This is a genomic window from Pseudomonas sp. NY15354, assembly GCF_048068075.1.
Taxonomy (GTDB): domain Bacteria; phylum Pseudomonadota; class Gammaproteobacteria; order Pseudomonadales; family Pseudomonadaceae; genus Aquipseudomonas; species Aquipseudomonas guariconensis_C.
In genome coordinates, this window is sequence record NZ_JBLUPV010000037.1 from 1 (window position 1) to 50,609 (window position 50,609).

The 50,609-nt window shown below is 63.3% G+C and carries 43 protein-coding genes; 24 read left to right on the forward strand and 19 right to left on the reverse strand.

Annotated features, from left to right (window positions below; all coding sequences use genetic code 11):
- The first annotated feature begins 301 nt into the window (after window positions 1–301).
- Window positions 302–784: a glycine zipper domain-containing protein gene (locus tag ACNFCH_RS23320; protein WP_337159409.1), complete on the forward strand. Its 483-nt coding sequence runs from the start codon at window positions 302–304 to the stop codon at window positions 782–784.
- A gap of 66 nt (window positions 785–850) precedes the next feature.
- Here the strand turns inward: ACNFCH_RS23320 and ACNFCH_RS23325 are convergent, their stop codons facing one another.
- The 3 genes from ACNFCH_RS23325 to hslO all read right to left on the reverse strand — a co-directional run bounded on the left by ACNFCH_RS23325 (window position 851) and on the right by hslO (window position 4,085).
- A complete protein-coding gene (locus ACNFCH_RS23325) occupies window positions 851–1,285 on the reverse strand; it encodes an acyl-CoA thioesterase (protein ID WP_337159408.1) in 435 nt (144 codons plus the stop codon).
- A 179-nt stretch (window positions 1,286–1,464) separates the two neighbouring features.
- On the reverse strand, window positions 1,465–3,006 hold the full coding sequence (locus ACNFCH_RS23330) for a phosphoenolpyruvate carboxykinase (RefSeq protein WP_070090798.1): 1,542 nt from the start codon (window positions 3,004–3,006) through the stop codon (window positions 1,465–1,467).
- 179 nt (window positions 3,007–3,185) lie between these two features.
- Entirely contained in the window at window positions 3,186–4,085 is a 900-nt protein-coding gene (gene hslO, locus ACNFCH_RS23335; RefSeq protein ID WP_337159407.1) for an Hsp33 family molecular chaperone HslO, read from the reverse strand.
- A 108-nt stretch (window positions 4,086–4,193) separates the two neighbouring features.
- On the opposite strand from hslO, the gene ACNFCH_RS23340 reads away from it, so the two are divergent.
- Complete coding sequence (locus ACNFCH_RS23340) at window positions 4,194–4,994, forward strand: phosphatase PAP2 family protein (protein WP_337159406.1); 801 nt, start codon at window positions 4,194–4,196, stop codon at window positions 4,992–4,994.
- A gap of 31 nt (window positions 4,995–5,025) precedes the next feature.
- On the opposite strand, the gene ACNFCH_RS23345 is transcribed toward ACNFCH_RS23340, so the two are convergent.
- The gene (locus ACNFCH_RS23345) at window positions 5,026–5,427 is read right to left on the reverse strand and encodes an RNA-binding S4 domain-containing protein (RefSeq protein ID WP_337159405.1); all 402 of its coding nucleotides are present in this window, start codon (window positions 5,425–5,427) and stop codon (window positions 5,026–5,028) included.
- 109 nt (window positions 5,428–5,536) lie between these two features.
- Between ACNFCH_RS23345 and ACNFCH_RS23350 the strand changes: the two genes are divergently transcribed.
- Window positions 5,537–6,019: an ATP-dependent zinc protease gene (locus tag ACNFCH_RS23350; RefSeq protein ID WP_328306830.1), complete on the forward strand. Its 483-nt coding sequence runs from the start codon at window positions 5,537–5,539 to the stop codon at window positions 6,017–6,019.
- Complete coding sequence (rimK, locus tag ACNFCH_RS23355) at window positions 6,016–6,921, forward strand: 30S ribosomal protein S6--L-glutamate ligase (protein ID WP_043208300.1); 906 nt, start codon at window positions 6,016–6,018, stop codon at window positions 6,919–6,921. The genes ACNFCH_RS23350 and rimK overlap by 4 nt, the downstream gene beginning before the upstream one ends.
- 76 nt (window positions 6,922–6,997) lie before the next feature.
- Here rimK and ACNFCH_RS23360 read toward each other — a convergent pair whose 3' ends face one another.
- On the reverse strand, window positions 6,998–8,311 hold the full coding sequence (locus ACNFCH_RS23360; protein ID WP_337159429.1) for an ATP-binding protein: 1,314 nt from the start codon (window positions 8,309–8,311) through the stop codon (window positions 6,998–7,000).
- A gap of 123 nt (window positions 8,312–8,434) precedes the next feature.
- Complete coding sequence (gene ompR, locus ACNFCH_RS23365) at window positions 8,435–9,175, reverse strand: two-component system response regulator OmpR (protein ID WP_070090804.1); 741 nt, start codon at window positions 9,173–9,175, stop codon at window positions 8,435–8,437.
- Window positions 9,176–9,406: 231 nt separating this feature from the next.
- Here ompR and ACNFCH_RS23370 point away from each other — a divergent pair, with 231 nt between their 5' ends.
- The 5 genes from ACNFCH_RS23370 to ACNFCH_RS23390 all read left to right on the forward strand — a co-directional run bounded on the left by ACNFCH_RS23370 (window position 9,407) and on the right by ACNFCH_RS23390 (window position 20,062).
- The gene (locus ACNFCH_RS23370; RefSeq protein ID WP_337159404.1) at window positions 9,407–11,728 is read left to right on the forward strand and encodes a Tex family protein; all 2,322 of its coding nucleotides are present in this window, start codon (window positions 9,407–9,409) and stop codon (window positions 11,726–11,728) included.
- Complete coding sequence (locus ACNFCH_RS23375; RefSeq protein ID WP_337159403.1) at window positions 11,728–12,111, forward strand: PaaI family thioesterase; 384 nt, start codon at window positions 11,728–11,730, stop codon at window positions 12,109–12,111. Before ACNFCH_RS23370 ends, ACNFCH_RS23375 begins: the two co-directional genes overlap by 1 nt.
- Before the next feature lie 190 nt (window positions 12,112–12,301).
- Window positions 12,302–13,879, forward strand: a complete 1,578-nt coding sequence (gene gshA / locus ACNFCH_RS23380; RefSeq protein ID WP_416744071.1) for a glutamate--cysteine ligase — start codon at window positions 12,302–12,304, stop codon at window positions 13,877–13,879.
- Window positions 13,879–14,505, forward strand: coding sequence for a TetR/AcrR family transcriptional regulator (locus ACNFCH_RS23385; protein WP_337159401.1), 627 nt, complete (start codon window positions 13,879–13,881; stop codon window positions 14,503–14,505). The genes gshA and ACNFCH_RS23385 overlap by 1 nt, the downstream gene beginning before the upstream one ends.
- Before the next feature lie 82 nt (window positions 14,506–14,587).
- On the forward strand, window positions 14,588–20,062 hold the full coding sequence (locus tag ACNFCH_RS23390; RefSeq protein ID WP_337159400.1) for a hypothetical protein: 5,475 nt from the start codon (window positions 14,588–14,590) through the stop codon (window positions 20,060–20,062).
- A 43-nt stretch (window positions 20,063–20,105) separates the two neighbouring features.
- Here the strand turns inward: ACNFCH_RS23390 and ACNFCH_RS23395 are convergent, their stop codons facing one another.
- From ACNFCH_RS23395 to ACNFCH_RS23435, 9 genes are all read right to left on the reverse strand, one after another.
- Window positions 20,106–20,321, reverse strand: a complete 216-nt coding sequence (locus tag ACNFCH_RS23395) for a TOBE domain-containing protein (protein ID WP_003255829.1) — start codon at window positions 20,319–20,321, stop codon at window positions 20,106–20,108.
- Between the two features lie 31 nt (window positions 20,322–20,352).
- Window positions 20,353–21,165: an aliphatic sulfonates ABC transporter ATP-binding protein gene (ssuB, locus tag ACNFCH_RS23400; RefSeq protein ID WP_337159398.1), complete on the reverse strand. Its 813-nt coding sequence runs from the start codon at window positions 21,163–21,165 to the stop codon at window positions 20,353–20,355.
- Window positions 21,162–21,956, reverse strand: coding sequence for an aliphatic sulfonate ABC transporter permease SsuC (ssuC, locus tag ACNFCH_RS23405; protein WP_416744075.1), 795 nt, complete (start codon window positions 21,954–21,956; stop codon window positions 21,162–21,164). Before ssuC ends, ssuB begins: the two co-directional genes overlap by 4 nt.
- Before the next feature lie 10 nt (window positions 21,957–21,966).
- Window positions 21,967–23,115, reverse strand: coding sequence for an FMNH2-dependent alkanesulfonate monooxygenase (ssuD, locus tag ACNFCH_RS23410; RefSeq protein ID WP_416744077.1), 1,149 nt, complete (start codon window positions 23,113–23,115; stop codon window positions 21,967–21,969).
- A gap of 59 nt (window positions 23,116–23,174) precedes the next feature.
- Entirely contained in the window at window positions 23,175–24,140 is a 966-nt protein-coding gene (locus ACNFCH_RS23415) for a sulfonate ABC transporter substrate-binding protein (protein WP_337159395.1), read from the reverse strand.
- A 93-nt stretch (window positions 24,141–24,233) separates the two neighbouring features.
- Window positions 24,234–24,827: an NADPH-dependent FMN reductase gene (gene ssuE / locus ACNFCH_RS23420; protein ID WP_196163283.1), complete on the reverse strand. Its 594-nt coding sequence runs from the start codon at window positions 24,825–24,827 to the stop codon at window positions 24,234–24,236.
- A gap of 266 nt (window positions 24,828–25,093) precedes the next feature.
- Window positions 25,094–25,348: a DUF3077 domain-containing protein gene (locus tag ACNFCH_RS23425; protein WP_070090815.1), complete on the reverse strand. Its 255-nt coding sequence runs from the start codon at window positions 25,346–25,348 to the stop codon at window positions 25,094–25,096.
- 496 nt (window positions 25,349–25,844) lie between these two features.
- Entirely contained in the window at window positions 25,845–26,483 is a 639-nt protein-coding gene (locus ACNFCH_RS23430; protein ID WP_043208283.1) for a peroxiredoxin, read from the reverse strand.
- A gap of 162 nt (window positions 26,484–26,645) precedes the next feature.
- Window positions 26,646–27,971, reverse strand: a complete 1,326-nt coding sequence (locus tag ACNFCH_RS23435) for an OprD family porin (protein WP_182816687.1) — start codon at window positions 27,969–27,971, stop codon at window positions 26,646–26,648.
- Between the two features lie 497 nt (window positions 27,972–28,468).
- Between ACNFCH_RS23435 and tauA the strand changes: the two genes are divergently transcribed.
- The 4 genes from tauA to tauD all read left to right on the forward strand — a co-directional run bounded on the left by tauA (window position 28,469) and on the right by tauD (window position 32,097).
- Entirely contained in the window at window positions 28,469–29,440 is a 972-nt protein-coding gene (tauA, locus tag ACNFCH_RS23440) for a taurine ABC transporter substrate-binding protein (RefSeq protein ID WP_337159393.1), read from the forward strand.
- Window positions 29,441–29,580: 140 nt separating this feature from the next.
- Window positions 29,581–30,375 (forward strand): taurine ABC transporter ATP-binding subunit, encoded by a 795-nt coding sequence (gene tauB, locus ACNFCH_RS23445; RefSeq protein ID WP_416744082.1) that lies wholly within the window; start codon window positions 29,581–29,583, stop codon window positions 30,373–30,375.
- Window positions 30,372–31,211: a taurine ABC transporter permease TauC gene (gene tauC / locus ACNFCH_RS23450; protein ID WP_416744084.1), complete on the forward strand. Its 840-nt coding sequence runs from the start codon at window positions 30,372–30,374 to the stop codon at window positions 31,209–31,211. The genes tauB and tauC overlap by 4 nt, the downstream gene beginning before the upstream one ends.
- Before the next feature lie 52 nt (window positions 31,212–31,263).
- The gene (gene tauD, locus ACNFCH_RS23455; protein ID WP_337159390.1) at window positions 31,264–32,097 is read left to right on the forward strand and encodes a taurine dioxygenase; all 834 of its coding nucleotides are present in this window, start codon (window positions 31,264–31,266) and stop codon (window positions 32,095–32,097) included.
- A gap of 95 nt (window positions 32,098–32,192) precedes the next feature.
- Here tauD and betT read toward each other — a convergent pair whose 3' ends face one another.
- Window positions 32,193–34,154 (reverse strand): choline transporter BetT, encoded by a 1,962-nt coding sequence (betT, locus tag ACNFCH_RS23460; RefSeq protein ID WP_337159428.1) that lies wholly within the window; start codon window positions 34,152–34,154, stop codon window positions 32,193–32,195.
- A gap of 342 nt (window positions 34,155–34,496) precedes the next feature.
- Window positions 34,497–35,429 (reverse strand): serine O-acetyltransferase EpsC, encoded by a 933-nt coding sequence (gene epsC / locus ACNFCH_RS23465; RefSeq protein ID WP_416744086.1) that lies wholly within the window; start codon window positions 35,427–35,429, stop codon window positions 34,497–34,499.
- 291 nt (window positions 35,430–35,720) lie between these two features.
- On the opposite strand from epsC, the gene tcyJ reads away from it, so the two are divergent.
- The 9 genes from tcyJ to ACNFCH_RS23510 all read left to right on the forward strand — a co-directional run bounded on the left by tcyJ (window position 35,721) and on the right by ACNFCH_RS23510 (window position 44,654).
- Complete coding sequence (gene tcyJ, locus ACNFCH_RS23470) at window positions 35,721–36,515, forward strand: cystine ABC transporter substrate-binding protein (protein WP_070090822.1); 795 nt, start codon at window positions 35,721–35,723, stop codon at window positions 36,513–36,515.
- The gene (gene tcyL, locus ACNFCH_RS23475; protein ID WP_070090823.1) at window positions 36,512–37,180 is read left to right on the forward strand and encodes a cystine ABC transporter permease; all 669 of its coding nucleotides are present in this window, start codon (window positions 36,512–36,514) and stop codon (window positions 37,178–37,180) included. Before tcyJ ends, tcyL begins: the two co-directional genes overlap by 4 nt.
- Window positions 37,181–37,182: 2 nt before the next feature.
- A complete protein-coding gene (tcyN, locus tag ACNFCH_RS23480) occupies window positions 37,183–37,938 on the forward strand; it encodes an L-cystine ABC transporter ATP-binding protein TcyN (protein ID WP_196167952.1) in 756 nt (251 codons plus the stop codon).
- A 249-nt stretch (window positions 37,939–38,187) separates the two neighbouring features.
- Window positions 38,188–39,414 carry an SfnB family sulfur acquisition oxidoreductase gene (locus tag ACNFCH_RS23485; protein ID WP_337159388.1) on the forward strand — a complete coding sequence of 409 codons (1,227 nt, stop codon included), beginning with the start codon at window positions 38,188–38,190 and terminating at the stop codon, window positions 39,412–39,414.
- A 108-nt stretch (window positions 39,415–39,522) separates the two neighbouring features.
- Window positions 39,523–40,728 carry an SfnB family sulfur acquisition oxidoreductase gene (locus ACNFCH_RS23490; RefSeq protein ID WP_416744090.1) on the forward strand — a complete coding sequence of 402 codons (1,206 nt, stop codon included), beginning with the start codon at window positions 39,523–39,525 and terminating at the stop codon, window positions 40,726–40,728.
- Window positions 40,728–42,116 carry an LLM class flavin-dependent oxidoreductase gene (locus ACNFCH_RS23495; protein ID WP_337159386.1) on the forward strand — a complete coding sequence of 463 codons (1,389 nt, stop codon included), beginning with the start codon at window positions 40,728–40,730 and terminating at the stop codon, window positions 42,114–42,116. The genes ACNFCH_RS23490 and ACNFCH_RS23495 overlap by 1 nt, the downstream gene beginning before the upstream one ends.
- Window positions 42,109–42,909, forward strand: a complete 801-nt coding sequence (locus tag ACNFCH_RS23500) for a MetQ/NlpA family ABC transporter substrate-binding protein (protein WP_337159385.1) — start codon at window positions 42,109–42,111, stop codon at window positions 42,907–42,909. Before ACNFCH_RS23495 ends, ACNFCH_RS23500 begins: the two co-directional genes overlap by 8 nt.
- Before the next feature lies 1 nt (window position 42,910).
- Window positions 42,911–44,020, forward strand: coding sequence for a methionine ABC transporter ATP-binding protein (locus ACNFCH_RS23505; RefSeq protein ID WP_416744092.1), 1,110 nt, complete (start codon window positions 42,911–42,913; stop codon window positions 44,018–44,020).
- The gene (locus tag ACNFCH_RS23510) at window positions 44,010–44,654 is read left to right on the forward strand and encodes a methionine ABC transporter permease (RefSeq protein ID WP_196163268.1); all 645 of its coding nucleotides are present in this window, start codon (window positions 44,010–44,012) and stop codon (window positions 44,652–44,654) included. Before ACNFCH_RS23505 ends, ACNFCH_RS23510 begins: the two co-directional genes overlap by 11 nt.
- 108 nt (window positions 44,655–44,762) lie before the next feature.
- Here ACNFCH_RS23510 and dibA read toward each other — a convergent pair whose 3' ends face one another.
- Window positions 44,763–46,658, reverse strand: coding sequence for a phosphodiesterase DibA (dibA, locus tag ACNFCH_RS23515; RefSeq protein WP_337159382.1), 1,896 nt, complete (start codon window positions 46,656–46,658; stop codon window positions 44,763–44,765).
- Between the two features lie 150 nt (window positions 46,659–46,808).
- Between dibA and desA the strand changes: the two genes are divergently transcribed.
- On the forward strand, window positions 46,809–47,993 hold the full coding sequence (gene desA / locus ACNFCH_RS23520) for a delta-9 fatty acid desaturase DesA (RefSeq protein ID WP_337159381.1): 1,185 nt from the start codon (window positions 46,809–46,811) through the stop codon (window positions 47,991–47,993).
- A 98-nt stretch (window positions 47,994–48,091) separates the two neighbouring features.
- Entirely contained in the window at window positions 48,092–49,123 is a 1,032-nt protein-coding gene (locus ACNFCH_RS23525) for a sensor domain-containing diguanylate cyclase (protein ID WP_337159427.1), read from the forward strand.
- 77 nt (window positions 49,124–49,200) lie between these two features.
- Here the strand turns inward: ACNFCH_RS23525 and ACNFCH_RS23530 are convergent, their stop codons facing one another.
- Complete coding sequence (locus ACNFCH_RS23530) at window positions 49,201–50,409, reverse strand: HDOD domain-containing protein (protein ID WP_416744095.1); 1,209 nt, start codon at window positions 50,407–50,409, stop codon at window positions 49,201–49,203.
- Between the last annotated feature and the right edge of the window lie 200 nt (window positions 50,410–50,609).

The window sequence follows — 50,609 nt, forward strand, 5'->3', positions numbered from 1 at the left end:
TTAATATCGTGCACAAGAACGCCGGTTTGTAGATGTGTTTGCTCGCACGAACATCATCCATCAAACCGGCGTTCTTGTTTCTGTCTTTCCCGGGATTCCGTGAAGAACCTTAAAAAAGCCCTGTCCGCAAGGGCCAGGGCTTCGTCTCAAGTAGCTTCAGACAAGCGAAATTCAATAAAGTTTCACCGAAAAAACAAGAAGTTAGAGAATTGTGTACAAGTCGTGCTACTCGTCGGATTTCAATTGCCAGCCGCCTCGCCGAGCCTCACATTCGCCTCGTCATCCCTATGAGGCTCTCTTGATGAAGAAGTACTCCTCGATTCTGTTGTTGTCTTTCAGCTTGCTCAGCGGCGTTGCCATGGCCGGTGGCAATACCGAGGCCGGCATTGGCGGCGCATTGGGTGGGGTACTCGGCTCCGTAGTAGGCAACTCCATCGGTGGTAGCACCGGCGGCGCCATCGGTGCCGGCCTGGGCGGCGCGGCCGGTGGTGCCCTGGGTGCCGACAAGCGTCAGCGCGGTGAGGCCGCCATCGGTGGCGCACTGGGCGCTGCCGGCGGTAACGTAGTCGGTCGCTCGGTGGGCGGCACCACCGGTAGCTACATCGGTGCAGCCGCAGGCGGCGGTGCCGGTGGTGCCCTGGGTAACTATCTGGGCAACAAGGCCGACGATGACGAGCGTCACGAACGCCGCTACCGTCGCGACTACGACGACCGCCGTCACTGGGACCGTGGCCACCACTACGGCCACCGCAAGCACAAGCGCCACTGGCGTTACGACGACTGATCATTCAGTCAAGCAAAGGCCCTGCCCTGATCGGCAGGGCCTTTTCGTTTGTGTCGCTGTTGATGCTCAGTCGTTGAGCTGCAAGCCCGCCAGAGACACCTGCAGTGCATCAGGAAAGGTCACCGGGCTGCCGGAGGCACGCTCCACGAACACCTGCACCACCGTCCCCGCCGCGCAGGCTTGCGGCTCGCCGGGACGAAACAGCGCCAGGCGGTACTCCACCGTACTCCCTGCCAGGCGTGTCACGCCCAAACCCACTTCAAGCACATCTGGAAAGCCCGGCAGCGCATAGAACTGCGCTGCAGCACTGATCACCACACCCGCCAGCTCGCCGTCACGCAGGTCCAGCTCGGCCTGCTCGACGAGAAAGGCTTGGATCGCGGTCTCGAAGTAGCCGTGCACCGTCGAACCGGCGATATGGCCGTTGACGTCGTTGTCCTGGGGACGCGTGAGGATGGGGTGGAAATGGTTGAAATGGCTGCGCTGAGGGGATTCGGTCATAGGTTACCCAGGCTTGGTTACGCGAGTGGAGGTTGCGGCCGTCATTAGGAGCAGTTGGGCTGCCCAGCAGCCCAATCACCGGACAAGCCCTCGATTGCTCCAGCGACCATACCATCGGCTCAGGACCAGAAACAAAAAAGCCGCCCCTAGGGGCGGCTTTTTTATCCGTGCTGGCGAGCTTACAGCTGCGGGCCAGCGGCCTTGATGGCCTCGGAGACTTCGAACTTCTTGAAGTTCTCGATGAACAGATTGGCCAGGCCTTTGGCGGCCTCGTCGTAGGCAGCCGAGTCAGCCCAGGTGTTGCGTGGGTTGAGCAGGACGGTCTCGACGCCCGGAACGGCCTTCGGCACGTCCAGGTTGATGATGTCCAAGTGCTCGGTCTCGGCACCGATCAAGGCACCGCTCTGGATCGCAGCGATCACGGCGCGGGTGGTCGGAATGCTGAAGCGCTTGCCAACGCCGTAGCCACCGCCGGTCCAGCCAGTGTTGACCAGGTAGACCTTGGAGCCGAAGCCCTTGATGCGCTTGATCAGCAGTTCGGCGTACTCGCCAGCCGGACGCGGGAAGAACGGAGCGCCGAAGCAGGTGGAGAAGGTCGACTTGATGCCGCCGCCCGAACCCATTTCAGTGGAACCGACCAGCGCGGTGTAGCCGGACAGGAAATGGTAGGCCGCCTGCTCGTTGTTCAGGATCGAAACCGGAGGCAGAACGCCAGTCAGGTCGCAAGTCAGGAAGATGACCGCGTTCGGCTCGCCGCCCAGGTTCTTCTCGGAACGCTTCTCGACGTGCTCCAGCGGGTAGGCGGCGCGGCTGTTCTGGGTCAGGCTGCCATCAGCGTAGTCGGCGTGCTTGGCATCGTCGAGCACGACGTTTTCCAGCACAGCGCCATGCTTGATGGCTTTCCAGATGACCGGCTCGTTCTTCTCGGACAGGTCGATGCACTTGGCGTAGCAGCCGCCTTCGATGTTGAAGACAACGCCTTCGCCCCAGCCGTGCTCGTCGTCACCGATCAGGTAGCGGCTCTCGTCAGCCGACAGGGTGGTCTTGCCAGTGCCGGACAGGCCGAAGAACAGGGTCACATCGCCTGCTTCGCCGATGTTGGCGGCGCAGTGCATCGGCAGCACGTCGGCAGCCGGCAGCAGGAAGTTCTGCACAGAGAACATGGCTTTTTTCATTTCACCGGCGTAACGCATGCCAGCGATCAGCACTTTCTTCTGGGCGAAGTTGATGATGACGCAACCATCGGAGTTGGTGCCGTCACGCTCTGGAACGCACTCGAAATTGGCGACGTTGAGCACTTGCCATTCTTCACGGCCAGCCGGGTTGTACTGGGCCGGGTTGATGAACAGGCAACGGCCGAACAGGTTCTGCCAGGCAGTCTGGGTGGTCATCTTGACCGCCAGGTAGTGCTCGGCGGCAGCGCCTACGTGGACGTGGGAAACGAAGTGCTCTTGGGCGTTGTTGAACGCCTCGACGCGAGCCCACAGAGCATCGAACTTGTCAGCCGGGAATTTGCGGTTGATCGGACCCCAGGCAATGGCACCGGAGGTGCTGGGCTCGTCGACGATGAAACGGTCAGCCGGCGAACGGCCGGTACGATGACCGGTTTTCACAACCAGTGCGCCAGTATCGGCCAGCTCGCCTTCACCGCGGGACAGCGCTTCTTTTACCAGCTCATCGACGGTCAGGTCGGTGTACACGGTGTTGTTGGCTTGCGTCATGAGATACCCCATCCGGCCCAAGGCCGAGTGCTCCAAACGTTTTGTAGTTGTCTATTTCAAACTACTACAGCGAAAAAAGTGGCCGGATTATGCCAGAAAAGCCCAAAAAAAGTAGGCCCCTCCTGTCAGAACTGCGCTTTTGCGCAATTCGACAGGAGTTTCTCCTGTAGTGAAGCGTTTCAGTGCTGAGTATCTGACGGTGCCTCGGTGCCACCACCTGCAAACAATTGCGCTACATCGCTCGCATCGAAGAAGTAGCGCTCGTTGCAGAACTGGCAATCGATCTCGACCTTGCCACCGCATTCCTCCACCAGCGCCTTGGCATCCTCCTCGCCGAGGCTGACCAACGCATTGCCGGAACGCTCGCGCGAGCAGCTGCAATGGAAGCGCAGTGGCTCGATGTCGAACAGACGCACGGCATCCTCATGGTAGAGGCGGTGCAGCAGGGTTTCGTTGTCCAGTGCCCACTCCTCGGGTTTGAGGGTGCCTGCCAGGGCCACGACATGCTGCCAGCTGCCTTCGCGCTCCTCTTCGTCGCGTTCACGATCGACCGGCAATTGCTGCAGCAGCAGGCCACGGGCCTTGCCACCGTTGGCGTCGAGCCAGAAGCGCGTGTTGAGCTGCTGCGACTGGACAAAGTAGTTGGTGAAGCATTCCGACAGATTGGCACCATCGAGGTCCACGGTGCCCTGGTAGCGCTGGCCCTTGATCGGATCGATGGTCAAGGTCAGGTGCCCGTCGGGCATCAGCTGCGCCAGAGTGGCGTCAGCAGGAATCTGGTCCGCCTCATAACGCGCCATACCGCGGATGTCGCGATCGCTGGAGCACTCGACCATCAACAGCGGGATCGGCCCCTGAGAGCGCGCCTGAAGCACCAGTAGGCCGTCGAACTTGAGTGCGCCCACCAGCAATGCAGTGGCGGCCATCAGTTCGCCGAGCAGCGCGGCGACCGGTTGAGGGTAAGGATGACGGGCCAGCACTTCGGCGTAGCTCTGTTCGAGCGCCACCCACTCGCCGCGGATATCACGGTCGTCGAAGATGAAGCGTTGGGTGAAGTCGGTATCCGGCAAATCGCTCATAGGTTTTGGCTATCTGAAAATGATGACAAAATGGTTACAGGGAATTACGACTCCCGTGGCAGAGCGTCCACGAGACGCTCTTAACCCCGCTGGTAATAGAGGTATTTTATGGACAATCGACCACTGTTCCAAGCAAGGTGGTCCTGGGGACCCCTGGTAGCCTGTACCCTGCTGCCCGTTGCTCTACTGTGTTTCTGGTTATGGCCTTTTGGCCAGATCCTGTGCCTGACTTTAGACGAGTGGCTGTTCCACAGCCTCAATGCACCTTTGGCCGACAATACCGCCTGGCGATACATCTGGACCGTCGGCAGCCTGCGTCCTTTCGATATTGTCGTCGGCCTGATCCTCTTAGCCCTGTTGATCCGGGGTAATTGGGTGTTCAAGGCAACTCAGGTGCGCGAAGCCCTCTTTGGCTTTCTGGTCACGCTTTTCCTCTTAGTGGTGGTTCGCGTGCTGTTTTCCAAGTGGGTGGCGCTCATGGGCTGGCAACACAACAGCCCATCGATGGTCTTCGACAACGTAGTCCATCTGAGCGACTACTACCCGAACCTGGAAGCCAAGTGGGAACTCAAGGACCGCTCCAGCCAGAGTTTTCCGGGCGATCACGCCTCGGTGCTGTTGATCTGGGCGCTGTTCATGAGCCTGTTCAGCCGAGGCCTGGTACAGCGGCTGGTGATCTGGGGCCTGGCCGTGCTGTTCATGCTGCCGCGCCTGGTGGCGGGCGCTCACTGGGGCCAAGACGACTATATCGGCGGATTGCTGATGGCCGTGCTGGCCCTGGGCTGGAGCTGCCACACGCCGCTGGCGGCCAAGGCCAGCGCGGCGTTACTGCGCTGGACTGCGCCCCTGTTCGGGTGGCTGGCGCAATTGCCCCTGGTGGGCAGGATGAGCGTCGTTCGCATGGCCTGAATGGTCTTCGGGGCCGTTACACGGCCCCCACTCATTCATAGCTGCCGTGTAACTGATGAATCTGACGCCGCTGCTTCTTGGTCGGTCGCCCATCGGTGGTCACACCGATCGCGCCGGCCTTGCGCATCTCGGCCGCCTGCTCACGGCGCCGAACGCTTTCTTCAGTCTCTTCGTACAGGGTCTGCGCCTGCGGCGCGCCACGGCGCACATCCGACAATGCCTTGACCACCACGGTGCGTTCATCGAATCCCGTACGCAGCACGAATTCGTCACCCACCCGAGGCTCCTTGCCCGGCTTGCAGCGCTCACCCCGGCAATGCACCTTGCCACTTTCGATGGCCGCCTTGGCCAGCGCGCGCGTCTTGTAGAACCGCGCCGCCCAAAGCCATTTATCCAGGCGCACTTTGTCGTCTTCTTCCGCTTTATGGGCCATCCCGTTACCTCGAACTCTGTCTTTCACGGAACTGTACTACCGTAACTTGCGGATGCAAAAAGTCCGTGCCGTGCTTACAGTTCACCACCTCATCCGCAGGGCGTGTTTCGTGAAGACATTTGACCATCTGACTGTAATCGGCCTGCGCGAGTGGGTCGCTCTGCCCGACCTCGGTCTGGCGGGCCTGCGCGCCAAGATCGATACCGGCGCCAGCACCTCCAGCCTGCATGCCACGGACGTCGAACCCTTCGAGCGCGACGGCCAGCCGTGGGTGCGTTTCACCGCCCATCTGGGCTCGGTGGTGCAGTTGCGCCACCGCCGCTGCGAGGCGCCCCTGGTCACGATGAAGACCATCAAGAGTTCCAACGGCCAGGCCCAGGTCCGCTATGTGATCCGCACGCCACTGGCGCTGGGCGACCGGGTCTGGGAAGTGGAATTCACCCTGGCCTGTCGCAAGAACATGCGCTATCGCCTGTTGCTCGGCTCCAAGGCGTTGATCCATGGCCAGTTGGTGGTCAACCCTGGCCTGAAATACGTTCAGGACAAACCGGCTTTTCCAGCCACCCTTTCCCCTGTCACAGGTGCTGCATGAAGATCGCTGTGCTGTCGCGCAATCCGCGTCTGTATTCCACCCGCCGTCTGGTCGAAGCCGGTACCCAGCGTGGCCACGAGATGGTGGTGATCGATACCCTGCGTGCATACATGAACATCGCCAGCCACAAGCCTCAGATCCACTATCGTGGCAAGCCGCTGGAAGGTTTCGATGCGGTCATCCCGCGCATTGGAGCCTCTGTCACTTTCTATGGCTGTGCGGTGCTGCGCCAGTTCGAGATGATGGGCGTCTATCCCCTCAACGAATCGGTAGCCATCGCCCGTTCGCGCGACAAGCTGCGCTCCCTGCAGCTGCTGTCGCGTCGTGGCATCGGCCTGCCGATCACAGGTTTCGCCCACTCACCGGACGACATCCCCGACCTGATCCAGATGGTCAATGGTGCCCCCTTGGTGATCAAGGTGCTCGAAGGCACCCAGGGCATCGGTGTGGTGCTATGCGAAACCACCAAGGCTGCCGAGTCGGTGATCGAGGCGTTCATGGGCCTGAAGCAGAACATCATGGTCCAGGAGTACATCAAGGAGGCGGGCGGTGCGGACATCCGCTGCTTCGTCGTCGGCGACAAGGTGATCGCATCGATGAAGCGCCAGGCCAAACCTGGCGAGTTTCGCTCCAATCTGCATCGCGGCGGCGTGGCCAGCTTGATCAAGATCACTCCCGAAGAGCGCATGACCGCCATTCGCGCGGCCAAGGTCATGGGCTTGAGCGTGGCGGGGGTGGATATCCTGCGCTCCAATCACGGACCGTTGGTGATGGAGGTGAACTCTTCGCCCGGGCTGGAGGGAATCGAAGTCACGACCGGCAAAGACGTGGCCGGGATGATCATCGAACATCTGGAGAAGAACGGCGGGCCGAACCAGACCCGGACCAAAGGCAAGGGCTGAACCGCTTCGCGGGTAGATCGAAGCGCCGGTTCGGCGCCCCGATTTCCCCCGAACAGGCCAACGCGGCCCGTAAAACTCAGACGGCGTTACGCGGCAACAGCAGCCCCAACGGCAGCCTTACCCGCGCTTCGATGCCGCCTCCGGAGCGATTGCGCAACTCGACATTGCCGCCGTGCTGGGCCGCGATCCGCTTGACGATCGCCAGCCCCAGCCCGGTGCCTTTGCCTCCTCGGGCACGATCCCCGCGAATGAATGGGTTGAAGATGGTCTCCAGCTCCGACTCGTCGATACCTGCCCCTCGGTCCAGCACGCTAAGCACCACATAGGGCGCACTCTGATCCCCCGAAACGTAGGCCGCCACTTCGACCCCCTTGCCAGCGTGATGCAAGGCATTGCCGATCAGGTTCCCCAGCATGCGCTTGAGCGACACCCGACGTAGCGGGAACGGCGGGATCGGCTCCAGGCACAGGCGCACCCGCTCCTCTGGCTGGTTGTAGGGCGCCACCACTTCACGCACCAGCGCGCCCAGGTCCACCTCTTCAACGGGCTCGTCCCGACCATCGCGTATGAACGCCAGGAACTGGTCGAGAATCGCGTCCATGTCCTCGATGTCGCGGACCATGTCGTCAGTCAGTTCGCTGTCGTTGGCCATCAAGGACAACGACAGGCGCAGACGGGTCAGCGGGGTGCGCAAGTCATGGGAAACCCCCGCCAGCATGAGTTCACGCTCACGTCCGGCCTGCTCGACATCTTCGGCCATCTGGTTGAAGGCCCGGTACACCTCGGTCATCTCGCTCGGTGTGTCGCTGATCGGCAAGCGCACGCTGCGCCCCTGGCCCAATTGCCGGGCGGCGAATACCAATCGCTTGAGCGGCTGGTTGAGCTGACGCACGAAGATCCACGCCGATGCGGTGGACAACAAACCGATGGCCAGGAACCAACCCAGCACGTTCCAGATCTTCTGCCCCCTCAGCGGGTGGGGATACAACGGTACCTTCAGCCAACCCGGGCCCAGGCTCGGCGCGTTGACCCACAAGGCAGGCGGCGCGTGAATGCGCAGCCGCACCTCGGTGTCATCGCCCAGTTCGGCCTGCATCTGGCGCTGGTAGATCTCGCTGTACGGCCAATGCTGCTCCCCCTCCGGGACACCGGAGCCGGTGACCCGGATCAACCCCGCCGCCTCCGCGATCTTGTCGCGGTTTTCTTCGTCGGCGGCCCAATAGGCGCGTAGCGTGAGCGCCACGCCATGGCTGTACTGGCGATCGACCAGTACGTCCTCGTTCATCAGCAGGTACACCAGCGTCAGGGCCTTGGAGAACAGGACGACGATCAGCACCAGCCAGAGGGTGCGGGCGAAGAAGCTTTGCGGGAACCAAAGAGGCGTTTTCATCTGGACAACTACTGCGCTGCGCTCACGGGCGGGGCTCGACAGGGTGCAGGCCTGATCCAGACGCAAATAGGGCGACCCCATCGGGTCGCCCTGGTGCGTGATGGCAAGCCTGCAGGCTCATGTTCATTTGCTGGCGTTTCCGTCCGGCACGAAGACGTAGCCGACACCCCACACGGTCTGGATATAGCGCGGCTTGGAAGGGTCCGGCTCGATCATGCGGCGCAGGCGCGAAATCTGGACGTCGATGGAGCGCTCCAGGGCATCCCACTCGCGGCCACGGGCCAGGTTCATCAGTTTGTCGCGGGTCAGTGGCTCGCGGGCATGCATCACCAGGGCCTTGAGCACGGCGAACTCGCCGGTGGTCAGCATGTGCACTTCATCGCCGCGCTTGAGTTCGCGCGTGGCCAGCGACAGTTCGTAGTCGCCGAAGGTGACGGTCTCGTCCTCGCTGCCAGGGGCGCCGGGGACGCTCGGGGTCTGGCGACGCAGCACGGCCTTGACCCGCGCCATCAGCTCGTCCGGGTTGAACGGTTTGCCCAGGTAGTCGTCAGCGCCCAGCTCCAGGCCCTTGATACGGCTGAGTTCGTCGCCCTTGGCGGTCAGCATGATGATCGGGATCTGGTTGTTGGCCTTGCGCAGGCGGTTGCAGGCGGAGAGGCCATCCTCGCCGGGCAGCATCAGGTCGAGCACCACGAGGTTGAAGACCTCACGGGCCAGTAGGCGGTCCATCTGTTCGGTATTGGGCACCGCGCGGGCGCGATAGCCCTTGCTGGTGAAGAAACGTTCCAGCAGGCTGCTCAGCCCCGGATCGTCATCGACGATGAGAATCTTCTCGCCTTCAGCGGTATTTGCGGTGCTGGTCATGAATAACTCCTTTGATATCGCCGCGCATTATGGCGTAGCCATGACAATGCGTGCCGTGTGCATTGTTAGCAGATTTTTCCCCTGGCGCCAGTTCCCGCCGGGGCATGGCTGGCCCAGCGCCATCACCCCAAGCCCGGCACGATGGGTATAATGCGCCGCTTTCACCCAGCGCCGCCGGGCCTGAATGCCCCCTCGCGGCCTCCAGCACTCACTATTTGTCAGGTGGTTCTCATGGACAGCATCAACAGCCGTATCGCCGAGGAACTGGGCGTTCGCCCGCAGCAGGTCGAGGCGGCCGTGGCCCTGTTGGACGAAGGCTCGACGGTGCCCTTCATCGCCCGTTACCGAAAGGAAGTGACCGGTAGCCTGGATGACACCCAGCTGCGCCACCTGGAGGAGCGCCTGCGCTACCTGCGAGAGCTCGACGAGCGGCGCGCCAGCATCCTGGCCAGCATCGAGGAGCAGGGCAAGCTGACCCCGGAGCTGGCCCGCGAGATCAAACTGGCCGACACCAAGACCCGCCTGGAAGACCTCTACCTGCCCTACAAGCAAAAGCGCCGCACCAAGGGCCAGATCGCCCTGGAAGCCGGTCTGGGCGAACTGGCCGACGGCCTGCTCAATGACCCGCAACTGACCCCGGAAACCGAAGCGGCGAGCTTCGTCGATGCCGACAAGGGCGTGGCCGACGTCAAGGCCGCCTTGGAAGGCGCCAAGTACATCCTCATGGAGCGCTTCGCCGAAGACGCCGCCCTGCTCGACAAGCTACGCGGTTTCCTCAAGCAGGAGTCGGTGCTCAGCGCCCGCGTGGTAGCTGGCAAGGAAGAGGAAGGCGCCAAGTTCCGCGACTACTTCGCCCATGACGAACTGCTGCGCAGCGTGCCGTCGCACCGCGCCCTGGCGATCTTCCGAGGCCGCAACGAAGGCGTACTTAGCGCATCGCTGAAGGTCGGCGAGGAACTGCCAGGCACCCTGCACCCGTGCGAACTGATGATCGGCAGCCATTTTGGCTTGGAAAACCGCAATCGCCCGGCCGACAAATGGCTGGCCGAAGTGGTGCGCTGGACCTGGAAGGTCAAGCTCTACACCCACCTTGAAACCGACCTGTTCGGCGAGCTGCGCGACAATGCCGAGAGCGAGGCGATCAACGTCTTCGCCCATAACCTGCACGACCTGCTGCTGGCCGCACCGGCAGGCCCTCGCGCCACCCTGGGCTTCGACCCAGGCCTGCGTACCGGCTGCAAGGTCGCGGTGGTCGATGCCACCGGCAAGCTGCTGGACCACACCACGGTCTACCCGCATGCACCGAAGAACGACTGGGACCGCACCATTTCCATTCTCGCCGCCCTGTGCGCCAAGCACTCGGTGGAACTGATCGCCATCGGCAACGGCACCGCCAGCCGCGAGAGCGACAAGCTGATCATCGAACTGGTGAAGAAATACCCGGCCCTGAAGATCACCAAGATCATGGTTTCCGAAGCCGGCGCGTCGGTGTATTCGGCCTCTGAGCTGGCTGCCCGCGAATTCCCGGACCTGGACGTCTCGATCCGCGGCGCGGTCTCCATCGCCCGTCGCCTGCAGGACCCACTGGCCGAGCTGGTGAAGATCGACCCCAAATCCATCGGTGTCGGCCAATACCAGCATGACGTGTCGCAGGTAAAGCTGGCGCGCGGCCTGGATGCCGTGGTCGAGGACTGCGTGAACGCCGTGGGCGTCGACGTCAACACCGCTTCCGTGGCGCTGCTGACCCGCATCTCCGGCCTGAACGCCACCCTGGCCCAGAACATCGTCGCCCACCGCGACGCCAACGGCCCGTTCGCCACCCGTGCGGCGCTGAAAAAGGTCAGCCGCCTGGGCGAGAAGACCTTCGAACAAGCTGCAGGCTTCCTGCGCGTGATGAACGGCGACAACCCGCTGGACGCCTCGGCGGTGCACCCGGAGGCCTACCCGCTGGTGCAACGCATCGCCGCCGACACCGACCGCGACATCCGTTCGCTGATTGGCGACAGCGGCTTCCTCAAGCGCCTGGACCCCAAGAAGTTCACCGACGAGACCTTCGGCCTGCCGACCGTCACCGACATCCTCCAGGAGCTGGACAAGCCAGGTCGTGACCCGCGCCCTGAGTTCAAGACCGCCACCTTCCAGGAAGGCGTCGAGGACCTCAAGGACCTGGAGCCAGGCATGATCCTCGAAGGCGTGGTGACCAACGTCACCAACTTCGGCGCCTTCGTCGACATCGGCGTGCACCAGGATGGCCTGGTCCACATCTCGGCGCTGTCGGAGAAGTTCGTCAAGGACCCGCGCGAGGCGGTCAAGGCCGGCGACGTGGTCAAGGTCAAGGTCATGGAAGTGGACATCCCGCGCAAACGTGTCGGCCTGTCCATGCGCATGAGCGACACCCCGGGCGAGAAGGTCGAAGGCAACCGGGGTGGCAACCGCGGCAATGGCGGCAACCGCCAGCAACAGGCGCCGCGCCCACGTGAAACCGCCGCCGCACCGGCCAACAATGCCATGGCCGCGCTGTTCGCCAACGCCAAGCAGTTGAAGAAGAAGTGATGGACGTCCCGGCCGAATACGTCGAAAGCGCCTTCAGCCAGCTCCTGGGCTGCCGCCTGCAACGCCTGGAAACAGGCCTTGCAGAAGTGGCCCTGGGCCTCGAGCCGCACTTGCGCAACCGCGGCCAGAAGCTGCACGGCGGGGCGATCTTCAGCCTGGTGGACATCGCCATGGGCCTGGCCTGCTCGGCCAGCCATGGCTTCGATCAGCAGAGCGTGACCATCGAATGCAAGATCAACTACATGCGCGCCGTCAGTGATGGCGAAGTCGTGTGCACCGCCCGTGTGCTGCACGCCGGGCGCCGTACGCTGGTGGTCGACGCCGACGTATTCCAGGGCGACAAGCTCGTGGCCAAGGCGCAGGGAACCTTCGCCGTTCTCTAGCTCACCAAGGCTTATCTGCGGTATTTTCGGCGTTATCGAATATCGGGGCTGCGAAGCGGCCCCAGCCGGCACTGGCACTGCTGAAAACCCAGACAAACCAGGCGACAACGCCAGTTCCTTTTCCAACTACCCTTGTAGACCGTCATCCCTACCCCCATATTGGGGCGACTGACGCGTGAAGGAATACATCTTGAGCGAACTCCTCAACCGCCGCCTGAGCCTGCTCGGCGCCAATCTCCCCCTGCTCAAGCAGTGCCTGCACGGTATTGAGCGCGAATGCCTGCGCGTGACCGACGAAGGTCGCCTGGCCCAGACCCCACATCCCGAGGCCCTGGGTTCGGCGCTGACCAACGAGCAGATCACCACCGACTATTCCGAATCGCTGCTGGAGTTCATCACCCCAGCCCTGGCGGATCCGGCCAAGGTGCTCGAGAGCCTCGACGAGATCCACCGCTTCGTCTACACCAAGCTCGGCGACGAATACCTGTGGAGCCCGTCGATGCCGTGCACGCTCCCGGCCGAGCAAGACATCCCGATCGCCGAGTACGGCACCTCCAACATCGGCAAGCTCAAGCACGTCTACCGCAAGGGCCTGGCCCTGCGCTACGGCCGCACCATGCAATGCATCGCCGGCATCCATTACAACTTTTCCCTGCCCGAGGCGCTGTGGCCGCTGCTGCGCGAGGCCGAAGGCAGCGAGGAAAACGACCGCGACTACCAGTCGGCGGCGTACATCGCACTGATCCGCAACTTCCGCCGCTACAGCTGGCTACTGATGTACCTGTTCGGCGCATCGCCCGCCCTGGACAAAGGCTTCCTGCGCGGCCACCCGCACCAGCTCGAAGAACTGGACGCCGAAACCCTGTACCTGCCCTACGCCACCAGCCTGCGCATGAGCGACCTGGGCTACCAGAGCAATGCCCAGGCCGGTCTGACGCCTTGCTACAACAACCTGGCCAGCTACACCGACAGCCTGCGCAAGGCGGTGGGCACGCCCTACCCGCCCTATGTCGAGATCGGCACGCACAAGGATGGCGAGTGGGTCCAGTTGAACACCAACATCCTGCAGATCGAGAACGAGTACTACTCGAACATTCGCCCCAAGCGTGTCACCTATACCGGCGAACGCCCTATCCAGGCCCTGACCTCGCGCGGCGTGCAGTACGTGGAAGTACGCTGCCTGGACATCAACCCGTTCCTGCCGGTGGGCATCGACCTGCCGCAGGCGCGCTTCCTCGATGCCTTCCTGCTGTTCTGCACCCTGGACGACAGCCCGCTGCTGGAAAGCGGCGAATGCGGCCAGTGCACCAACAATTTCCTCACTGTGGTCAAGGAAGGCCGTCGCCCGGGTCTTGAGCTTCGCCGTAACGGCCAGCCCATTGGGCTGAAAGATTGGGCCAGCCAACTGATCGCCCGCATCGCGCCCCTGGCCGAACTGCTCGACCGCGCCCAAGGTGGCGAGGAGCATGCCAAGGCATTGGCGGCGCAGCAGGCCAAGGTCGACGATGCTTCGCTGACCCCGTCGGCCCAGGTGTTGGCCCGCATGGCCGAACACGACGAAACCTTCGTCCAGTTCTCGCTGCGCCAGAGCCGCCTGCACGCCGAAACCTTCCGCGAACAGCCACTGAGCGTCGAGCGCCAGCAGGCCTTCGAGACCCTGGCCCGAGACTCGCTGGCCGAGCAATCGCGCCTGGAACAGCAGGAGGTCGGTGATTTCGACCTGTTCGTCGGCGCCTACCAGGCCAGCATTCTGGCCATCAGCAACTGATGACCCGCGCCAGCACCCCGCGCAAGCCGCGCGCCAGCAGCCAGGCGAGGATCGACACGATTCTGGCCGCGGCGCGCGCACTGCTGACAGACCAGGGCGTGGCGGGCCTGTCGATCTACAGCGTGGCCGAGCGGGCGCAGATCCCTCCGTCGTCGGTGTACCACTTCTTCGCCAGCGTCCCGGCGCTGCTCGAAGCCTTGACCGCTGATGTGCACCTAGCGTTTCGCGAAGCCCTGTGCGCTCCGATCGACAGCAGCGCGTTCGCCACCTGGCACGACCTCTCGCGGCTGATCGAGCAGCGCATGCTGGACATCTACAACGAGGACGCGGCAGCGCGCCAACTGATCCTCGCCCAGCATGGCCTGAGCGAAGTGGTCCAGGCCGACCGCCAGCACGACATGGAACTGGGCGACCTGATGCACAAGCTGTTCGACCAGCACTTCCAACTGCCGGCGATGCCCAGGGACGTGGATGTGTTCGCCCTGGCCATGGAGCTGAGCGACCGGGTCTATGCCCGATCGATGCAATTGCACGAGCAAATCACCCCGCGCATGGCCGAGGAAGGCAAGCGGGTGTTCGAGGCATACCTAGGGCTGTATTTGCCGCCGTTCCTGCCCAAGCGCTGATCGGTGTATATGTAACACCTGTCGATCCCTGCACTCGCTGAAATAGTGGCTCCACATGCCACGATTTCGGAGAGATGCACGCATGCCCCAGACCACCCCGTCCGAATTTTTGTCCTTTGACTCCACCGCTGCACTCACCCCACCGGTGCCGGCAATCAGCGCGGGTCGAGGCGAAGCGCTGCGCGTCGCCAGGCAACGCCGCCAAGACGCAGCCAAGGCGCTGCAGACTCTGGAGGCGCAAGCTCCTCGGCTCAAGGACACCTTGAAGGACCAACTCGAGCGTCATTTTAAAGTCGATCCCTACGCCTGCGGCCTGAAACATGACACCGGCCAAATCACCTTGTTGACCCTGGCCGCCCGGGTACTTGCCAGCCCCACCTTCGCCACGCCCTTCGCCAATTGGCAGCCCTGGGGGTTTCCTGAGGACTCTCCCTATGCCACCTGGACAGCCGATGACTGGCAGTCCGGGCTGGTGCCCGTCTGGGCCGGAACCGGCATCTCGGCCTGGACCGGCTACTGGTCCGGCCGCATGCCAGGCAAGGCTGTTTCCCGCAAAAACCACGCTGCGCAGTTACTGCGCGAGCATTTCGCCGCGAGCCTGGATCTAGCGCTCGGGCTCGATCATATCGAGGCAGCAGCCTGGCGCCAGGGTCAGCCAGATCCAACCCCTGAATACGCTCTGGTTCGTTGGGTACAGCCCGACGGCAAGGCCGATACTTGCACCACCGCCCTGCTCATCAAGCCTCGGTCTGAAAAAGACCACTGGCTGCTGTACAGGCCCGACGCGGACACCACAATCCAAACATTCGCCGACCAGGCCAAGCTGCGCGCGAGGCTCTATGCCGATCGCTACATGCTCTGGCCCGACCCCGCCGCACCTCTGGTACCGAGTAGCAACGACAGTGCCATCGACTGGATCGACACCACGGGCGATGGGTTTGCCGCATGGGTCGATGAAGTCCTGGCCCACAAGCAGCGCATCACTTCGAACCGTTTGACCGAGGCTGCCCAGGAAAGCAAGACCGATCCGCTGGATTGGACGACGCTTGAGGCCTGGGAAGAAAAGCGAGCACTCGATCCACGTCCGGCCCTGCCTCGAACACTTGAACAGAAGATCGATTCGCTCATCATCTATGACCAGCAACTGGCCGCCGATGAGTTGCACTTCGACGCCCTACCGCACCCACTGCCCTTGGGTTGGCGCAAGCAGCGCGTCGCCCGGCAGGAACAGTTTCTTGCAGCCTACCTGGGTGACGACACCGCTCCGTCCTCGAACAAGATGGCCACGCTCAGGGAACACCACGCAGAGCTCGAGGCGGTTGCGACCCAGTTTGAGCAGTTGTTTTCCCAGTTGCCGGCGAACATTTCCTCGACAACGTGGAGCGAGCAGCTCGCAGAGGTCAGCCGACTCGATCACCTGAGCCAGCTTCTGGCGCGCGCACTCAAAGGCGAGGCTCGTCTCCAGCACCTGCTGGGCGAGCTGCAAGACGAGCACCTCGCCTGGGTGGAGCAACTCGTGGAGCGTCCTGAACCGAGCCTTCAGCGCAAGGTGCAACCCTATGCCGTACATATCAAGACAGGTTCGAGCTCATGGCAGCTGACCGGCCTGCTCGCATTGCAGGGCGTGCCGGAAGCCGACACGCTGGAGCCGGATCGTTCGTGGCTGCTGTTCCTGGCCGGGCGTGACGGCGGGCTCATACACCTTGCCAGCCAGGCGCAATTGGCCGAGCGCGTGCAGGCCACACTATGTGGCGCCTGGCCCGAATCCCTAATGCGGGGTGCCTGGCCGCAAGGTACCGAGGCGTTGCTCGATGCCCTGTACGATCATCCCCAATCTCTGGAGCTCGTCTGCCAGCCGATCACCACCCATGCATTCGACTATTGCATCCAAACCATCCAGGCCAGCCTGCCGCAGGATCCCTCGCTGGAAACGGTCGAGACACGCCTGGGGCTGGGCATCAATCGGGCGCGTAACCAGGCCTTTGCCCGTCAGGCCGAGCGAAACCGGACTGACTTGATAGGCAGCAAGCTGACGTCGCTGCGCGGCCTGGACTCAGCCTCACACGCCAAACTGGCCGCCGAAGTGCAGGCGCTACGCGGCGCCATGCTGGCATCCAGCCAATTGCTTGAACGTGATCTCCCTGAACGCGGACAGTTCGCCCGTAACGCACTGGAACAGCGACTGCGCACCGACTTCGAAGCCAAGACGGTTCCGGTCATCAAGCTGGATATCGCCGACAGCATCAGCCGCCAACGCATCCCTGTGGGAGAGTCCGGTATTGGCCACGCCGTCAAGCAAGTCGTCAAGTTCAGCACGTCGCGCAGCACCATCGAGCTGCCGAATTTCCTGCTGTGGGCGCTCGACGATGACCTGAAACTGCGCCTGACCAATGCCAACATTCTTTTCTCCGACGGCCCGGTCGAGCCGAAGGTTCGCGCGGGCGTCAACCTGACCTACATCGCCAACCTGGTCAAAAAGCTTGATCTGCCCGGCGCCTACGAGAAGCGCATCACGGACACCTTCAAAGGGTTGCCAGGCGAGACCGTGTTCGAAAGCGAGCACCGCCAGGAAGCCTTGCGCGCGCCTTTCGTGCACCAACTCAGGATCACCACACTGAGCCGACCGGACGCCTTGGACGAAGCGGGTCAGCGCATGCTCGAACTGTTTTGCCAAGAGCAGGAGCATCCCGACCAGCCCCGCACCATCGACTTCTACTCGATGACCCTGCGTCCTGGCGCAGCAGTCGATGGCACCAGCACAGCGGTGACCCTCTCGGGTGTTTTCCTGCTGCAAGCGGCGACGGGCCCGACTTTGCTGCTGCTGCCCGATGCGCCCGACGGCAAGACCATCAGCCAACATGCGACCCCAGCGCTGGCCTGCCGGGCCCTCGAGCGCATGGCGCTGGGCGAGAGCATACGCAGGTACCTGGCCAAGCTGCCGCTCGATGATACCGAGACCAAGCACCTGGCCTACATCAACACGGCCCTCAGCAAAGGCTTTTCAGGGTTCATCGCACCAGGCATCGCGCTGCCTGGCCTGCTCGCCACCTACCAGGCGAACTTGCTCATGGGCCGCCTGATCCAAGAGAACCGCGCCTCATCCCGCAGCCAAGTCGACCTATACCTGGAGTCCGAAGCGATCCGCCATGGTCGGGTATACGACTACATCAAGATGGCCTTGGGCTTCGTGCCCCTGGTGGGCTCAGCCATCGCCTTGTATGACGGCTGGCATGCCGCCAACGACGCCGTCGAGGCGTTTCTTCGTGGCGACTCGGCAAGCGGAATCGAGCATTTGAACAGCGTATTCCTGTCGCTGATCGACGCCTTGATGGATCTGACGCCAGGCACGGTACTTTCCGCCAAGACAGGCCAGCCGGCACGCGTACGAACCCAGCAAAGGCAACTGGCAAGTACCACCCTCAGGGCTGCCCACGCCACACGCTCGACGTCCTTCAGCGGCTATGAGACCGACGTGCCGACAGGACGCTGGGCCGCCCACCCGAACGCCAACGGCGTGGGTGTTCACCGCCACGTGAAGTCCAAGACCGACTATATCGTTCGCAACGGTCGCTACTACCAGGTCGAATGGGACGAAACCGACCTCACCTGGCGCCTGACAGCCACGTCCACTCGCACCTACAAGCAGCCGGTACGTCTCGGCGACACAGGCATCTGGGAAACCCACGGCAGCTTGAGCGGTCATTTGGTCGACAGCGGCCTGGCGGGCGGAGGTGCGTACATCAGCGCCCTGTACGATCGCGGCCTGACAACCTTGCGTGGCGTACTCGGCCTGCGACCAAGACCATTGACATCCATGGATATCCTGATCGAGATCCATGCTACCAGACAGACCCACAGGGCCCAGCTCTCGGCCAAGACCGAGGCCCTTAACCAAGCGCATGGCATGGGCCCCGACGGCCCTGTGGGGCAGCCAGCCTCAGCCGCCGTGATCGACCACGCTCGGAACGATCTGGTGGTCCAGTTGCGTATCTACGTGGACTTTAATGAACAGGCTCTGGAGCGCCTGAGATCCATGCGTGCCGATATAGGCCGAGACAATACGAAAAACATCATAAGCGAATTGGCATCCGACATCGGACGACATCATCCAAAGCTGATCGAACAGCTGAACCAGAGCGTGTCCGCCAAGTTCAAGGAAGTCACGCCATTCAACGACGTCACCCTTGATGCCCTCACCTCTCCCGCTCAAGTACGTGCCCATATAATCGGCATGCAGCGCACGTACAGCGAATTGGCCATGACACTGGGCGAGATCGAACAGGAACTGCGGCGCAGCGCAACGCTACTCGGCAAATTGCGAGGCGAAAACTTGGAGCATTACAAGGATGCCCTTAAGAAACTGGAAATTCCGCTGCATCCGAACGGTTATCGGGTGGTGCGCCTGTCAGTCCTAGGCAAGACATTGATAACCCCGGATGCGGTCTTCGACATCGTGTTCATGCGTCAATTCAACGATGAACTCACTGCACTGCGTAACGCTCTGTTCAGTCATGGTGACCTGTGGTTGATCAACCTCAGTCGTCGAGAGGAACACCGCCTCCTGAACCAGTTGCACGAGCGTTATCGACGCTTCAATACACGCATGCGCATCTGGGAAGACAACTACCCGAAGCATGTCCAGGCCGACGCGATCAGCAGCATGCGCACAGAGCTGTCGCTGCTGAACACCGAAACGGAACAGGCGCTCGCCGCGACCGCTCCGCGCCCATCACCTCCCCCCTCCCGCAAAGGCGCAAGCAAGCCGCGCCTGTTCGAGACCGAGGACCAGCAACTGTACATCGGCCACCAGGCCACGGTGGATGGCGAGCGACGGATGCAGATCGCCAACGCTGCAACGAACGAAGCCCATGCGACATTCAGCAGAACGCCAAAAGGCAAATGGCGGAACAACCAACCCGCCCACCCAGACTACAACGCCACGCTGCAGCAACTGGAAGCCGCGGCTCAGAGCCGGTTGGCCAAAGTCTCGAAAGCAGAAGCATCCCTGCAGCGCTACAAAACGCTGAACATGCTTCCCCAAGACCTGGAAGACTACGCACAGGGTTGCGCCAGTCCGCTGCGTGAACTCGCCACATCGATCACCAACCAGGCGGGTGAAGGCATTACCGATGCCTTGCTCGATGTGGTGAGCCGACTGGAACAGGCAGCTACGCAACTGGATGAGCTGGGTCGACGCTTGAGGATCGAACAGACAAAAGCCACGCAAAACCCCAAAGCCGCTCACTTGGAATACCTCAATACCCAGGGCGAAGTGACCCTCCAGTGGTCGCGAGTCCTCGAGCCGGCCAAGAACAGGCAGGGCCAGCCCATCGAATACCTGGAGGAGTACCAAGTCACCGACAGCACCACGGGCAATGCCCTCTGGTATGCGCATTTTCATTTCAAAAAACGGCCACGCCAGCAATTCGGCGGCTTGGAGGCCGGCCATCTGAAGCTGGCCAGTGAGCGAAACCAGAAAGCAGGTGCCTGGCGCGGTCCGCTGACCGAAGCCCAGGCCAATACCCTGTTCGGCGGTCTGCGCCCGAACCAGGCCTGAACCGGCTGACGCCCGGGCCGGCAATCGGCCCGGGCGTCACGCCTCACAGCTTGGCAATCGACACCTCGGTGGATTTGACGAAAGCGATCACCTCGCTGCCCACCTGCAGTTCCAGCTCACGCACAGAGCGGGTGGTGATCACCGAGGTGACGATGCCAGAGGCGGTCTGCACGTCGATTTCCGACAGCACCGGGCCTTCGAGGATTTCCTTCACGGTGCCTTTGAACTGGTTGCGTACGTTGATGGCTTTGATAGTCATGATGTGATTCCTTCTCTAGGGCTTCTTGGGTTCAGTGCGCCCAACGCAGTTGCGTGGGCAAAGGGGCTACAGGTTCCGGCTCGGGCGGCGTGCCCGGGACGGCAAGAACACGGTGGAGGACTTCGCTTTCCAGCGCCGCCAGACGGTGCGAACCACGTACCCGCGGACGCGGCAGGTCGACGGTCAGATCCAGGCCCACGGCGCCGTCTTCGATCAGGATCACCCGGTCGGCCACGGCGACGGCTTCGTTGACGTCATGGGTGACCAGCAACACAGTGAAACCGTGCTGGTGCCACAGGCGTTCGATCAGTTGCTGCATCTCGATCCGGGTCAGGGCATCCAGCGCACCCAGCGGCTCGTCCAGCAGCAGCAGGCGCGGCTTGTGAATCAGCGCCCGGGCCAGGGCCACCCGCTGCTTCTGGCCACCCGACAATGCTGCCGGCCAGTCATTGGCGCGCTCGGCCAAACCGACCGCCTCCAGGGCTTGCAACGCATCGGCGCGCCAGTTGCCGGAAAGCCCCAGGCCAACGTTGTCGATCACCTTCTTCCAGGGCAGCAGGCGTGCGTCCTGGAACATCAGCCGGGTCTCTTCACGGGCATGGGCCAACGGTGCGGCACCGGCCAGCAGTTGGCCGCCGCTGGGCTGATCGAGGCCCGCCAGCAGGCGCAGCAAGGTGCTCTTGCCGCAGCCACTGCGCCCCACGATGGCGACGAACTGGCCGGCCGGAATGTGCAGGTCGATGCCTTGTAGCACCTCGCGCTGGCCGAAGGTCTTGCGCACGCCCTGGACCGCCAGGGGGATACCGCGCAGTAGGCGCGGTGGTTGTTCCTTGAGCACGGTCATGCGCCCTCCTTCTTCGCCGGTTGATACGCCGGGTGCCAACGCAGCCAGACACGCTCCAGGCCACGGGCGGCCAAGTCGGCAAGCTTGCCGAGCACGGCGTACAGGACGATCGCCAGGACCACCACATCGGTTTGCAGGAACTCACGGGCATTCATCGCCAGGTAGCCGATTCCGGCATTGGCCGAGATGGTCTCGGCGACGATCAGCGTCAACCACATGAAGCCCAGGGCGAAGCGCACGCCCACCAGGATCGAGGGCAGCGCACCCGGCAGAATCACCTGGCGGAACAGGCCGAAGCCCGACAGGCCATAGCTGCGTGCCATTTCCACCAGCGCCGGGTCGACGTTGCGGATGCCGTGGTAGGTGTTGAGGTAGATGGGGAACAGCGTCCCCAACGCGACCAGGAAGATCTTGGCCGACTCATCGATGCCGAACCACAGGATCACCAATGGGATCAGCGCCAGATGCGGCACGTTGCGGATCATCTGCACCGAGCTGTCGAGCAGGCGCTCACCCCAGTTCGACAGGCCCGTGATGAAACCCAGTACCAGGCCGATACTGCCGCCGATCAAAAAGCCCAGGGCCGCGCGCCAGCCGCTGATGGCCAGGTGCGTCCAGATCTCGCCGCTGCGCACCAGCTCGACGCCAGCGCTGACCACCGCGCTCGGCGCCGGCAGGATACGGGTCGACAGCCAGCCGCTGGCGACCGCCAGTTGCCACACCGCCAACAGCAGCAGAGGCAAGGCCCAGGGTGCCAGGCGCTTCGACCAGGAAGAAGTTGCACGACTCATGGCCCGGCCCTCAGCTCTGCGCCACGGACTTGGGCAGGATGTCGTTGGCGACCATCTCGCCGAACGGGCTCACGTAACCGCCGCTCTTGGGCTGTTCGGGGCGTTGCACATCCAGGTGCGGGAACAGCAGCTCGGCGACCCGATACGACTCTTCCAGGTGTGGATAACCAGAGAAGATGAAGGTATCGATACCCAACGCTGCATACTCCTTGACCCGCGCCGCCACGGTCGGGCCATCGCCCACCAACGCGGTGCCGGCGCCGCCGCGTACCAGACCGACGCCTGCCCACAGGTTGGGGCTGACCTCCAGCTTGTCGCGCTTGCCGCCGTGCAGGGCGGCCATGCGCTGCTGGCCCACCGAGTCGAAGCGCGCCAGGGACGCCTGGGCACGGGCGATGGTGTCATCGTCCAGGTGCGAGATGAGTTTGTCGGCGGCCGCCCACGCCTCTTCGTTGGTCTCACGAACGATCACGTGCAGGCGGATACCAAAGCGCACTTCGCGACCTTGCGCGGCGGCTTTCTCACGCACCTGGGCGATCTTTTCCGCCACCGCAGCCGGCGGCTCACCCCAGGTCAGGTACAGTTCGACCTGCTCGGCAGCCAAGTCCTGGGCAGCGTCGGACGAACCACCGAAGTACAACGGCGGACGCGGCTGCTGGATCGGCGGGTAGAGCAGCTTGGCGCCTTTGACCTGAACGTGCTTGCCGTCGTAATCGACCACCTCGCCTTCGAGCACCTTGCGCCAGATGCGGGTGAACTCCACTGAAGCTTCGTAGCGCTCCTGGTGGTTCAGGTGCAGGCCATCACCGGCCAGCTCCTCCGGGTCGCCACCGGTCACCAGGTTGAACAGCGCGCGGCCGTTGGACAGGCGATCCAGCGTCGCAGCCTGTCGCGCGGCCACGGTTGGGGAAATGATCCCTGGGCGCAGCGCCACCAGAAACTTCAGATGCTGGGTCACCGGAATCAGCGAGGCGGCCACCAGCCAGGAGTCCTCGCAGGAGCGTCCGGTGGGGATCAGCACGCCGCCAAAGCCCAGGCGATCGGCGGCCTGCGCAATCTGCTGCAGATAGCCATGGTCGACCGCGCGGGCGCCGTCGTTGGTGCCCAGGTACTTGCCGTCACCATGGGTCGGTAGGAACCAGAAAATGTTAAGGCTCATTGGAGTTGTCTCCTCAAGGGTGGCTCGAGCCGGGGACAGCCCCGGCCGCAGCGAATCGATCAAGGCGCGGTGGCGACCTTGGCGGGGGGTGTCCAGATCACGTCCTTGATGCTCAAGGGCTTGGGAATCAGCTTCAGGGCCTGGAAGGTATCGGCGATCTTCTGCTGCGCGGCGACCACCTCTGGCGTGAGCGGCGTGGCACCGAAGCCCTGGCGCTTGACCGAGGTGAGGGTGATGTCGGCAGGCAGCCCCAGCAGCGGGGCGACCTGATCGGTGACCTCCTGTGGGTTGGCTTGGGACCACTGGCCAATGGCACGCACTTCATCGACCAAGGTCTGGATCACCGCCGGGTGCGACGTGGCGTACTTGCGGGTAGCCAGGTAGAACTGATGGTTGTCGACCAGCCCTTTGCCGTCGCGCAGGGTGCGGGCTTGCAGCTGCTGTTCGGCAGCGGCCTGGTACGGGTCCCAGATGACCCAGGCATCGACACTGCCACGCTCGAAGGCCGCGCGGGCGTCGGCCGGCGGCAGGTAGACCGGTTGGATGTCGCTGTACTTGAGGCCTGCGTCTTCCAGGGCGCGGACCAACAGGTAGTGGACGTTGGAGCCTTTGTTGAAGGCGACCTTCTTGCCTTTGAGGTCCTTCACCGACTGCACGGGCGAGCCCTTGGGCACCAGGATCGCCTCACTGTGCGGCGCAGGCGGCTCGTAGGCCACGTAGAGCAGGTCTGCACCGGCAGCCTGGGCGAACACCGGCGGGGTTTCGCCAGTGACGCCGAAATCGATGGAGCCGACGTTCAGCCCTTCGAGCAGTTGAGGGCCGCCGGGGAACTCGGTCCATTGCACCTGGATGCCCTGCTCGGCCAGGCGCTTTTCCAGCGAGCCCTTGGCCTTGAGCAGCACCAGGGTGCCGTATTTCTGATAACCGATACGCAGGCTTTCTGCCTGGGCCTGGGTGATGGCGCCGAAGGACACAGCCGCCGCAAACAGGGCGACCAGACCACGACGCAAGAAGACTGTGCGCATGGCGCTCTCCTGTGCGAGTTGGGTTCGGGTTGCACCTGCTTGCCCGTTGGCGGGCGAGTAAGGTGGGAAAAACGGTGAAACGATGAGGCGGGCTCAGATGCTCCAGCGGGCAGTGAGCAGACGTTCGTTGAGCACGCCCGGGGCCACGGGTTTGGGGCGTCGGGCCAGGGCGCTGTGGAACAGCTCCAGTGAATCCTCGAGCCGCGCCTGGAGGGCGGCGGCCAGTTGCGCGGGCTTGCCGTGTTCGCCGTAGGCGATCTGGCTGTCGTCGGCGAAGATCCCTTGCAGGGTCTCTTGCGCCTTGAGTGCCGACAACACCGGTTTGAGTGCGTAGTCCACCGCCAGCATGTGAGCGATGCTGCCGCCGGTGGCGATCGGCAAGACCACCTTATGCTCCAGGGCACGCTCAGGCAGCAGGTCGAGCAGGGTTTTCAGCGCACCGGCGAAGGAAGCCTTGTACACCGGGGTGGCGACCACCAAGCCATCGGCCTGGGCCACCAGTTGCTGGAAGTGCTGAACCTGCGGGCTGTCGAAGCGGGCGTGGAGCAAGTCCTCGGCCGGAAATTCGCGCACCTGGAAGGTCACCACCTCCACGCCCCGATCCTGCAGCCACTGGCGCGAACGCTCGAGCAGCACGCCGGAGCGTGAACGGGTACTGGGGCTACCACCGAGAGAAACAACCAGCATGAAAACGCTTCCTTCGATTCGATTGCAGGGCCGCGAGGAGTTGGCCCCGCTGGAATGGAATCGACATTAACAGGCGGTCACATATATCTAGAAATCATATTTTTTCATTTGTTTATTCCATTTTGTCGATTCAGTGATTTCGCTGCGTACTCCTGTGGATGCGATAGGGAATGTACTGGCGCATTCGCGGGTGAACCCGCTCCCACAGGGCGGGCGGTGATCCTTGTGGGGACGGGTTTACCCGCGAAGAGGGCGCCTCGGAGCCACTAATCACAGCCCCGATTCATCCCAACTTCCATATCGTCGATCAATGCCTTGGCCATGGCACTGAGGATCCGGGCGGCGCTACCTGACATCTGGTCGCCTTCCATCTCCGCCTCGCAGGTCAGATGGCGAATGCACCCCAGCAACACGGAGAGTTCGTCGAAGGCTTGCTGGAAGGGGATGTCGGGTTGGATGCGGTACAGGTCCAGGCAGGTCTGGACGCCTGCGGTTTTCCATGTACTTGAGTTGTCGGTCATCGCTCAAAAATTCCTCATGTGGTGTTGGAACCACCACCCAGGTTCTTTCTCACGAGATCAAGGTGGCAGCCGTGCACAGGGTGAGAAACCGGGACACAAGGAAAACCCGGCCAGACCGAGGTCTGCCCGTACACGGCTGCCATAACGGAAATGCCGAAACCTTAGCTGTCTTCGGGTTCTCACACCCGGTCGCCAAACAGGACGACCCGGCGACGTTATCCCTGGGGTGTAACCCCAACAATGCAGCGGCTTCCGGCAGGTGCGTAGGATAGGTCGTTACTTGCAAAAGGCTGAAGCGCTTGGCTCGAGGTTCAGAAATATCCGACTTGAGCTGCGTGGCGCCTGTAGGAGCGGCCTTGCGCCGCGATCGGCTGCGCAGCCGCCACAAAACCAGGCGACCCCACTTCCTCTGCCCCACCTGCACGCGCATAAAAAAGGGCCGTCGAAACGGCCCAAAGATCCCTGCTATGGCTAAGAGCAATGCAACGAGGATTCCTTAACGATTCGGTTGCGGGGTCAGGCGCAGGTAGGGTTTGACCGCCCGGTACCCTTTGGGGAAGCGCTGCTTGATTTCATCTTCGTCTTTCAACGAAGGCACGATCACCACCTCGTCGCCATCCTGCCAGTTCGCCGGCGTGGCCACCTTGTGGTTATCGGTCAGTTGCAGCGAGTCGATCACCCGCAGAATTTCATTGAAGTTGCGCCCGGTGCTGGCCGGGTAGGTGATGGTCAGGCGCACCTTCTTGTTGGGGTCGATGACGAACAGCGAGCGCACCGTCAGGGTGTCGCTGGCGTTGGGGTGGATCAGGTCGTACAGGTCGGAGACCTTGCGATCGGCATCGGCGAGGATCGGGAAGTTGACCACGGTGTTCTGGGTCTCGTTGATGTCATCGATCCAGCGGGTGTGGGAATCGACAGGGTCCACCGACAAGGCGATGGCCTTGACGCCGCGCTTGGCGAATTCGTCCTTGAGCTTGGCGGTCAGGCCCAGCTCGGTGGTGCACACCGGGGTGAAGTCGGCCGGGTGGGAGAACAGCACGCCCCAGCTATTGCCCAGCCATTCGTGGAAACGGATCTTGCCGGCGCTGGATTCCTGTTCGAAATCGGGGGCGATGTCACCGAGTTTGAGGCTCATGGGAGTGGGCTCCTGTGCTGTGTCTGGTCTGTGGGTTCAATGTGCCTGCATTCGATTAAAAACAAAAAGAATAAATATTGATTTATTTATAACTATTAAATATATCGAATTGCAGACATAAAAAAGCCTCGCACTAGACGAGGCTTCTTTAATGCCTACCGCTTACAGGAAGCTGTAAGTGTAGTTGAAGATCAGACGGGTCTGGTTCATGTCAGCGCCCGACTCACCGCTGCCACGGTAGACACCTTGACGCAGACTAGCGCCCAGGCCCTTGAAGGTACCTTGCTGGATGACATAGTCGATACGGGCGTCACGCTCCCACTCGTTGTAGGTGCCGTTGCCGGACTTATAGCGAATGTCATCACCGCGCAGGTAAGCCACGGAGGCTTTCAGGCCAGGTACGCCCAGGCTGGCGAAGTCATAGGAGTACTGACCAAACGTGGTGTTCTCGCCAGCGCGGGCGAACGAGTTGACCATGCTATCGGTGAACAGGTAGAAGCTGGCGCCGCCGTTGCCTTCGTTACGGCCGTTGCCGTCGACAACGTCACCCTGGTTCAACCAGACGAAACCGCCATCGTCACCCACCTGCTGGTGGCCAACCATGAGCGCGTGGCCGCCCAGGGTGTACGTGAACATGGCAGACCAGGTCTTGTTGTCGATCTCGCCTTTGTTCTTGGCATAACCGCCGTTGTTGCTGAACTGGTAGCCGGCGTCGCCATTCTTCCCGTCGCTGCTGCTATCGAAATAGCGCAGGTCGGTCTTGAACGACTGGTCAGGGGCAATCTGGAAGACGTGGGTAGCACCCAGGAAGTGCTGTTTGTAATAGTCTTCAAGATTCGAATAGTAGTATTGCAGAGTCAGGTCTTTGGTCAGCTTGTAGTCCAAGCCACCGTAGCGGAACTTGTTGCTGTCCTGGGTACCGCCCGCAACCGACAGACCGGTACGGTTGCTCGAAGCACGGCCCATCGCGTGGGTCAGCTGACCGGCATTGATGGTCAGGTTGTCGATTTCCTTCGAAGTGATAGTGCCCCCTTCAAAGGTCTGAGGCAGCAGACGACCATCGTTGGCAACCAGAATCGGCAGGTTCGGTGCCAGGGCGCTGCCGAAGTGTGCTTCTGTCTTGGAGAAACGCGCCTTCGCGTTGCCGCCAACGCGAGCCCACTGGCCTACTGCGGAGCCGTCAGTGTCGCTTGGGAAGAACGTGCTGCTGTTCGGGTGATGGCCTTTGCCGCCATCCAGATGAATGCCCCACAAAGCCTGCACATCGACGCCGAATCCAACGGTGCCTTCGGTGAAGCCGGACAGATAGTCGAGCTTGAAGCCCTGACCCGATTCGCGGTTGTCGCTGCCGCCTTCCCGGTTGTCATTGTCGAAGTACATTGTGCGCGAGCTCAGGGACAGCTTGCTGTCCTCAACGAAACCGGCAGCACCTGCTTGTTGGGCGAGAACCCCCAGTGCCACGGCCAGGGCCAGGCTGGACTTGTACATGTTTTGCTCCTCTACGTTCTAATTTTTGTGCATCTCAAGCGGCAGGATCTGTTGCCCCGCTCGCCATGGATTGGGCGATTTAGCACCAAACAGTGTCTGCGAAGTCAATCGTTACCAATCGTTTCGCGACTTTGGTCTAAGACGCCGGTTGCGCCACAGGATAATGACAATCCTATAAATCCAAAATGACCGTTTTATGACTTTTTAAGATTTTTAAGGAATATATTTGAAACCTTTGCTCCCATTAGCTGTATAAATCGCATCTTTTTATTCCTAACAGTTATGTGCAAACGTTTGCCAATAACTGTCTTCACGCCCCCGCAAAACCGAAAAAGCGTAGCTGCCATTCCAGGCTTCGCCAGCGAAGCTAACGCCTCGCTCAAAAGCCCTGACGATTGGCACCTAAGCTAATGCTAAAAAGTTATTTATTTTTAACTTCTTATATCAATTAGTCTCTTCGTCAACCCACCCTGATTTGCCTGACGAGGAGCTCATCCATGATCCCGCACACTCCGTTGCGCCTGTTCGCCGCCCTGACCCTCGCCAGCGCCAGCTGGCTCGCCCAAGCGGCCGACCTGACCGTCGCCTACCAGACCACCGTCGACCCGGCCAAGGTCGCCCAGGTCGATGGCACCTATGAAAAAGCCAGCAAGGCCAGCATCGACTGGCGCAAGTTCGACAACGGCGCCGACGTGATCACCGCCGTGGCCTCGGGCGACGTCCAAATCGGTTACCTGGGCTCCAGCCCTCTGGCCGCCGCGGCCACCCGCAAGCTGCCGGTGGAAACCTTCCTGATCGCCACGCAGATTGGCGCAGGCGAAGCGCTGGTGGCCCGCGACAGCATCAAGACGCCGCAGGATCTGGTCGGCAAGAAAGTCGCCGTGCCCTTCGTTTCCACCGGTCACTACAGCCTGTTGGCCGCGCTCAAGAACTGGAACATCGACCCCGCCAAGGTGCAGATCCTCAACCTCGCTCCCCCTGCGATCATCGCCGCCTGGAAGCGGGGCGACATCGATGCCACTTACGTCTGGGACCCGGCCCTGGGCGTGGCCAAGGAAAACGGCAAGGTGCTGATCACCTCCGGTGAGCTGGCCAGCAAAGGCGCCCCGACCTTCGACGCCTGGATCGTGCGCAAGGATTTCGCCGCCAAGCACCCGGACATCGTCAAGTCGTTCGCCAAGGTCACCCTCGACGCCTACGCCGACTACCGCAAAGACCCAAAAGCCTGGCTGGCCAACCCCGACAACGTCAGCAAACTGGCCAAACTGTCCGGTGCCAAGCCCGCCGACATCCCGGTGCTGCTGCAAGGCAACGTCTACCCGCTGGCCACCGACCAGGCCAGTGCTTTGGGCGCACCGACCACCCAGGCCTTGACCGACACGGCCACCTTCCTCAAGCAACAAGGCAAGGTCGAAGCGGTGCTGCCGGACTATTCCTCCTACGTCAGCGCCCAGTACCTACCCAACTGACGAGCGCAGCGCAGAACATGTGGGAGCGGGTTTACCCGCGAATGCGTCGGTGAATTCAAAACAGCATTCGCGGGTAAACCCGCTCCGACAGAACGGCGCAGCCTCCCACCCTCGCACTACACGACACGACGGAGCCAGCCATGGCCTTGCTCGAACTGGAGCGCATCAGCGCACAGTACCCCGGCACCGATGCCCCGGTGCTGACCGACATCTCCCTGAGTCTGGGGCCCCGCCAGTTGCTGGTGGCCCTGGGCCCTTCCGGCAGCGGCAAGACCTCGCTGCTCAACCTCATCGCCGGCTTCGTCGCCCCCAGCGCCGGGCGCATCACCCTCGACGGCAAACCGGTCGAAGGCCCGGGAGCCGAGCGCGGCGTGGTGTTCCAGGATGACGCGCTGCTGCCCTGGCAGGATGTCCTGGCCAATGTGGCCTTCGGCCTGGAGCTGGCCGGTATCGCCCGCGCCGAGCGCGAAGCCAAGGCCCGTGAACTGCTGGCGCTGGTCGATCTGGCTGGATTTGGCGAACGCCGCATCTGGCAACTCTCTGGTGGCCAGAAACAGCGCGTAGGCCTGGCCCGGGCGCTGGCCGCCGACCCGCGCGTGCTGTTGATGGACGAGCCCTTCGGCGCCCTCGACGCGTTCACCCGCGAGCAGATGCAGGAATTGCTGCTGCAGGTCTGGCAGCGCACCGCCAAGCCGGTGTTCCTGATCACCCACGACATCGAGGAAGCCGTGTTCCTGGCCAGCGAGCTGGTGTTGCTGGCGCCCAACCCGGGGCGCGTGGTCGAACGCCTGCAGTTGGATTTCGGCCAGCGCTACGCCGCAGGCGAGTCGGCCCGGGCGATCAAGTCCGACCCTCGTTTCATCGAGACCCGCGAGCACGTGCTGACGCGGGTGTTCTCCCAACGCGAAGCCGCCCGCCGGCAGGAGTCCGCATGAGCAGCCTGGACCTGACGGCCGTCGACAAACCTGTCGCCCGGCCAACCCCCACCGCCAACGTACGCCGCCCGTTGCCCACCCGCTGGATCAGTGCCCTGACCCTGGCCAGCCTGCTGCTGGCCTGGTGGCTGGTGACCGCCGCCGGCTGGATCGAGCCGCTGTTCCTGCCCTCGCCCGCCGACATCCTGGCCAAGGCCTGGACGCTGCTCACCCAAGGCTACATGGACGCCAGCCTCTGGCAGCACCTGGGCGCCAGCCTCGCACGGATCGGCCTGGCCCTGCTCGCCGCGACGCTGACCGCCATCCCGATCGGCCTGGCCATCGGCCACAACCGCGTCGCCCGCGGCATCCTCGACCCGCTGATCGAGTTCTACCGGCCGATCCCACCGCTGGCCTACCTGCCGCTGATCGTGATCTGGTGCGGCATTGGCGAGCTGTCGAAGGTGCTGTTGATCTATCTGGCGATCTTCGCCCCGATCGCCATCGCCACCGCCACCGGCGTGCGTACCGTCGACCCGGCCAAGCTGCGAGCCGCCCAGTCACTGGGCGCGACCAAGGCGCAGTTGATCCGCCATGTGATCCTGCCCAGCGCCCTGCCGGACATCCTCACCGGCATTCGCATCGGCCTTGGGGTCGGCTGGTCGACCCTGGTGGCCGCCGAACTGATCGCCGCCACCAGCGGCCTGGGCTTCATGGTGCAGTCGGCGGCGCAGTTCTTGGTCACCGACGTGGTGGTGCTGGGGATCTTGCTGATCGCCCTGATCGCCTTCGCCCTGGAGATGGGCCTGCGCGCGGTCCAGCGCAAGCTGGTGCCCTGGCATGGGCAAAGCCACTGACCCTGCAACGCCTTTCGCGGACCGACTGGCACACCCTTCAAGCGAGACCGACATGAGCCTGACCATCACCCCCTTAAGCCCAGCGCTCGGCGCCCAGATCAGTGGCGTGGACCTCTCCCGCGACATAAGCGTCGAGCAACGCAATGCCATCGAGCAGGCGCTGCTCAAGCACCAGGTGCTGTTTTTCCGAGACCAGCCCATCACCCCTGAGCAGCAAGCCCGCTTCGCCGCGCGCTTCGGCGACCTGCACATCCACCCGATCTACCCCAATGTGCCGGACACCCCGCAGGTGCTGGTGCTCGACACTGCGGTCACCGACGTGCGCGACAATGCGGTCTGGCACACCGACGTGACCTTCCTGCCCACGCCCGCCCTGGGTGCGGTGCTCAGTGCCAAGCAGTTGCCGGCCTTTGGCGGCGACACCCTGTGGGCCAGCGGCATTGCCGCCTTCGAGGCCCTGTCGGCGCCGCTGCGAGAGATGCTCGATGGCTTGAGCGCCACTCACGACTTCACCAAGTCCTTCCCGCTCGAGCGCTTCGGCACCACACCTGAGGACCTGGCGCGCTGGGAGACCACCCGGCGCAACAACCCGCCGCTGTCGCACCCGGTGGTACGTACCCACCCGGTGAGCGGGCGCAAGGCGCTGTTCGTCAACGAAGGGTTCACCACGCGGATCAACGAGTTGAATGAGCAGGAAAGCGAAGCGCTGCTCAAGCTGCTGTTCGCCCATGCGACCCGCCCCGAATTCACGATTCGCTGGCGTTGGCAGGAGAATGACGTAGCGTTCTGGGACAACCGGGTGACCCAGCACTATGCGGTGGATGACTACCGGCCGAGCCGGCGGGTGATGCATCGGGCGACCATCCTGGGGGATGCGCCGTTCTGATGCTCCTCGGAGAGGCCTTTTTGGCCTGAGTTCGCGGCACAAGGCTGCTCCTGCCTGTAGGAGCGGCCTTGTGCCGCGAATGGGCCTCCAGTGGGCTAGCGGACCAGATGCAGGAACTGCATGTGCCGCTGATACTGGTCGAGGATGTCGTTGATGATCTGCTCCTTGTTGTAGCCCACCAGGTCGTAGTTCTGGCTACCTTCGGACAGATGCACCTCGGCGCGGTAGTAACGGCGGTTCTTCAACTCCTGGGTGCCCAACCCGGCCAAGGCGAACGACGGGGTGAAGTACCCGCGCATCTGCACTTGGTAGATGAACGGCTGCTCTTCGCCCAGGCCGATCTTCAGGCTGACGTTGTCGTGGCTCGGGTCGTCCTGGGTGATCACATTCAGGCCCTTCTGCACGAACACCTCGGTGACCTCGCCAATGGCCGGGCGCACCACGTCGTCCATGAAGCGGTACACCTCGTCGCGTGACGGGAAATGCACCGCCTGGCTCAGGCGCTGGCGCCAGCCACCTCGGCCACGGCGCGACACGGCGAACGGCGCCAGCGAGTGCATCTGCGCGATCTGGCGCTGGGACTCCAGGTAGAACGCCTTGTGCAGCCCCCACATCATGCACAGCAGGATCAGCGAGAACGGCAACGACGTCAGCACCACCGCCGATTTGAGCGAGTCGATGCTCCCGGCAAACAGCAGGCTGCTGGTGATCAGCGCGGTCATGGCGCCCCAGAAGATGCGCAGCCAGTTCGGGCCATCTTCATCCGCATCGCCACCCTTGGCCGACAGCGTGGAGAGCACCACGGTGCCCGAGTCCGCCGACGTGACGAAGAACACGAAGCTGATGAACACCGTCACCGCGATCACGGTCTTGCTCCACGGGTAGGTTTCCAGCAGCAGGTACAGGCTCATGGACGGGTTTTCCAGGGCCGACTGGCCCAGGGCGGTCATGCCATGGTCGAGCACCTGGGTCATGGCGCTGTTGCCGAAAATCGACATCCACGCCAGGGTGAAGCCCAGCGGGATCAACAGCACGCCAAAGACGAACTCGCGGATGGTCCGACCACGGGAAATACGCGCGATGAACAGCCCCACGAACGGCGCCCAGGCAATCCACCAGGCCCAATAGAACACGGTCCAGCCGCCCAGCCAGTCGCGGTTCTCGCCATAGGCATAGACATCGAAGCTCTTGCGCGGCAAGGCGCCGAGGTAGTCGCCCAGGTTCTGGATCAAGGTGTTGAACAGGTGCTGGGTGGGCCCGGCGAACAGCACGAACAGCAGCAGCGCGCAGGCCAGGAACAGGTTGATGTCACTCATCACCCGCACGCCTTTTTCCACCCCGGCGACCGCGACGGCCACCGCGGCGCCCATCATCAGGACGATGAGCAGCACCTGTATCCACTGGCTGTGGCTGATACCGAACAGGTAATCCAGGCCGGCATTCAGGTGCAGCACGCCAAAGCCCATGTCGGCCCCCAGGCCGAACACCGTGGCAATGATGCCGAAGCCATCGACCGCGTAGCCGATCGGCCCATTGATGCGCTTGCCGATCAAGGGATACAGCGCCGAGCGCAGCGCCAATGGCAGGTTGTGGCGGTAGGCGAAATACGCCAGCGCCATGCCGACGAAGGCGAACACGCCCCAGCCATGCAGGCCCCAGTGCAGGAATAGCAGTTCCATCGCCTGACGCCCGGCCTCCACCGTGCCACCCTCGCCTTGGGGCGGTTGCAACATGTGGGTGAGCGGCTCGGAAACGCAGAAGAAGAACAAGGTGATGCTGATGCCGGCGGCGAATAGCATGCCGGCCCAGGACAGGTAACTGAATTCGGGTTCGTCGTGGTCGGCACCGAGCTTGATCTTGCCGTAGCCCGACAAGGCGGTGACCACCACGAAGACCAGGTACAGAGTCATGGCCAGCATGTAGTACCAGCCGACCGTGTTGGCCGCCCAGTTCTGCGCCGCCAGCAACCAGTCGCCCGCCGCTTTGGGATTGGCGATGACCACCAGGCCGAAGATAAGGATGAAGCTTGCCGCGAAGTAGAACACCGGAGGGTTCATGCGGATCTTGCCATTGGCAAGGGAGGGGGTCGGTGCACTCATTGGGCGCGCACCTCATGCAGCGGTGAAAGATTCGGATTGAACGGGTTCAGCAAAGGGGATCCTCCTGTTGAACACCGGCAATGGACCAGCGTTTTTACTTTGAACAAGCGTTCAAGTTAAACACGGATCGGCTTTCAACGCGACCTTGCCCGACCGCTGAACCCATTATTTGCAGTGAATTCCGACATGTTCGCGGGTAACCCCGCTCCTACCAGTCCAGCGCGATCTTGGCGTCAGCGCCGGACCTGTAGGAGCGGGTTTACCCGCGAACCGGGCGAGCTAGAAAGCGTCAGATCCTGACTATTTCTGCCCTTCGCACTCCAACTGCAGATTCGCCTGGGTGATGTTGCTCTCGGCCGGCACGCTACGGGTCAGCCAGACATTGCCGCCGATGGTCGAACCCTTGCCGATGGTGATCCGCCCAAGGATGGTGGCCCCGGCGTAGATGACCACATCGTCCTCGACGATCGGGTGACGCGGCTCGCCCTTGTGCAGCATGCCGGTTTCGTCCGCCGGGAAGCGTTTGGCGCCCAGAGTCACGGCCTGGTAGATACGCACCCGCTCGCCGATGATCGCGGTCTCGCCGATCACTACGCCCGTGCCATGGTCGATGAAGAAGCTCGGCCCGATCTGGGCGCCGGGGTGGATGTCGATGCCGGTGGCCGAATGCGCCAGCTCCGAGCTGATCCGCGCCAGCAACGGCAGGCCGGCCCGGTACAGGTGGTGGGCCAGGCGGTGGTGGATGATCGCCAGGATCCCCGGGTAGCACAGCAGCACCTCATCGACGCTGCGCGCCGCCGGGTCGCCGTGATAGGCGGCCAGCACGTCGGTATCGAGCAGCACGCGCAAGTTCGGCAGCGCGGCGGCAAAGCCCTGGATCAACTGCAAGGCATGGGCGTCGACGTCCTGCACCTCGGCCTTGCCGTGGCGCGAGGCGTAGCGCAGCTCCAGGCGCGCCTGGGCCAGCAGCGCGGTAAGCGCGGCATCCAGGGTGTGCCCGACATAGAAGTCTTCGCTCTCCTCGCGCAGGTCCACCGGCCCCAGGCGCATGGGGAACAACGCCCCACACAGTTGCTCGAGAATCTGGCGCATCGCTTCGCGCGAGGGCAGTTCGCGCCCGCCCTGCTCGCCGCTGCTGCGGCCATTGCGGGTTCGCCATTGCTCACGGGCGCTGCGCAGGTCGCTGACGATGTTCTGCAATTGCCAGTGTCCGGTGGATGGATGTTCGCTCACGGTGGTCTCCTGGATCGAGGCTGTGCGGGCCTTCATGAACGCGGCCGCGCTATGGAATTCACTGTACGGCAAATCCAGTGCTTGGAAAAAACAACGCTTTATTCCATCCTGCGCTAAGTCGGATATAAGCAGCACTGACAGAGTGTGTATTCCTCGCCTACCCTCAATGCTGCCAAATCCGACAAAACTCAGAAAAAGAAATAACAAAAGAAGTTTTTATTATTTCCAGGCCTATAAAGGCCACCCCTATAGTCGCCACCCACTACTTCCACAACAAGCGCGGGGCCCTACATGACCATCTTCGCCAAACCTCTTCTCAACGCCAGCCTGGCCCTTCTGCTGGGGACCGGCCTGTTCAGCCAAGCCTTTGCTGGCGAGCAACTCAAGACCATCCAGGAAAAAGGCAGCATCAGCGTCGGCCTGGAAGGCACCTACCCACCCTTCAGCTTCGTTGACGAGAACGGCAAGCTCGCCGGCTTCGAGGTTGAACTGTCCGAACTGCTGGCCAAGGAGCTGGGCGTCAAGGTCAAGCTACAGCCGACCAAGTGGGACGGCATCCTCGCCGCGCTGGAGTCCAAGCGCCTGGACGTGGTGATCAACCAGGTGACCATCTCCGACGAGCGCAAGAAGAAGTATGACTTCTCCGAGCCCTACACCATCTCCGGCATCCAGGCCCTGATCCTGAAGAAAAAAGCCGAGCAACTGAACATTCACAAAGCCGCAGACCTGGCGGGCAAGAAAGTCGGCGTGGGCCTGGGGACCAACTACGAGCAGTGGGTGAAGAAGGACGTCCCGCAAGCCGACGTACGCACCTATGAAGACGACCCGAGCAAATTCGCCGACCTGCGTAACGGTCGCATCGACGCGATCCTGATCGACCGCCTGGCCGCCCTGGAATACGCCCAGAAAGCCAAGGACACCGAGCTTGCCGGCGAAGCCTTCTCGCGACTGGAGTCGGGCGTGGCCCTGCGCAAGGGCGAGCCTGAGCTGCTCGCGGCGATCAACAAGGCGCTGGACAAGCTCAAGGCCGATGGCAGCCTGGCCAAGCTGTCCGAGAAATACTTCGGTGCCGACGTCACTAAATGATTTCCGAAAGCCTGCAACTTGTCATCGACTCCGCGCCCTTCTTGCTCAAGGGCGCGGGTTACACGGTGCTGCTCAGTGTCGGCGGCATGTTCTTCGGCCTGGTCCTGGGCTTCGCCCTGGCCCTGATGCGCCGTTCCAAGATCCTGCCGCTGGACTGGCTGGCCCGGGTGTATGTCTCGTTCTTCCGGGGCACGCCGCTGCTGGTGCAGTTGTTCGTGATCTATTTCGGCATGCCGCAGATCGGTATCGAGCTCGATCCGATCCCGGCCTCGCTGATCGGCCTTTCGCTGAACATGGCCGCGTACATCTGCGAAATCCTGCGCGCGGCGATCTCCTCGATCGACCGTGGCCAGTGGGAAGCCGCCGCCAGCATCGGCATGACCCGCACCCAGGCCATGCGCCGGGCGATCCTGCCACAGGCCATGCGCACCGCCTTGCCGCCGCTGGGCAACAGCTTCATTTCCCTGGTCAAGGACACCGCCCTGGCGGCGACCATCCAGGTGCCTGAGCTGTTCCGCCAGGCGCAGTTGATCACCGCGCGCACCTTCGAAGTCTTCACCATGTACCTGGCTGTGGCAGTGATCTACTGGATCCTGTGCACCATCCTTGCGCACTTCCAGAACCGCATGGAAGCGCGGGTCAACCAGCACGACCAGGAGCACTGAAGATGATCGTAGTAGAAGGCCTGACCAAGCAGTTCAAGGGCCAGACCGTGCTCAACGGCATCGACCTGACTGTCCAGCCCGGCGAAGTGGTGGCCATCATCGGCCCCAGCGGCTCGGGCAAGACCACCTTCCTGCGCTGCCTCAACCTGCTGGAAACACCCGACGCCGGGCGTATCCAGATCGGCGACATCAGCATTGACGCCAACCGCTCGCTGGGCAGTCAGCAAGGAGCGATCCGCCGCCTGCGCCAGCAGGCCGGTTTCGTGTTCCAGAACTTCAACCTGTTCCCTCACCGCACCGCCCTGGAGAACGTCATCGAAGGGCCGGTGATCGTCAAGAAGACGCCCCGGGACAAAGCCATCGAACTGGGCCGTCGCCTGCTGGCCAAGGTCGGCCTGGCCGGCAAGGAAGACGCCTACCCACGGCGCCTGTCCGGCGGCCAGCAGCAACGGGTGGCCATCGCTCGGGCCCTGGCCATGGAGCCGGAGGTGATTCTCTTCGACGAACCGACCTCCGCGCTCGATCCCGAGCTGGTGGGCGAGGTACTGGCGACCATCCGCGGCCTGGCCGAGGAGAAGCGCACCATGATCATCGTCACCCACGAGATGAGCTTTGCCCGGGACGTGGCCAACCGGGTGATCTTCTTCGACAAGGGTGTGATCGTGGAGCAGGGCGAGGCCAAGGCGCTGTTCGCCAACCCCAAGGAAGAACGGACACGGCAGTTCCTGCGTAAGTTTCTGGGCACTGCGGCGGGCTGATTTTCTCGCTGTCACCACTGACGCATTCGCGGGTAAACCCGCTCCCACAGAGTTCGACGCACGCTCTGTTGGAGCGGGTTTACCCGCGAATGCGTGCGCGTGGGCGATACCAAAACCTGCCCTTCTATAGATAGTCCAAAAAGTTAGTTCATAAAGTTTTTATAAACCAATAGGGTATATAGACCGGACCACCGGACCAGCAAATGTCTGTCGCTGCCAGCGACGCTTTCAACTTTTGTGAGGTAAGGAATGGTCTGGTCCACAAGCGATCTCGACAGCTCACCCCCGCTACTGCCGGCCAAGGTATTGCGCACTGACGCCGAGGCCCTCCAGGCCGCCCGGGAATTGGCCGACGCGGCCCGCCAACAGGCTTCGCGCCGTGACCAGCAGCGCAAGCTGCCCTGGACCGAGATCGAACAGTTCACCCGCAGCGGCCTGGGCAGCATCAGCATTCCCAAGGCCCATGGCGGCCCCGAGGTCTCGTTCCAGACCATCGCCGAAGTCTTCCGCGTGATCAGCGCCGCCGACCCGGCCCTGGGGCAGATTCCGCAGAACCAGTTCGGCATGATCCAACTGCTGCGACTGACTGCCACCGAGGCTCAGCAGGCCACGCTGTTCCGCTCCGTGCTGGACGGCTGGCGTATCGGCAATGCCGGGCCTGAGCGCGGCACCAAGGACACCCTCACCCTCAAGGCGCGGATCACCCGCGACGGCGAGGGCTATCGCATCAGCGGCGAGAAGTTCTACTCCACCGGCGCCCTGTTCGCCCATTGGGTGGCGGTCAAGGCTCTGGATGACGAGGGCCGCCAGCGCCTGGCCTTCGTGCGCCGGGGCAGCCCGGGCCTGCGCATCGTCGATGACTGGTCCGGCTTCGGCCAGCGCACCACCGCCAGTGGCACCGTGCTGCTGGACCAGGTCCCGGTTGACGCCGAGCTCGTGGTGGACAACTGGCGCCAGCGCGACGTGCCCAATACCCAGGGCGCGGCCTCGCAGTTGATCCAGGCCGCCATCGATGCCGGTATCGCCGAAGCGGCCATCGAAGATGCCATCACCTTCGTGCGTGAGAAGTCCCGCCCCTGGATCGAAGCCAAGGTGGACCGGGCCAGCGACGACCCCTATGTGATCGCCGACATCGGCCGCCTCAAGCTGGAGTTGCACGCTGCCGAGGCGCTGCTGCGCAAGGCCGCCCAGGTGCTCGACGAGGTCAATGCCGGCCCGGTGGATGAGGCGTCGGCAGCCCGCGCCTCGATCGCCGTGGCCGAGGCCAAGGTGCTGACCACCGAAGTGGCCTTGCAGGCCAGCGAGAAGCTCTTCGAGCTGGCCGGCAGCCGCGCCACCCTCGCCGAGTTCAACCTCGACCGCCACTGGCGCAATGCCCGCGTGCACACCCTGCACGACCCGGTGCGCTGGAAGTACCACGCCGTCGGCGCCTGGCACCTCAACGGCACCCGCCCTGCCCGTCATTCCTGGATTTGAGCGCGCCTGCGCCTGCGCCTGCCCTGACCACGAGGGAACCGGTGGGCGCTGGCGACAGCCTGCGATGGGGCGCGAAGCGGCCCCCTGCGATCCGCACTGGAGAAACACATGAACGCACTGACCCACCCCACCCCCAAGGCGGCGGTCATCACCAGCGATGCCCAAGCCCTGGCTGTCGCCGAAGACCTCGCCCAGCAGCTACAGCGTGACAGCGCCCTGCGCGACCGCGAACGCCTCCTGCCTCACGCCGAACTCGAGCTGTTCACCCGCTCCGGCCTGTGGGGCATCAGCGTGCCCAAGGCCTTTGGCGGCGCCGGCGTATCCAACGTCACCCTGGCCAAGGTCATCGCCCGCATCGCCCAGGCCGATGCCGCCCTGGGGCAGATCCCGCAAAACCACTTCTATGCCCTGGAAGTGCTTCGGGTGAACGGCTCGCCCGAGCAGCAGCGACGCCTCTACGCCGAGGTCCTGGCAGGCCGGCGCTTCGGCAATGCCCTGGCCGAACTGGGCACCAAGACCGCCCATGACCGCACCACCCGCCTGAGCCGCGACCGCGATGGCCTGCGCATCAACGGCCGCAAGTTCTACGCCACCGGCGCCCTGTACGCCCAGCGCATCCCCACGTCGGTGGTCGATGACGCAGGCGTTCAGCAGTTGGTGTTCGTGCCCGCGGACACCCCTGGCCTGCAGGTGATCGATGACTGGAGCGGCTTCGGCCAGCGCACCACCGGCAGCGGCTCAGTGGTGTTCGACAACGTGCAGGTTCACGATGAGGATGTGGTGCCGTTCCAGAGCGCCTTCGACCGCCCAACGCCCGTCGGCCCCTTGGCGCAGATCCTCCATGCCGCGATCGACACCGGCATCGCCCGCGCCGCCCTTGAGGACGCGCTGCACTTTGTGCGCACCCGCAGCCGGCCGTGGGTCGACTCAGGTATCGACAAGGCCAGTGACGACCCACTGACCCTCAAGAGTTTCGGCCATCTGGCCATCCGCCTGCACGCTGCCGAGGCGTTGTTGGAGCGGGCCGGGGAGTTCCTGGACCGGGCCCGCGACGACAGCAGCGCCGCCAACGTCGCCGCCGCGTCCATCGCCGTCGCCGAGGCCCGGGCGATCAGCACCGAGGTGTCCCTCGCTGCTGGTACCACCCTGTTCGAACTGGCCGGCAGCCAGGCCACCCTGGCCGAGCACAACCTCGACCGCCACTGGCGCAACGCCCGTGTGCACACCTTGCACGACCCGGTGCGCTGGAAGTACCACGCCATCGGCAACTACTACCTCAACGGTGAAAACCCGCCGCGCCGAGGGACGATCTGATGGCCAAAGAGATCCTGCTCAACGCCTTCAACATGAATTGCGTCGGGCACATCAACCATGGCCTGTGGACCCACCCGCGGGACACCTCGACCCAGTACAAGACCCTGACCTACTGGACCGACCTGGCACGTCTGCTGGAACGCGGGCTGTTCGATGGGCTGTTCATCGCCGACATCGTCGGCACCTACGATGTCTATGGGCAGTCACTGGACGTGACGCTCAAAGAGTCGATCCAGCTGCCGGTCAACGACCCGCTGCTGCTGGTCTCGGCCATGGCTGCAGTCACTCGTCACCTGGGCTTTGGCCTGACCGCCAACCTCACCTACGAGGCGCCCTATCTGTTCGCCCGGCGCCTCTCGACTCTCGACCACCTGAGCAATGGCCGGGTCGGCTGGAACATCGTCACCGGTTACCTGGACAGCGCCGCCCGGGCCATGGGGCTGGCCCAGCAACCCGAGCACGACCGGCGCTACGACCAGGCCGACGAATACCTGCAGGTGCTGTACAAGCTGCTCGAAGGCAGCTGGGACGATGACGCGGTGATCGCCGACCGCGAGCGGCGGGTCTACGCCGAGCCGAGCAAAGTGCGCAAAGTCCAGCATCACGGCGAGTTCTACAAGGTCGAGGGCTACCACCTGTGCGAGCCTTCGCCCCAGCGCACGCCGGTACTGTTCCAGGCGGGCAGCTCGCCCCGGGGCCTGGCGTTCGCGGGCCAACATGCCGAGTGCGTGTTCATCAGCGGCCAGGACCAGGCGGCCACCCGCGCCCAGGTCGACAAGGTCCGCGCGGCCGCCCGTGCCGCTGGCCGCGCCCCGCAGGCGATCAAAGTGTTCATGGGCATCACCGTGATCGTCGCGCCTACCGAGGCCCAGGCCCACGCCAAGCATGCCCAATACCTGCGCCATGCCAGCCCCGAAGCAGGCGTGGCGCACTTTGCCAGCTCCACTGGTATCGATTTTGCCGCCTATGGGCTGGACGAACCGATTGGCTTTACCCAGGGTAACGCGATCCAATCGGCCACCCGCCAGTTGCAGGACAGCGCCTGGACCCGCCGCCGCCTGCTTCAGCAGCACGCCCTGGGTGGCCGCTACGTGACGCTGGTCGGCGCACCCGAGCAGGTCGCCGAACAACTGATCGAATGGATCGATCAGACCGGCCTGGATGGCTTCAACCTGACCCGCACCGTGACCCCGGAAAGCTTCGAAGACTTCATCGACCTGGTCGTCCCGGAGCTGCAACGGCGTGGCCGCTACAAGACCGCCTACGCCGAAGGCGCCCTGCGCGAAAAACTGTTTGGCGCACCTCATCCCTACCTGCCCGCGGGTCACCCCGGCGCGGCCTATCGCAACCCGACCCCTGCCCCGACTGGAGCCCTGCACCATGCTTGAAAAACTGTTCCGGCCCGTCGCGGCCGCTGTCCTGTCCCTGAGCCTGGCCGGCGCCGCGACCGCCGCCGAGCCGCTGAAGATTGGTACCACCGCGGCCTTCGCCATCCCGCTGGAAGCCGCGGTGGAGGAAGCCCACAAACAAGGCCTGGATGTGAAGCTGATCGAGTTCAGCGACTGGATCGCTCCCAATGTCAGCCTCAACAGCGGCGACATCGACGTGAACTACTTCCAGCACATTCCCTTCCTGGAAAACGCCAAGGCCGCCGCCGGCTTCAACCTGGTGCCCTACGCCCCCGGCATCATCAACAACGTCGGGCTCTACTCCAAACATTACAAAAGTTTCGCCGAGCTGCCCGAAGGCGCCAGCGTGGCCATCGCCAACGACCCGATCAACAGTGGGCGAGGTCTGCAATTGCTGGCCAAGGCCGGGCTGATCACCCTCAAGCCAGGCGTTGGCTACAAGGCCACCGAGGACGACATCGTCGCCAACCCCAAGAAGCTGAAGATCCTGCAGGTCGAGGCCGTGCAACTGGTACGCGCCTATGACGACGCCGACCTGGTCCAGGGCTATCCGGCCTACATCCGCCTGGCCAACAGCTTCGATGCCACCTCGGCGCTGCTGTTCGACGGCCTGGAGAACAAGGAGTACGTGATCCAGTTCGTGATTCGTCCACAAAGCAAGGAAGACCCACGCCTGGCGAAATTCGTCGATATCTACCAGCACTCGCCGGCCGTGCGCGCCGCCTTGGACAAAGCCCATGGCAGCCTGTACCAGGCCGGCTGGGAGGGCTGAGATGAGCAGCGCCAGCGCCCTCAAGGCGCCCCTACCGCAAGACTCCCCGCCGCCCGCCCGCGAGCAAGTCCTGCGCCCGGAGGTCAACGAAGCCCACGTGCGCTTCATCGGCCTGGGCAAGACCTACCCCGGCCAGGCGCAACCCGCCTTGCACGGCATCGACCTGAACATCCGTCGCGGCGAGATCTTCGGCATCATTGGTCGCAGCGGTGCCGGCAAGTCATCCCTGCTGCGCACCATCAATCGCCTGGAGCAGCCCAGCCAGGGCCGGGTCCTGATCGACCAGACCGACATCGCGCCCTTCGACGAGGACCGGCTCGTTGCCCTGCGCCGACGCATCGGCATGATCTTCCAGCACTTCAACCTGATGTCGGCCAAGACCGTGTGGCAGAACGTCGAGTTGCCCTTGAAGGTCGCTGGCGTGCCCAAGGCCGAGCGCCAGCGCAAGGTCAGCGAGCTGCTGGAGCTGGTGGGCCTGGCGCACAAGCACCAAGTGTACCCGGCGCAGCTCTCCGGGGGGCAGAAACAGCGCGTCGGGATCGCCCGGGCGCTGGTGCATGATCCTGAAATCTTGCTGTGCGACGAGGCCACCTCAGCGCTCGACCCCGAAACCACCGCCTCGATTCTCGAACTGCTGCGCGACATCAACCAGCGCCTTGGGCTGACCGTGGTGCTGATCACCCACGAGATGTCGGTGATCCGCGATATCTGCCACCGGGTGGTGGTCCTCGAGCGCGGCGAGATCGTCGAGCAAGGCGAGGTCTGGCGGGTGTTCGGCTCGCCCCGTCACGAGGTGACCCGCACGTTGCTCGCGCCCTTGCAGGCCAGATTGCCCGCTGCCCTGCAGGCCAACCTGCGCGCCAGCCCGACGGGCCCAGGTGATGCCGTGGTGCTGCGCCTGAACCTGCTGGGCGAACCGCAACTGTCGGACCTGTTCAACGACCTGGGTGGGCGGATACGCCTGCTTCAAGGCGGCATCGAGACCATCGGCACCCATGCCCTGGGGCAACTGGTGCTGTCCGTGCAAGGCTCGCCCCATGCATCGCACCAATTGCTCGAGCGCGCCAGACACTGGGCCGAGGACGTGGAGGTACTGGGTTATGTGGCTTGATCGTCTGCTCGAAGGCTTGCTCGATACGCTGTTGATGGTGGGTGTGTCGTCGCTCATTGCGTTGGTGGTCGGCGTGCCGATGGCGGTGCTGCTGGTTACCAGCGACAAGGGTGGAATCTTCGAAGCGCCGTTGCTGAATCGGGCGCTGGGCGCGATCGTCAACCTGTTCCGCTCGATCCCGTTCCTGATCCTGATGGTCGCGCTGATCCCCTTCACCCGCCTGGTGGTGGGCACCACCTACGGGGTATGGGCCGCCGTGGTCCCCCTGACCATCGCCGCTACGCCGTTCTTCGCACGGATTGCCGAGGTCAGCCTGCGCGAGGTCGACCATGGTCTGGTCGAAGCCGCCCAGGCCATGGGATGCCGGCGCTGGCACATCGTCTGGCATGTATTGCTGCCCGAGGCGCTGCCAGGGATCGTCGGCGGCTTCACCATCACCCTGGTGACCTTGATCAACTCCTCGGCCATGGCGGGCGCCATCGGCGCGGGAGGATTGGGCGATATCGCGTATCGGTATGGCTACCAGCGCTTCGACAGCCAGATCATGCTGACCGTGATCGCCATGCTGGTGGCCTTGGTGGCAGTGATCCAGCTGGGTGGGGATCGCTTGGCCAAGGGGCTGAACAAGCGTTAGTCCTTTGGGGCCGCTGCGCGGCCCTTTCGCGGCACAAGGCGCTGGTACAGCGCAATCTGTGGGGCGCTGGCGAAGCCTGCGATGGGCTGCAAAGCAGCCCTAAGCCTCTCAGTTCCAGCGTAAATCCACCGCCGGCATCGGCCGCCCGTACCAGTATCCCTGCCCCAGGTCGCACTGTTGTTCCAGCAGGAAGCGCGCCTGTTCGGCCTGCTCGATCCCTTCGGCGTGCACCTGCATGCCCATGCTCCGGGCCAGGGCGATGATCACCCGCACGATGGCAATGTCGTCTTCATCGCTGGGCAGACCTGCCACGAAGCCCTGGTCGATCTTGAGCTTCTGCACCGGCAGGCGCTTGAGCCGCAGCAGCGACGAATAGCCCGTGCCGAAATCATCGATGGCCAGGCTCAGACCCAGCTCGCGCAGCCGGTGCAATTGCTCCAGCGCCACTTCCGGGTCCTCCATCACCGCACTCTCGGTGACCTCCAGCTCCAGCAACGCAGGGTCCAGGCCGGTATCGTGCAGCACCTCGGCCACCTGGCGGTACAGCTCACGCTGGCCGAACAGGCGGCTGGAGATGTTCACCGCGACGAACTGCAGCTCACGCCCTTCGACCTGCCATTGCATCATTTGCCGACACGACTGACGCAGCACCCAGGCGTCGATCTCGGCGATCAGCCCGGTGCGCTCGGCGATGGGGATGAACTCGCCCGGCGAAACCATCCCACGGGTGGGGTGCTCCCAGCGCACCAGTGCCTCGACGCCGACCAACTTGTTGTTCAACAGGTCATGCACGGGTTGGTAGAACACCCGCAACTCCTGCTGCTCCAGCGCCCGACGCAACTCGCCGGCAGTCTCCACGCGCTGCTGGGCGTGGGCGGTCAGCTCTTCGGTGTACAGGGCATAGCAGGCACGGCCGTTGTTCTTGGCCTTGAACAGCGCCGCATCGGCGTTGCGCAGCAGTTGGGCGGCACTTTGCGCATCACTTGGGAACAGGCTGATACCGACACTCACACTGATGAACAGGCGATGCCCTTCGAAGACGAACGGCTCGCGCATGCGTTCGATGATGGCCTGGGCCAGGGTGGCGGCCTGGCCGACCTGCGGGCAGTTCTCGGCCAGCACGCCGAATTCATCCCCGCCCAGGCGCGCCAGAGTCACGCCACTGCCCAGCAGGTCGCGCAAGCGCTCGCCCACCAGCTTGAGCAACTGGTCGCCCAAGGTATGGCCTAGGCCATCGTTGATACTCTGGAAGTGGTCGAGGTCAAGCAGCAGCAGCGCGCATCCGCGCTTGTTGGCCTGGGCCATCGCCAACGCTTGCTCGGCGCGGTCGTTGAACAATAGGCGGTTGGGCAGGCCGGTCAGTGGGTCGTGGTGCGCCAGGTAGGCCAGCTCCTGCTCGGTGTGCTTGATCGCACTGATGTCGCTGAACACCGCCACGTAATGGGTGAGCGCGCCTGCGTCATCGCGAATGGCGCAGATCGTCTGCCATTGCGGGTAGATCTCGCCACTCTTGCGGCGGTTCCAGATCTCCCCGCTCCACTCGCCCCTCTCGGCCAGGGAGGCGTAGATCTGCTGATAGAACGGCGGGCCATGGCGACCGGACTTGAACTTGCTTGGGCGCTGGCCGAGCACTTCGTCCTGGGCATAGCCGGTGATGCGCATGAAGGCGCGGTTGACGTGCACGATCAGGCCGCTGCTGTCGGTCACCAACACCCCTTCGAGGGTGCTGTCGAACACCGCCGCCGCCATGCGCAGACGTTCGCGATCCTCACTGCGCAGTCGCGCACCGATGCCGATGAAATTGAGCAGACGGGCACGGGTGACGAAGATCAATCCGGTGGTCAGCAGCATCCAGACGAATGCATTGAGCTGCCGCCCGACCGCCAGCACCTCGTGATCCTCGAAAAGACCCTGCAACACCTGCTCTGACATCACCAGCCAAAGCAACGAGAACACCAGGTACAGCGCAGCCATGCGCAAGGCGTCGCGAACGGAAACAGACATGTCGGGTGGATAAGTCCATGAAAAAGAATGGGACATTATAAAGACTGAAACATGCCGTGACTTCCTATCGGAAAGGGCGACTGGTTTTATTTCCCCACCCGGTGATAATGCCCGCGCTGTTTCCCTGTTTTTTCGAGGGTCTCTACACCTATGTGGTACTACGGTTTTCTCGATCTGTCGGCCTGGCAACTGGTCGGCGTCACCCTGCTGATGACCCACGTGACCATCATCAGCGTCACTATCTATCTGCACCGCTACTCCGCCCACCGGGCCCTGGAGCTCAATGCCGGGCTCAAGCATTTCTTCCGCTTCTGGCTGTGGCTGACCACGGCGCAGAACACCCGTGAATGGACCGCCGTACACCGCAAGCACCACGCCAAGTGCGAAACCGCCGACGATCCCCACAGCCCGCTCTACAAGGGCCTGGGCACCGTGCTGCGCAAAGGCGCCGAGCTCTACCGCGAAGAAGCACGCAACCCCGAGACCCTGCGCATCTATGGCAAGAACTGCCCGGACGACTGGATCGAGCGCAACCTCTATTCGCGCTACAAGCTCGGCGGCATTGCCCTGATGGCGGTGATCGACCTGCTGCTGTTCGGCACCATCGGCATCACCATCTGGGCAGTGCAGATGATGTGGATCCCCTTCTGGGCCGCGGGCGTGGTCAATGGTCTGGGCCATGCGCTGGGCTATCGCAACTTCGAGTGCCGGGATGCGGCCACCAACCTGGTGCCCTGGGGCATCGTGATCGGCGGCGAGGAGTTGCACAACAACCACCACACCTACCCCAACTCGGCCAAGCTTTCGGTCAAGCGCTGGGAGTTCGACATGGGCTGGATGTGGATTCGCCTGCTGTGCCTGCTGCACCTGGCCAAAGTCCAGCGCGTGGCGCCCATCGCTCATCGGGTCGAGGGCAAGGCGCATCTGGACATGGACACCGCCATGGCCATCCTCAACAACCGCTTCCAGATCATGGCCCAGTACCGCAAGCTGGTCATCGCGCCGCTGGTCAAGCAGGAGCTGGCCCGGGTCGACACCTCGGTGCGCCACCACTTCCGTCGTGCCAAGCGCCTGCTGTCGCGTGAAACGAGCCTGCTGCAGGACCGCCATCACGTGCGCATCGAGTCCATGCTCGCCCACAGCCAGTCGCTCAAGACCATCTATGAAAAACGCCTGGCGCTGCAGCAGATCTGGGCCCGCACCAGCGCCAACGGCCATGACATGCTGGCCGCCATGAAAGACTGGATCCACGAAGCGGAAGCCAGCGGCATCCAGGCCCTGCGCGACTTCGCCGACCAGCTGAAAACCTACTCCCTGCGCCCTTCCGGCACCTGAGCACCGTTGATCGGCACGCCTCGTCACGGGGCGTGCCGACCGGAACTTCACTTCCCTCCTCGACTCAAATCCGGCATATCGCCCGCGTGGCGGGCCGGATCGTGGCCGCACGCTTTCACGCCGAGAATCGCTCCGTGCTCATGGCCAAAGACCTCACCTCGACCCTCTTCGGCAATCCACCGCCGGAAGCTGCACAGACCCTGCTCGCCTTGCTCCATGCCCAGGGCGAAGTCGCCCGACTGAGCGAACGCGAGCAGCTCTACAGCTCGCTGCTCGACAGCGTCAACGCCGTGCTGTGGGCCTTCGACTGGGAAACCCGCCGGGTGCTGTACGTCAGCCCCGCCTATGAGCGCATCTTCGGTCGCCCGGCCAGCCTGGTACTGGCCGACTACAACGCCTGGCGCGACAGCATCTACCCGGACGACCTGGAATACGCCGAGCGCAGCCTGGCGCAAGTGCTCGACACCGGCGCGGTGGAAGACCGCGAGTACCGCATCCTCAACGCCGCAGGCCAGGTGCGCTGGCTGAGCGACAAGTGCTACGTCAACCAGCAGCGCGACACCGACCAACGCGTGATCATCGTCGGCATCGCCGAGGACATCACCGAGAAGAAACAGCTCGAAGGCGAGCTACAGCGCCTGGCCACCACCGATGTGCTGACCCAGAGCAGCAATCGCCGCCACTTCTTCGAGTGCGCCCGCCAGGCCCTGGAAACCGCCCGGGAAGAAGGCAAGCCCTTGGCCTTCCTGTTGCTAGACATCGATGACTTCAAACAGATCAACGATACCTATGGCCACCAGGAAGGTGACCAGGTGCTGCAACGCATCGCCGACAGCGGGCGCGCCGTGCTGCGCCGGGGCGATCTGTTCGGGCGAATCGGCGGCGAGGAGTTCGCCGCCGTGTTCCCCGGCTGCACCGCCCAGATCGCCGAACAGATCGCCGGACGGCTGCAACGGGAGATCCAGCACTTGAGCTTCAGCCACGGGCAGCAGGTGTATGGCGTCACGGTCAGCCAAGGCGTTACCGAACTCACCGATGAGGACGACCTCATCGACACCCTCTTCGCCCGTGCCGACGCCGCCATGTACCAGGCCAAGCGTCAGGGCAAGAACCAGATCGTGCGGGGCTGAGACGTTCGGGAGAGCCCCTCCATTGAAGATTTGTGACCGCTGCGCGGCCCATCGCAGGCGACGCCAGCGCCTGCAGGTCAGACCTGCCTGCGTAACCGGCTCAGCTCTGCCATTCCCAGCTTGAGCAGGCGCGCCGTCTTGCTGCTGGCGACTTTCTCGAGGCCCTGCTCCACCGGCAGACGCGACAGTTGCCCGGCCAGGTTCATGGCCAGGATCTCCCGGGAATAGACCCCACCGCCGAGCTGGTAGATCGCGGCGATCAGCTCGCGCAGGCTCAACGGCAGGCGCCAGCGGGTACGCAGCGCCGAACCAAAGGCGGCGCCAAACTCATTGAGCGCCAGCTGTACCTGGTCCTCGTCCAACTCACCGCCGGCCAGGCACCACTCCTGCAGGCAACGCAGCACGGCCAGATCGCCCAGGCAATGCAGCAAACCCGCGCAATAGCAGCGCTCTTCATCGAGCTCAAGCAGACGCGCCAGGCTGCGGGCGTACTCGGCGGTGTGCAGTGAAAGGTCCCAGAAATGCGCCGCATGCCTCGCCAGCAGCGGGTCGCTCAGGCGGGAACTGCGCTTGAGGGCCAGGCCCAGGATAAGGTTCATGCTCTGGGTACTGCCGAGCTTGTTCAAGGCCTGCAACAGCGTTTGCACCGGCACTTCGCTGTGCAGCGCGGCACTGTTGGCGGCGGCAATCAGCACCGCCGTGATCTGTGGGTCGTTACGCACCTCTTCTTCCAGAACCCTCAGGTTCAGCCCCTGGGGGTTGAGCGCGCGCTTGATCGCCGCCTGCACATCGGCCAGCAGCGGCCCGCCATCGGCGCTGGCGCGGCGCTGCTCCAGATAGGCCGGCAGCTTGATGCCCGGCTGCAAGGCCGGCACCGGGCAGGCAACCTGCTCGCCCACCTCCAGCAGGAGTTTTTCCAGGCGTTTGCGCAGGTTCTCCAGATCCAGAGGTTTGCTCAAGTAAGCGGTGGGATGCAGCGGCAACACCTCATGCACGCTGGCGCTGTCGCTGCGCTCGCTCATGAGGATGAAGGGCAAGCTAGAGGTTTGTTGCTTAGCACGCACGTTGCGCAGCAAGTCCAGGCCGTCGCCACCGACCAGCTCGCGGGCAGCGATGATCAGATCGGGCTTGCTGGCCAGCGCGGCCACTGCTTCCGGTCCATTGGAACAGACCTGCAAACGGGCATCGCAGCGGACGCTGAGCAGCATGTCGCGGAGCATGTCGCGCACCCAAGGATCGCCTTCGGCAATCAGTACGCAAGGCGGGATGGGGTTGGCAGCGCTCATCGGCGGGCTCCTGGTAATCCTTGACATGCAATCCGTTGCAGCATCCTGGGCAAATCCTCGGACAACGATAGCGTTCCACGCTTGGCTTGGGCATAAAAAAAGGTTCTTCACGGAATCCCGGGAAAGACAGAAACAAGAACGCCGGTTTGATGGATGATGTTCGTGCGAGCAAACACATCTACAAACCGGCGTTCTTGTGC

Excerpts from the sequence above, each read along its gene's own strand:
- ACNFCH_RS23320 (WP_337159409.1), top strand. The coding sequence starts at position 302 with ATGAAGAAGTACTCCTCGATTCTGTTGTTGTCTTTCAGCTTGCTCAGC.
- ACNFCH_RS23325 (WP_337159408.1), bottom strand. The coding sequence starts at position 1,285 with ATGACCGAATCCCCTCAGCGCAGCCATTTCAACCATTTCCACCCCATC.
- ACNFCH_RS23330 (WP_070090798.1), bottom strand. The coding sequence starts at position 3,006 with ATGACGCAAGCCAACAACACCGTGTACACCGACCTGACCGTCGATGAG.
- hslO (WP_337159407.1), bottom strand. The coding sequence starts at position 4,085 with ATGAGCGATTTGCCGGATACCGACTTCACCCAACGCTTCATCTTCGAC.
- ACNFCH_RS23340 (WP_337159406.1), top strand. The coding sequence starts at position 4,194 with ATGGACAATCGACCACTGTTCCAAGCAAGGTGGTCCTGGGGACCCCTG.
- ACNFCH_RS23345 (WP_337159405.1), bottom strand. The coding sequence starts at position 5,427 with ATGGCCCATAAAGCGGAAGAAGACGACAAAGTGCGCCTGGATAAATGG.
- rimK (WP_043208300.1), top strand. The coding sequence starts at position 6,016 with ATGAAGATCGCTGTGCTGTCGCGCAATCCGCGTCTGTATTCCACCCGC.
- ACNFCH_RS23360 (WP_337159429.1), bottom strand. The coding sequence starts at position 8,311 with ATGAAAACGCCTCTTTGGTTCCCGCAAAGCTTCTTCGCCCGCACCCTC.
- ompR (WP_070090804.1), bottom strand. The coding sequence starts at position 9,175 with ATGACCAGCACCGCAAATACCGCTGAAGGCGAGAAGATTCTCATCGTC.
- ACNFCH_RS23370 (WP_337159404.1), top strand. The coding sequence starts at position 9,407 with ATGGACAGCATCAACAGCCGTATCGCCGAGGAACTGGGCGTTCGCCCG.
- ACNFCH_RS23375 (WP_337159403.1), top strand. The coding sequence starts at position 11,728 with ATGGACGTCCCGGCCGAATACGTCGAAAGCGCCTTCAGCCAGCTCCTG.
- ACNFCH_RS23385 (WP_337159401.1), top strand. The coding sequence starts at position 13,879 with ATGACCCGCGCCAGCACCCCGCGCAAGCCGCGCGCCAGCAGCCAGGCG.
- ACNFCH_RS23390 (WP_337159400.1), top strand. The coding sequence starts at position 14,588 with ATGCCCCAGACCACCCCGTCCGAATTTTTGTCCTTTGACTCCACCGCT.
- ACNFCH_RS23395 (WP_003255829.1), bottom strand. The coding sequence starts at position 20,321 with ATGACTATCAAAGCCATCAACGTACGCAACCAGTTCAAAGGCACCGTG.
- ssuB (WP_337159398.1), bottom strand. The coding sequence starts at position 21,165 with ATGACCGTGCTCAAGGAACAACCACCGCGCCTACTGCGCGGTATCCCC.
- ssuC (WP_416744075.1), bottom strand. The coding sequence starts at position 21,956 with ATGAGTCGTGCAACTTCTTCCTGGTCGAAGCGCCTGGCACCCTGGGCC.
- ssuD (WP_416744077.1), bottom strand. The coding sequence starts at position 23,115 with ATGAGCCTTAACATTTTCTGGTTCCTACCGACCCATGGTGACGGCAAG.
- ACNFCH_RS23415 (WP_337159395.1), bottom strand. The coding sequence starts at position 24,140 with ATGCGCACAGTCTTCTTGCGTCGTGGTCTGGTCGCCCTGTTTGCGGCG.
- ssuE (WP_196163283.1), bottom strand. The coding sequence starts at position 24,827 with ATGCTGGTTGTTTCTCTCGGTGGTAGCCCCAGTACCCGTTCACGCTCC.
- ACNFCH_RS23425 (WP_070090815.1), bottom strand. The coding sequence starts at position 25,348 with ATGACCGACAACTCAAGTACATGGAAAACCGCAGGCGTCCAGACCTGC.
- ACNFCH_RS23430 (WP_043208283.1), bottom strand. The coding sequence starts at position 26,483 with ATGAGCCTCAAACTCGGTGACATCGCCCCCGATTTCGAACAGGAATCC.
- ACNFCH_RS23435 (WP_182816687.1), bottom strand. The coding sequence starts at position 27,971 with ATGTACAAGTCCAGCCTGGCCCTGGCCGTGGCACTGGGGGTTCTCGCC.
- tauA (WP_337159393.1), top strand. The coding sequence starts at position 28,469 with ATGATCCCGCACACTCCGTTGCGCCTGTTCGCCGCCCTGACCCTCGCC.
- tauB (WP_416744082.1), top strand. The coding sequence starts at position 29,581 with ATGGCCTTGCTCGAACTGGAGCGCATCAGCGCACAGTACCCCGGCACC.
- tauC (WP_416744084.1), top strand. The coding sequence starts at position 30,372 with ATGAGCAGCCTGGACCTGACGGCCGTCGACAAACCTGTCGCCCGGCCA.
- tauD (WP_337159390.1), top strand. The coding sequence starts at position 31,264 with ATGAGCCTGACCATCACCCCCTTAAGCCCAGCGCTCGGCGCCCAGATC.
- betT (WP_337159428.1), bottom strand. The coding sequence starts at position 34,154 with ATGAACCCTCCGGTGTTCTACTTCGCGGCAAGCTTCATCCTTATCTTC.
- tcyJ (WP_070090822.1), top strand. The coding sequence starts at position 35,721 with ATGACCATCTTCGCCAAACCTCTTCTCAACGCCAGCCTGGCCCTTCTG.
- tcyL (WP_070090823.1), top strand. The coding sequence starts at position 36,512 with ATGATTTCCGAAAGCCTGCAACTTGTCATCGACTCCGCGCCCTTCTTG.
- tcyN (WP_196167952.1), top strand. The coding sequence starts at position 37,183 with ATGATCGTAGTAGAAGGCCTGACCAAGCAGTTCAAGGGCCAGACCGTG.
- ACNFCH_RS23485 (WP_337159388.1), top strand. The coding sequence starts at position 38,188 with ATGGTCTGGTCCACAAGCGATCTCGACAGCTCACCCCCGCTACTGCCG.
- ACNFCH_RS23490 (WP_416744090.1), top strand. The coding sequence starts at position 39,523 with ATGAACGCACTGACCCACCCCACCCCCAAGGCGGCGGTCATCACCAGC.
- ACNFCH_RS23495 (WP_337159386.1), top strand. The coding sequence starts at position 40,728 with ATGGCCAAAGAGATCCTGCTCAACGCCTTCAACATGAATTGCGTCGGG.
- ACNFCH_RS23500 (WP_337159385.1), top strand. The coding sequence starts at position 42,109 with ATGCTTGAAAAACTGTTCCGGCCCGTCGCGGCCGCTGTCCTGTCCCTG.
- ACNFCH_RS23505 (WP_416744092.1), top strand. The coding sequence starts at position 42,911 with ATGAGCAGCGCCAGCGCCCTCAAGGCGCCCCTACCGCAAGACTCCCCG.
- ACNFCH_RS23510 (WP_196163268.1), top strand. The coding sequence starts at position 44,010 with ATGTGGCTTGATCGTCTGCTCGAAGGCTTGCTCGATACGCTGTTGATG.
- dibA (WP_337159382.1), bottom strand. The coding sequence starts at position 46,658 with ATGTCTGTTTCCGTTCGCGACGCCTTGCGCATGGCTGCGCTGTACCTG.
- desA (WP_337159381.1), top strand. The coding sequence starts at position 46,809 with ATGTGGTACTACGGTTTTCTCGATCTGTCGGCCTGGCAACTGGTCGGC.
- ACNFCH_RS23530 (WP_416744095.1), bottom strand. The coding sequence starts at position 50,409 with ATGAGCGCTGCCAACCCCATCCCGCCTTGCGTACTGATTGCCGAAGGC.